This is a genomic window from Desulfofundulus luciae, from assembly GCF_030813795.1.
GTDB classification, from domain to species: domain Bacteria; phylum Bacillota; class Desulfotomaculia; order Desulfotomaculales; family Desulfovirgulaceae; genus Desulfofundulus; species Desulfofundulus luciae.
Genome location: NZ_JAUSUX010000014.1, coordinates 1 through 56,948, shown reverse-complemented (window position 1 = coordinate 56,948; position 56,948 = coordinate 1). Strand labels below are relative to the sequence as shown.

General features: G+C 53.0%; 55 protein-coding genes, 4 pseudogenes and 2 riboswitches (1 of these 61 running past the window's edge). Of the genes and pseudogenes, 19 read left to right on the top strand and 40 right to left on the bottom strand.

Features of this window, described 5'->3' with window-relative positions; all coding sequences use genetic code 11:
- Both topA and dprA read right to left on the bottom strand, forming a co-directional pair.
- Window positions 1-2,025 carry the 5' portion of a type I DNA topoisomerase gene (topA, locus tag J2Z49_RS09590; RefSeq protein ID WP_307402507.1) on the bottom strand. Its footprint begins 198 nt before the window's first position, so the window shows 2,025 of its 2,223 coding nt (coding positions 1-2,025); the start codon lies at window positions 2,023-2,025; the stop codon falls past the left edge of the window.
- 85 nt (window positions 2,026-2,110) lie between these two features.
- Window positions 2,111-3,244: a DNA-processing protein DprA gene (gene dprA, locus J2Z49_RS09585; protein ID WP_307402504.1), complete on the bottom strand. Its 1,134-nt coding sequence runs from the start codon at window positions 3,242-3,244 to the stop codon at window positions 2,111-2,113.
- 119 nt (window positions 3,245-3,363) lie between these two features.
- On the opposite strand from dprA, the gene J2Z49_RS09580 reads away from it, so the two are divergent.
- Window positions 3,364-3,750, top strand: a complete 387-nt coding sequence (locus tag J2Z49_RS09580; RefSeq protein WP_307402502.1) for a hypothetical protein — start codon at window positions 3,364-3,366, stop codon at window positions 3,748-3,750.
- On the opposite strand, the gene ligD (J2Z49_RS09575) is transcribed toward J2Z49_RS09580, so the two are convergent.
- Entirely contained in the window at window positions 3,727-4,662 is a 936-nt protein-coding gene (ligD, locus tag J2Z49_RS09575; protein ID WP_307402499.1) for a non-homologous end-joining DNA ligase, read from the bottom strand. The two genes, J2Z49_RS09580 and ligD (J2Z49_RS09575), sit on opposite strands and share 24 nt — an antisense overlap.
- A gap of 124 nt (window positions 4,663-4,786) precedes the next feature.
- Here ligD (J2Z49_RS09575) and J2Z49_RS09570 point away from each other — a divergent pair, with 124 nt between their 5' ends.
- The 3 genes from J2Z49_RS09570 to J2Z49_RS09560 all read left to right on the top strand — a co-directional run bounded on the left by J2Z49_RS09570 (window position 4,787) and on the right by J2Z49_RS09560 (window position 5,826).
- Complete coding sequence (locus tag J2Z49_RS09570) at window positions 4,787-4,996, top strand: spore germination protein (protein WP_307402497.1); 210 nt, start codon at window positions 4,787-4,789, stop codon at window positions 4,994-4,996.
- Window positions 4,997-5,020: 24 nt separating this feature from the next.
- Window positions 5,021-5,260: a spore germination protein gene (locus J2Z49_RS09565; protein WP_307402495.1), complete on the top strand. Its 240-nt coding sequence runs from the start codon at window positions 5,021-5,023 to the stop codon at window positions 5,258-5,260.
- A gap of 89 nt (window positions 5,261-5,349) precedes the next feature.
- Complete coding sequence (locus J2Z49_RS09560; RefSeq protein ID WP_307402492.1) at window positions 5,350-5,826, top strand: Hsp20/alpha crystallin family protein; 477 nt, start codon at window positions 5,350-5,352, stop codon at window positions 5,824-5,826.
- A gap of 628 nt (window positions 5,827-6,454) precedes the next feature.
- Here the strand turns inward: J2Z49_RS09560 and ligD (J2Z49_RS09555) are convergent.
- A complete protein-coding gene (gene ligD / locus J2Z49_RS09555; protein WP_307402489.1) occupies window positions 6,455-7,411 on the bottom strand; it encodes a non-homologous end-joining DNA ligase in 957 nt (318 codons plus the stop codon).
- A 66-nt stretch (window positions 7,412-7,477) separates the two neighbouring features.
- A complete protein-coding gene (gene ku / locus J2Z49_RS09550; RefSeq protein ID WP_307402487.1) occupies window positions 7,478-8,347 on the bottom strand; it encodes a non-homologous end joining protein Ku in 870 nt (289 codons plus the stop codon).
- A 297-nt stretch (window positions 8,348-8,644) separates the two neighbouring features.
- Between ku and splB the strand changes: the two genes are divergently transcribed.
- The gene (gene splB / locus J2Z49_RS09545; protein WP_307402485.1) at window positions 8,645-9,661 is read left to right on the top strand and encodes a spore photoproduct lyase; all 1,017 of its coding nucleotides are present in this window, start codon (window positions 8,645-8,647) and stop codon (window positions 9,659-9,661) included.
- A gap of 274 nt (window positions 9,662-9,935) precedes the next feature.
- On the opposite strand, the gene J2Z49_RS09540 is transcribed toward splB, so the two are convergent.
- The 7 genes from J2Z49_RS09540 to J2Z49_RS09510 form a co-directional block, all read right to left on the bottom strand.
- Window positions 9,936-11,381, bottom strand: coding sequence for a SpoVR family protein (locus tag J2Z49_RS09540; RefSeq protein WP_307402483.1), 1,446 nt, complete (start codon window positions 11,379-11,381; stop codon window positions 9,936-9,938).
- A gap of 140 nt (window positions 11,382-11,521) precedes the next feature.
- Entirely contained in the window at window positions 11,522-12,334 is an 813-nt protein-coding gene (locus J2Z49_RS09535; protein WP_307402480.1) for a GGDEF domain-containing protein, read from the bottom strand.
- 1 nt (window position 12,335) lies between these two features.
- Window positions 12,336-12,947: a PP2C family serine/threonine-protein phosphatase gene (locus tag J2Z49_RS09530; protein ID WP_307402478.1), complete on the bottom strand. Its 612-nt coding sequence runs from the start codon at window positions 12,945-12,947 to the stop codon at window positions 12,336-12,338.
- Window positions 12,944-13,399, bottom strand: coding sequence for an anti-sigma regulatory factor (locus J2Z49_RS09525; protein ID WP_307402476.1), 456 nt, complete (start codon window positions 13,397-13,399; stop codon window positions 12,944-12,946). Before J2Z49_RS09525 ends, J2Z49_RS09530 begins: the two co-directional genes overlap by 4 nt.
- Entirely contained in the window at window positions 13,392-13,778 is a 387-nt protein-coding gene (locus J2Z49_RS09520) for an STAS domain-containing protein (protein ID WP_307402473.1), read from the bottom strand. Before J2Z49_RS09520 ends, J2Z49_RS09525 begins: the two co-directional genes overlap by 8 nt.
- A complete protein-coding gene (locus J2Z49_RS09515) occupies window positions 13,765-14,508 on the bottom strand; it encodes an STAS domain-containing protein (protein WP_307402471.1) in 744 nt (247 codons plus the stop codon). The genes J2Z49_RS09520 and J2Z49_RS09515 overlap by 14 nt, the downstream gene beginning before the upstream one ends.
- A gap of 396 nt (window positions 14,509-14,904) precedes the next feature.
- Window positions 14,905-16,116 (bottom strand): HD domain-containing phosphohydrolase, encoded by a 1,212-nt coding sequence (locus tag J2Z49_RS09510; RefSeq protein ID WP_307402468.1) that lies wholly within the window; start codon window positions 16,114-16,116, stop codon window positions 14,905-14,907.
- A 572-nt stretch (window positions 16,117-16,688) separates the two neighbouring features.
- Between J2Z49_RS09510 and J2Z49_RS09505 the strand changes: the two genes are divergently transcribed.
- The 4 genes and pseudogenes from J2Z49_RS09505 to J2Z49_RS09490 all read left to right on the top strand — a co-directional run.
- On the top strand, window positions 16,689-16,820 hold the full coding sequence (locus J2Z49_RS09505; RefSeq protein WP_307402466.1) for a hypothetical protein: 132 nt from the start codon (window positions 16,689-16,691) through the stop codon (window positions 16,818-16,820).
- A gap of 319 nt (window positions 16,821-17,139) precedes the next feature.
- A complete protein-coding gene (locus J2Z49_RS09500) occupies window positions 17,140-17,373 on the top strand; it encodes a FeoA family protein (RefSeq protein ID WP_307402465.1) in 234 nt (77 codons plus the stop codon).
- 184 nt (window positions 17,374-17,557) lie between these two features.
- A complete protein-coding gene (locus J2Z49_RS09495) occupies window positions 17,558-18,328 on the top strand; it encodes a FeoB small GTPase domain-containing protein (RefSeq protein WP_307402462.1) in 771 nt (256 codons plus the stop codon).
- Window positions 18,309-18,983: pseudogene (locus J2Z49_RS09490) on the top strand (nucleoside recognition domain-containing protein); the annotation flags it as partial. The gene J2Z49_RS09495 and the pseudogene J2Z49_RS09490, both read left to right, overlap by 20 nt.
- A gap of 410 nt (window positions 18,984-19,393) precedes the next feature.
- Here J2Z49_RS09490 and J2Z49_RS09485 read toward each other — a convergent pair.
- The 6 genes and pseudogenes from J2Z49_RS09485 to J2Z49_RS09460 form a co-directional block, all read right to left on the bottom strand.
- Window positions 19,394-20,467, bottom strand: a pseudogene (locus J2Z49_RS09485) (recombinase family protein); the annotation flags it as partial.
- Window positions 20,461-20,625 (bottom strand): hypothetical protein, encoded by a 165-nt coding sequence (locus J2Z49_RS09480; RefSeq protein WP_307402460.1) that lies wholly within the window; start codon window positions 20,623-20,625, stop codon window positions 20,461-20,463. The pseudogene J2Z49_RS09485 and the gene J2Z49_RS09480, both read right to left, overlap by 7 nt.
- Before the next feature lie 85 nt (window positions 20,626-20,710).
- Window positions 20,711-21,574 (bottom strand): anaerobic ribonucleoside-triphosphate reductase activating protein, encoded by an 864-nt coding sequence (nrdG, locus tag J2Z49_RS09475; protein ID WP_307402457.1) that lies wholly within the window; start codon window positions 21,572-21,574, stop codon window positions 20,711-20,713.
- A 2-nt stretch (window positions 21,575-21,576) separates the two neighbouring features.
- Entirely contained in the window at window positions 21,577-22,281 is a 705-nt protein-coding gene (locus J2Z49_RS09470; RefSeq protein WP_307402454.1) for an ATP-grasp domain-containing protein, read from the bottom strand.
- Window positions 22,282-22,296: 15 nt separating this feature from the next.
- Window positions 22,297-23,802, bottom strand: a complete 1,506-nt coding sequence (gene iscB / locus J2Z49_RS09465; RefSeq protein ID WP_307402450.1) for an RNA-guided endonuclease IscB — start codon at window positions 23,800-23,802, stop codon at window positions 22,297-22,299.
- Between the two features lie 407 nt (window positions 23,803-24,209).
- Window positions 24,210-26,705: a DEAD/DEAH box helicase gene (locus J2Z49_RS09460; protein ID WP_307402448.1), complete on the bottom strand. Its 2,496-nt coding sequence runs from the start codon at window positions 26,703-26,705 to the stop codon at window positions 24,210-24,212.
- Here J2Z49_RS09460 and J2Z49_RS09455 point away from each other — a divergent pair.
- Both J2Z49_RS09455 and J2Z49_RS09450 read left to right on the top strand, forming a co-directional pair.
- Entirely contained in the window at window positions 26,689-27,726 is a 1,038-nt protein-coding gene (locus J2Z49_RS09455) for an RNA-guided endonuclease InsQ/TnpB family protein (protein ID WP_307402556.1), read from the top strand. The two genes, J2Z49_RS09460 and J2Z49_RS09455, sit on opposite strands and share 17 nt — an antisense overlap.
- A gap of 499 nt (window positions 27,727-28,225) precedes the next feature.
- Window positions 28,226-29,095, top strand: a pseudogene (locus J2Z49_RS09450) (IS110 family RNA-guided transposase); the annotation flags it as partial.
- A gap of 716 nt (window positions 29,096-29,811) precedes the next feature.
- On the opposite strand, the gene J2Z49_RS09445 reads toward J2Z49_RS09450, so the two are convergent.
- The 5 genes from J2Z49_RS09445 to J2Z49_RS09425 all read right to left on the bottom strand — a co-directional run bounded on the left by J2Z49_RS09445 (window position 29,812) and on the right by J2Z49_RS09425 (window position 33,906).
- Window positions 29,812-30,207, bottom strand: coding sequence for a DUF1284 domain-containing protein (locus J2Z49_RS09445; RefSeq protein ID WP_307402443.1), 396 nt, complete (start codon window positions 30,205-30,207; stop codon window positions 29,812-29,814).
- Window positions 30,208-30,342: 135 nt separating this feature from the next.
- On the bottom strand, window positions 30,343-32,124 hold the full coding sequence (locus J2Z49_RS09440; protein ID WP_307402440.1) for a DUF262 domain-containing protein: 1,782 nt from the start codon (window positions 32,122-32,124) through the stop codon (window positions 30,343-30,345).
- Between the two features lie 214 nt (window positions 32,125-32,338).
- A complete protein-coding gene (locus tag J2Z49_RS09435) occupies window positions 32,339-32,794 on the bottom strand; it encodes a nuclease-related domain-containing protein (RefSeq protein WP_307402553.1) in 456 nt (151 codons plus the stop codon).
- A gap of 3 nt (window positions 32,795-32,797) precedes the next feature.
- Window positions 32,798-33,646, bottom strand: a complete 849-nt coding sequence (locus tag J2Z49_RS09430; RefSeq protein ID WP_307402437.1) for a copper amine oxidase N-terminal domain-containing protein — start codon at window positions 33,644-33,646, stop codon at window positions 32,798-32,800.
- Window positions 33,647-33,729: 83 nt separating this feature from the next.
- On the bottom strand, window positions 33,730-33,906 hold the full coding sequence (locus J2Z49_RS09425; RefSeq protein ID WP_307402434.1) for an aspartyl-phosphate phosphatase Spo0E family protein: 177 nt from the start codon (window positions 33,904-33,906) through the stop codon (window positions 33,730-33,732).
- A gap of 286 nt (window positions 33,907-34,192) precedes the next feature.
- Between J2Z49_RS09425 and J2Z49_RS09420 the strand changes: the two genes are divergently transcribed.
- Window positions 34,193-34,393: a hypothetical protein gene (locus tag J2Z49_RS09420; RefSeq protein ID WP_307402431.1), complete on the top strand. Its 201-nt coding sequence runs from the start codon at window positions 34,193-34,195 to the stop codon at window positions 34,391-34,393.
- A 91-nt stretch (window positions 34,394-34,484) separates the two neighbouring features.
- On the opposite strand, the gene J2Z49_RS09415 is transcribed toward J2Z49_RS09420, so the two are convergent.
- From J2Z49_RS09415 to J2Z49_RS09395, 5 genes and pseudogenes are all read right to left on the bottom strand, one after another.
- Window positions 34,485-34,733: an ASCH domain-containing protein gene (locus tag J2Z49_RS09415; RefSeq protein WP_307402429.1), complete on the bottom strand. Its 249-nt coding sequence runs from the start codon at window positions 34,731-34,733 to the stop codon at window positions 34,485-34,487.
- A gap of 366 nt (window positions 34,734-35,099) precedes the next feature.
- Window positions 35,100-35,513: a chemotaxis protein CheW gene (locus tag J2Z49_RS09410; RefSeq protein ID WP_307402426.1), complete on the bottom strand. Its 414-nt coding sequence runs from the start codon at window positions 35,511-35,513 to the stop codon at window positions 35,100-35,102.
- A 40-nt stretch (window positions 35,514-35,553) separates the two neighbouring features.
- A complete protein-coding gene (locus J2Z49_RS09405) occupies window positions 35,554-36,765 on the bottom strand; it encodes a methyl-accepting chemotaxis protein (protein WP_407650076.1) in 1,212 nt (403 codons plus the stop codon).
- Between the two features lie 31 nt (window positions 36,766-36,796).
- Window positions 36,797-37,420, bottom strand: a complete 624-nt coding sequence (locus tag J2Z49_RS09400) for an HD-GYP domain-containing protein (protein ID WP_307402422.1) — start codon at window positions 37,418-37,420, stop codon at window positions 36,797-36,799.
- 315 nt (window positions 37,421-37,735) lie between these two features.
- A riboswitch (cyclic di-GMP riboswitch) is annotated at window positions 37,736-37,837 on the bottom strand.
- Between the two features lie 1,255 nt (window positions 37,838-39,092).
- Window positions 39,093-39,698 (bottom strand): annotated as a pseudogene (locus tag J2Z49_RS09395) (UPF0236 family transposase-like protein); the annotation flags it as partial.
- Between the two features lie 31 nt (window positions 39,699-39,729).
- Between J2Z49_RS09395 and J2Z49_RS09390 the strand changes: the two are divergent.
- Window positions 39,730-41,091, top strand: coding sequence for a transposase (locus J2Z49_RS09390; protein WP_307402420.1), 1,362 nt, complete (start codon window positions 39,730-39,732; stop codon window positions 41,089-41,091).
- Window positions 41,092-41,394: 303 nt separating this feature from the next.
- A complete protein-coding gene (locus J2Z49_RS09385) occupies window positions 41,395-41,952 on the top strand; it encodes a flavodoxin family protein (RefSeq protein ID WP_307402418.1) in 558 nt (185 codons plus the stop codon).
- A gap of 346 nt (window positions 41,953-42,298) precedes the next feature.
- Here J2Z49_RS09385 and J2Z49_RS09380 read toward each other — a convergent pair whose 3' ends face one another.
- Together J2Z49_RS09380 and J2Z49_RS09375 are read right to left on the bottom strand one after the other, a co-directional pair.
- Window positions 42,299-43,606, bottom strand: coding sequence for a stalk domain-containing protein (locus tag J2Z49_RS09380; protein WP_307402416.1), 1,308 nt, complete (start codon window positions 43,604-43,606; stop codon window positions 42,299-42,301).
- A 464-nt stretch (window positions 43,607-44,070) separates the two neighbouring features.
- Complete coding sequence (locus J2Z49_RS09375) at window positions 44,071-44,511, bottom strand: hypothetical protein (RefSeq protein WP_307402413.1); 441 nt, start codon at window positions 44,509-44,511, stop codon at window positions 44,071-44,073.
- Between the two features lie 272 nt (window positions 44,512-44,783).
- Between J2Z49_RS09375 and J2Z49_RS09370 the strand changes: the two genes are divergently transcribed.
- The 3 genes from J2Z49_RS09370 to J2Z49_RS14890 all read left to right on the top strand — a co-directional run bounded on the left by J2Z49_RS09370 (window position 44,784) and on the right by J2Z49_RS14890 (window position 46,102).
- Window positions 44,784-45,002 (top strand): hypothetical protein, encoded by a 219-nt coding sequence (locus J2Z49_RS09370; protein ID WP_307402411.1) that lies wholly within the window; start codon window positions 44,784-44,786, stop codon window positions 45,000-45,002.
- Window positions 45,003-45,058: 56 nt separating this feature from the next.
- Window positions 45,059-45,343: a hypothetical protein gene (locus J2Z49_RS09365; protein ID WP_307402408.1), complete on the top strand. Its 285-nt coding sequence runs from the start codon at window positions 45,059-45,061 to the stop codon at window positions 45,341-45,343.
- A 312-nt stretch (window positions 45,344-45,655) separates the two neighbouring features.
- The gene (locus J2Z49_RS14890; RefSeq protein WP_456151686.1) at window positions 45,656-46,102 is read left to right on the top strand and encodes a transposase; all 447 of its coding nucleotides are present in this window, start codon (window positions 45,656-45,658) and stop codon (window positions 46,100-46,102) included.
- 457 nt (window positions 46,103-46,559) lie between these two features.
- On the opposite strand, the gene J2Z49_RS09350 is transcribed toward J2Z49_RS14890, so the two are convergent.
- From J2Z49_RS09350 to J2Z49_RS09335, 4 genes are all read right to left on the bottom strand, one after another.
- The gene (locus tag J2Z49_RS09350; protein ID WP_307402405.1) at window positions 46,560-46,892 is read right to left on the bottom strand and encodes a hypothetical protein; all 333 of its coding nucleotides are present in this window, start codon (window positions 46,890-46,892) and stop codon (window positions 46,560-46,562) included.
- A 22-nt stretch (window positions 46,893-46,914) separates the two neighbouring features.
- A complete protein-coding gene (locus J2Z49_RS09345; protein WP_307402550.1) occupies window positions 46,915-47,817 on the bottom strand; it encodes an RpnC/YadD family protein in 903 nt (300 codons plus the stop codon).
- 111 nt (window positions 47,818-47,928) lie between these two features.
- The gene (locus J2Z49_RS09340) at window positions 47,929-48,294 is read right to left on the bottom strand and encodes a prepilin peptidase (RefSeq protein WP_307402403.1); all 366 of its coding nucleotides are present in this window, start codon (window positions 48,292-48,294) and stop codon (window positions 47,929-47,931) included.
- 280 nt (window positions 48,295-48,574) lie between these two features.
- Window positions 48,575-49,216 (bottom strand): hypothetical protein, encoded by a 642-nt coding sequence (locus J2Z49_RS09335; protein ID WP_307402400.1) that lies wholly within the window; start codon window positions 49,214-49,216, stop codon window positions 48,575-48,577.
- Window positions 49,217-49,556: 340 nt separating this feature from the next.
- Here J2Z49_RS09335 and J2Z49_RS09330 point away from each other — a divergent pair, with 340 nt between their 5' ends.
- A complete protein-coding gene (locus tag J2Z49_RS09330; protein ID WP_307402398.1) occupies window positions 49,557-49,706 on the top strand; it encodes a hypothetical protein in 150 nt (49 codons plus the stop codon).
- A gap of 61 nt (window positions 49,707-49,767) precedes the next feature.
- On the opposite strand, the gene J2Z49_RS09325 is transcribed toward J2Z49_RS09330, so the two are convergent.
- Entirely contained in the window at window positions 49,768-50,016 is a 249-nt protein-coding gene (locus J2Z49_RS09325; RefSeq protein WP_307402396.1) for a hypothetical protein, read from the bottom strand.
- Here J2Z49_RS09325 and J2Z49_RS09320 point away from each other — a divergent pair.
- Complete coding sequence (locus tag J2Z49_RS09320) at window positions 49,976-50,602, top strand: nucleoside recognition domain-containing protein (RefSeq protein ID WP_307402395.1); 627 nt, start codon at window positions 49,976-49,978, stop codon at window positions 50,600-50,602. The two genes, J2Z49_RS09325 and J2Z49_RS09320, sit on opposite strands and share 41 nt — an antisense overlap.
- A 188-nt stretch (window positions 50,603-50,790) precedes the next feature.
- Here the strand turns inward: J2Z49_RS09320 and J2Z49_RS09315 are convergent, their stop codons facing one another.
- The 5 genes from J2Z49_RS09315 to J2Z49_RS09295 all read right to left on the bottom strand — a co-directional run bounded on the left by J2Z49_RS09315 (window position 50,791) and on the right by J2Z49_RS09295 (window position 56,753).
- Window positions 50,791-52,206, bottom strand: coding sequence for a diguanylate cyclase (locus J2Z49_RS09315; protein WP_307402393.1), 1,416 nt, complete (start codon window positions 52,204-52,206; stop codon window positions 50,791-50,793).
- Between the two features lie 11 nt (window positions 52,207-52,217).
- Window positions 52,218-53,621, bottom strand: a complete 1,404-nt coding sequence (locus J2Z49_RS09310; RefSeq protein WP_307402390.1) for an ATPase domain-containing protein — start codon at window positions 53,619-53,621, stop codon at window positions 52,218-52,220.
- A gap of 3 nt (window positions 53,622-53,624) precedes the next feature.
- Complete coding sequence (locus J2Z49_RS09305) at window positions 53,625-53,993, bottom strand: hypothetical protein (protein WP_307402387.1); 369 nt, start codon at window positions 53,991-53,993, stop codon at window positions 53,625-53,627.
- 62 nt (window positions 53,994-54,055) lie between these two features.
- Window positions 54,056-54,688, bottom strand: coding sequence for an HD-GYP domain-containing protein (locus tag J2Z49_RS09300; RefSeq protein WP_307402385.1), 633 nt, complete (start codon window positions 54,686-54,688; stop codon window positions 54,056-54,058).
- 95 nt (window positions 54,689-54,783) lie between these two features.
- Window positions 54,784-54,874: riboswitch (cyclic di-GMP riboswitch) on the bottom strand.
- A gap of 325 nt (window positions 54,875-55,199) precedes the next feature.
- The gene (locus J2Z49_RS09295; RefSeq protein ID WP_307402383.1) at window positions 55,200-56,753 is read right to left on the bottom strand and encodes a methyl-accepting chemotaxis protein; all 1,554 of its coding nucleotides are present in this window, start codon (window positions 56,751-56,753) and stop codon (window positions 55,200-55,202) included.
- Window positions 56,754-56,948: the final 195 nt, after the last annotated feature.

Genomic DNA, 56,948 nt, shown 5'->3' with positions numbered 1-56,948 from the left:
TTCACCCCGTCCCCTTTTGATTACCAGAAGACCACCGCAGCGGGGGCATTTTTCGCCGGAGGGCTCATCCCAAACCACAAAATCGCAATCGGGGTAGCGGCTGCAACCGTAAAACTTGCGGCCCTTTTTACTGCGCCGCACCACCAGCTCGCCTTTACACTGGGGGCAGGGCACCCCGGTAGGCTCCAGCAGGGGCCGGGTGTTCCGGCACTCGGGAAAGCCGGGACAGGCCAGAAACTTCCCGTAGCGGCCCCTTTTGACCACCATATTGCGGCCGCACTGTTCGCAGATTTCCTCGCTGACTTCATCGGACACGGTCACCTGACCGATTTCTTCTTCCGCCCGGGCAAGAGTTTCCTGGAAGGGACCGTAAAAGTCCTGGATCACCCGCACCCAATCCATTTCCCCTTCCTCTATGCGGTCCAGGCTTTCCTCCATCTGAGCGGTAAACTCCACATCAATAATATCGGGAAAATGCTTTTTCAATAAATCTACCACTACCATCCCCAGCTCGGTGGGGACAAGCTGCTTTTTCTCCCGCACCACATATCCCCGCTTGATGATTGTTTCCAGAATGGGTGCATAGGTACTGGGACGGCCGATCCCTTTTTCCTCCAGCACCTTCACCAGGGTGGCATCGGTATAACGGGGAGGCGGCTGGGTGAAGTGCTGTTTCGGCGTAAGGGATTTGACCTCCAGGGTTTCCCCCTCGGAAATGGCGGGCAGAACCCCTTCCTCCTCTTTAGTTTCGTCATCCCGGGATTCCACATAAACCCGGGTAAACCCGGGGAACTTGACCACTGACCCGGTAGCCCTGAAAGTATAACGACCTCCGGTAATATCAATGCTGGTGGTTTCAATAACGGCCGGGTTCATCTGGCTGGCCACAAAGCGAGACCAGATTAATTTATAGAGCTTGTACTGATCCGGCGTAAGGTACTGCTTAATGGCCTCGGGTTCCCGTTCCACCGCGGTGGGCCGGATGGCTTCGTGGGCATCCTGCGCCCGTCCCCTAGCCGCTACCTGCCGTGGCTTTTCCGGGACATACTCAGGGCCAAATTTTTCCTGAATGTAAGCCCGGGCGTCCATTTGGGCCTGTACGGCCACGCGGGTGGAGTCGGTACGGATATAGGTAACCAGGCCCACGGGGCCCTCCTTACCCAGTTCCAGCCCTTCGTAAAGTTGCTGGGCCACCATCATGGTTTTGCGGGCGGTGAAATTGAGCTTGCGGTAGGCCTCCTGCTGCAGGCTGCTGGTGGTAAAGGGCGGGGCCGGCTGCCGGCTTTTCTCCTTGCGGGTAATTTTAATGACCCGGTAGGAGACTCCCTTTAGCTCCTTTAAGATTTCCTCGATCTGCGCCTGGCTGGTTATTTCTGCCTTTTTATCCCCAATCTTGTACAGTCTGGCCTCAAAGGGATCCTTTCCCCGGCAGGAAAATACGGCCGTTAAGGTCCAGTATTCTTCGGGAACAAAGGCGTTGATCTCCTCTTCCCGCTCGCAGATCAGCCGCACCGCCACGGACTGGACCCGGCCGGCTGAAAGACCTTTCTTGACCTTGCGCCACAACAGGGGGCTCAGTTTATAGCCGACCAGCCTGTCCAGTATCCGGCGGGCCTGCTGGGCATTCACCCGGTTGTAATCGATGGGCCGGGGTGCTTTTACGGCATTTTGCACGGCCTGCTTGGTTATTTCATTAAACTCAATGCGACAGGGCGTATTCTCGTCAATTTCCAAAACGTTGGCCAGATGCCAGGCAATGGCCTCTCCTTCCCGGTCGGGGTCGGAAGCCAGCAACACCCGGTCGGCCTTTTTTACCGCCGTCCTGAGTTCCTTAATGATTTCCCCCTTGCCCCTGATGGTAATGTACTTGGGCGCAAAACCGTGCTCTACGTCCACCCCGAACTGACTCTTGGGCAAATCCCGCACATGACCCATAGAGGCTTTGATGGTATATTTTTTACCCAATAACTTGCCGATGCTTTTTGCTTTGGCAGGCGATTCTACAATAACCAGCGTTTTGGACAAAGAAGGCCACCTTCTTTTTTTCCGGTTTAACCATTATATTAACCGCACGAATCTTCTTTAAAAAATGTATGAAGACCCCGGGACTTTAGAACCGGGTGGGTTTTTCACGCCGGGCGTAGAGCCGGCCGGGAAACTGCCTGACCAGGCCCTTGACCTCCAGAAACATCAGGGCGGACAACACCTGTTGCGTGGCCAGTCCCGTATTTTCAATAATTATATCCACCGGTACGGGGTCACCAGACAGCATCCCGTAAACCGTTTCCTCCTCGGTAGTAAGCCTGGGCATTACCGGGGACTGAAGATGTTTTCCCGGGAAAAGGCAGGTGATGCCCAGTTCCTCCAGGACATCCGCCACGCTTTCCACCAGCCGGGCACCCTGCTTGATTAACTGGTTGGGACCGCGGCTTTGCGGGCTGGTTACGGGACCGGGCACGGCCATCACATCCCGCCCCTGGTCCAGGGCCAGGTCCGCCGTAATGAGGGCGCCGCTTTTCTCCGCGGCTTCCACCACCACCGTGGCCCGGGATAAACCGCTGATGATCCGGTTGCGTACCGGAAAGTGCCACGCCTCGGGGGGAGAACCGGGGGGAAACTCGCTGATCACCGCCCCGGCTTCGATAATTTCGTCCATCAGCCGCTTGTTTTCCCGGGGGTAAACCACATCGACGCCGCAACCCAGCACGGCCACCGTCCGTCCCCCGGCCGCCAGGGCACCCCGGTGGGCGGCGCTGTCAATCCCCCGGGCCATGCCGCTCACCACGGTTACCCCCGCCCGGGCCAGTTCCCCGCCCAATTTCTCGGCCACAGTCACACCGTAGGGGGTGGGCCGCCGGGAACCCACGACGGCCACCGCCTGCCCACCGGGCGGGGGCAGGGTACCCCGGACAAAAAGACCGGGCGGGGGATCAAAAATGACCCGCAGCAACTGGGGATAGTCACCATCCTCAAAGGTGATATAGGTTATGTTTTGTTCCTGTAACCGGGCCAGTTCTTCCTGGAGATCCAGTTCAGAGCGGCGGCGCACCAGGTGCGCCGCCCCCCGGGGCTCAAAACCGCCCCTGGTGACCAGAGCTTCCCCGGAGGCCATCCAGGCCGCCCCGGGGGAACCAAACCTTTCCACTAAGTTCCAGATACGCTTGGCACTACCGGGCAGGAGATACTGCCAGCCCATCCAGTAGACTTTCTCATCCACCACGCTCACCTCGGGTTGAAAAGGCATTCGGGAAAGAAAGGTAAAACTCCTGCCCCAATGGGAAAATTTGTACCACCAATGAATATATACTAGTGGAATTCACCGGGGTAGCAAAAAGATACCACGCCTTACAGAGGGATGGCAAGATGGGCATCTTTTTCAGACATATTTTTACCCTGATGAAAAAGAGGTTTTGCCGCTGTACCGGCACAGATGCCCTTCTGCCCCTCCAACAGGACGTGGACCGGCTCAAAAAAGAAGTTGCCCTGCTCAGGGAACTGCTGGAATCTCAGCACTGGCGCATAGAAAAATTTCACGTTGACCGCATGCATGTGGAACAATTCACCATCAACCTGGAAAACATCAACGTAGATCAACTGGGGGGCGCATTAAATGTAGGTATAACCCATAGCTGCCTGGTGGGCAAAGGGGACCTGCCCGCACAAAAAGAGCCGGAGGACCCAAAGGACCCCCCGGCAGCACAAACCGGAAACCAGGGAGGCTATATCTTAACCTTCCGTCCCCAACGTTAATCCACTGGGCCTGGCCAGCATGTCCAGAATGGCGTCCAGGCTTTGCTCCTGCACCAGGAGGTCTCTGAAAAGATCCCCGGCTTCCTTCAGGCGCTCAAAAATAGTGTTTATGTTAAAGTCGACCGGGTTCACGTTCAGGGACTGGACCTCATCCCAGGTCAGAGGGGTTGAAACAGGGGCGCCGGGCAAAGGGCGCAGGCTGTAAGGAAAGGCCATGGTTTTACCGCGCCCGTTCTGTAAATAGTCCAGGTAAACTTTCCCCTTTCTCTTGGGCACTGCGCGTTCCAGGGTGGTCCGGGCGGGATAGACCCGGTTGACCAGTTGGGCGATATACTCCATGGCCCGGGCGACATCCCGGAAAGGATATACCGGCCGGATGGGGATGAACAGGTGCAATCCCCTGGCCCCGGATGTTTTGGCGAAAGCCTGGAGGCCAAACTCCGCCAGGGCTTCACGCACCAAAAGGGCAACCCGCAGGATGTCCCTGAAAGTGGCGCCTTGAGCCGGATCCAGGTCCATTACGGCAATATCGGGACACTCTATATTGTCCCGTATAGACAGCCAGGCGTGCACTTCAATGCAGGCCTGGTTGGCAAGCCAAAGTAAAGTGGCCAGATCGTTGCAGATTATGTAGTTGATTATCCTCTCCGAATGGTGGACGGGAAAGGTTTCAATCCAATCGGGAGCATAATCAGGACATTCCTTCTGATAAAAAGCTTCCCCGCTGATGCCGTCGGGATAGCGTTTCATGACCAGGGGGCGGTTATGAATATACGGCAGCAAAAAGGGAGCTATATCGCTGTAGTATTTTATCAAATGAGCTTTGGTTAAACCTTCTTCGGGCCAGAACAGCTTGTCCAGGTTGGTAAAGGAAAGGGATTTTCCCAAAACCTTGCTCATCTCCTGGTCCATGTTTTTACCCCCTCACCCTATTATGGCTTCAATCAACCCGACCTAAAACCGGGGCACCGGCAAAAGCACTAAAGTCCTCCCTGGAACATATCTTGACACAAAGGCCTTTACAGAGGCGGTGTCTATGGTGACCATCATTATCGGCACCATCAAGGTCAACAGCATCCAGTCCGGCGGTACGCTGATCGTGGGCGAGCGGGTGGTTTGCCTGCCCACCAGTGAAATGACGGTCCAGGCCGGCCCGGGTTCCCTGAACTCCGGTGATGGAAACATGTACGGCACTTATCCCCTTGAAAAGTTACCAAGGCAAAAGGCGGCCAAATCCCTTAAATAGGCAAATTTTCAGGAGAGGTTTATAATGCCCGTAATTATTGGCGCTTTTAAAATAAATCAGATTCAGGCCGGAGGAACCTTTAATCTGGGGGAGGTTAATATCTCCGCCAGTAAGAACACCATGGATCTTAGCGCAGATCAGGGTTCCTTTAACGTGGGCGATTTTAATATTGCTATACTCAAGCATATCGATCTCTCCACTACCCTGCAGGGCATTGGACGGGGTCTTCACGTGGATTCAGATTTAATCGATAAACAGATTTAAGCTCGAAGAAACGCAACCTGATAATATTGACAGGTTTCCCAAAAAGTGAAAGCGGTTAATTTAATCCCGGGAAAGGATGGGGATAGACAGTGAATGAAGAAAAAAATAACTTTCTTTTGCAGCTTCTAAGTATCCGGGAAAATATACTCAAAAAGATTCAACCCTCCCTGTTGAACCTGGCGGAGCTGGCGGCATTGGACTGGATGGGTAAAGACACGAAAAGAGAGCATAATTCCCCTGTTCCCGCCCACGTTCATGAGCTGGGTGACGAAATCATCGCCGTGGTCGAGATCCCGGGATTGCAGAGGCGGGAAGACCTGCATCTTTCGGTCAGGACCAGCAGTTTGGAAATCCGCGGCCGCCGTTTTAAAAGGCTCCCGGAACCCAAAAGCCAGGCTACGGTGCTGCCTGCCGGGACGGCAGAAGAATTTCAGCAAGTAGTAAATTTCCCCTGCCCCGTGAGGCCGGAGACGGCCACGGCCTCTTACCGCCACGGCTTACTGGAGGTGCGGGTGAAAAAAGCTCCCCATACCAGCAATGACAATGTTATTATCCAGTTTCTGTAAACTATGCGTGACAACTGCTAACAGGTTATCACAATCCCTTCTGGGCCCCAACATGGAATGAAGGCTGCATCCTTTGATGCAGCCCTTCATTAATAACTATTTAACTGGCGTTTGACCCGTAATAGAAGAACCCTTTGCCGAAGAAGAGCAAGATCAAGATCAGGAATAAGATTAAGGAGAAGTAGTCGTAAAAGGGATAATAGGAACCGCTCATCATAAACCCCCTTGCTCAGTGCAACTTCTTTTGAGCACGGGCTGTTTTCTACTTGGGATTACCCCAGTAGAAAATGCCATCCCCAAAGAAGAGCAAGATCAAGATCAGGAACAGGATTAAGGAGAACTGACCGTAAAAGGGATAATAGGAACCGCTCATCTTAACCCCCCCTTCTTTACAAGTTTGAAAGTAAAAGAAGCATCTACTCTTGAGTTTCCAACCGGATAGTCTTACTTCGGGTTGCCGTGGTAAAAAGCCCCGTCCCCAAAGAACAACAGGATCAAAATGAGGAACAGGATGAAAGAAAACTGCGGATAACCACCGGTTAAACCATAACCCATTTGGAGTCCTCCCTTCAGTATTTGGTACCATATTATGGAGCAATCCCGGCAATGGTGACAGTTAAAAAATTTTTTACCCCAGAAGATAATGGCATTCCCGGGGTGATTTATCCGGTCGCAAACCCCGGTAGCTGCAATGCCGCAGTAGGCCACCGGCTGTTAAGTCAAGATACTCTACGGCGCAAACCAGTACTGGTTCCACCGCGATGGTGCGCCGAACCTCTACCGGCGGCAGGGTCAGAACAGGCCGGGGTATAACGAGGCGTGACAACAGTTCCAGCAGGTGTTCCTCCTCCTCCCGGCTGAACCCCGTACCTACCTTGCCCTGGTAAACAAGCTCCTCGCCCCGGTATCCACCCAATAACAGGGCACCGAGACGCCGCCGGCCACGCCCCACCTGGTAACCGCAGATGACCAGATCGGCCTCCCTGGTGTTGCGGAATTTGCGCCAGTAAGGGGAACGCCGGCCGGGGAGGTAGGGGCTGTCCAGGTGCTTGGCCATGGCACCTTCCAGACCCCGGGCAACGCAGGCGGCAGTAAAGGCCCGCCCATGATGCAAAACAAATTCGGACACCAGCACCTGGTCACCGGGCTTAATCATTTCCGCCAGGAGTTCCTTGCGGCGGCGTAAAGGTTCGTTTAACAGGGAGCGGCCACCGGCGTAAAGCACATCGAAAGCCATAAGAATGGCAGGGTGCCGGCGGGCCGTGCCCTTAATCTTGAAAGGATCTTCCAGCCGCCCCCGGGCCTGCAGGGCGGCAAAAGAAGGCCGGCCATCCTGAAAAATGACGATTTCCCCGTCAATAATGGCCGGCTGGTTTTTTACACATTTATGCAGTTCCTTTAATTCAGGGAAAGTGGCTGTAATATCCCGCAAGTTGCGGGAGCGCAACAGCGTACCGCCGTTCAGGTAGGCCAGCACGCGGTAGCCGTCCCATTTAACTTCGTAGAGAAAACCTGGGCTGTCAAAGGGCCGTGATGATGTGGCCAGCATGGGCCGCAGCAGTGGTAGAGATGCCTGCCCCTCCACGGTGCATACCTCCCCCGTTAGTCCTTTCGGGTGGTCGTTCCTTTTGTTTAATAAAGAAGGAAAACTTTACGCCTCCCCAACTGCCTTTTTGCGTCCCCGGCGGCGGGGCTTTTTAGGAGCAATTTCTTGTTCTCCGGGAGCATCCCCGGTTGCTTGCCGGCCCCGTTCCTTTTTAGCCTTTTCGATGCTGGCCTTCAAGGCCTCCATCAGGTCCACCACCCTGGCCGTTTCCGGCCGGGTGGGTTCGGCCACCTGCCGGCCGGCTACCCGGGCCTGGATTAATTCCATGAGCGCATGCCGGTATGCATCGGTATATTTCTCCGGGTCAAAGGAAGCCGTAAGGCTGTTGACTAAATTTACCGCCATCTGCAGTTCCTTTTCCGGCACCTCCACCCGGTAGTGCATTTCTTCAATGGCCCCGGCATCCCGTACCTCATCGGGATAAAACATGGTGCTCATGGACAGCACACTCCTGGCCACCCGCAACACGGCCAGGCTCACCTTGCTGCGGATGGTCACCCGGGCCACGGCCACCCTGCCGCTCTCTTCCATGGCCCGCTTTAACAGCTCGTAGACCTTTTCCCCGCCGCCGGCGGGGGCCAGATAGTAAGCTTTGTCGTAATAGATAGGATCTATTTCCCCCAGTTCCACGAAATCCATGATTTCAATGTTGTGCCCGTCTCCCCCGGGCAGGGCGGCAAAGTCCTCTTCCCGCAAGATGACATAACGCCCTTTTTCATACTCGTATCCCCGTACCAGTTCCTCCAGGGGAACTTCTTCTTCGCAGTAGGGACAATAGCGCCGGTACTGAATGGGGTTTTTGCACTTTTCGTGTAAGTAGTTAAATTTTACATCTTTCCTTTCCGTAGCCGCATACATTTTGACGGGCACGTAAACCAGGCCAAAACTAACTGCCCCTTTCCAGATCGGACGCAAACGCCGCCACCCCCAGACAAAAAATATTGTTACCGGCTCACTCGATCCGGGTCTAAACCTAAACGGAGCACGAAAGATGCTGCCTGCGCGGGAAAGTTACGGTAAATAGTAGGAAAAAAGCCATCCTGAAGCTCTGATACCTTTAAGCTAGGATGGCCCTAATCCTGACAAATTATGAAGTTATCCGGCGAGTCCTGCCGGACATGTAAACAGCAACGCGGTATACCCTGGGAATTTTTGAAAGCCCAAACGGTTATAATAGAAGTTACACATATGTATCGACAGGGGTGGTTTGATATGGATTTTTACCCTGATAGAGTAATATTTGAACAGGACGCCCTGGAATATCCTTTAGGTAAATCCCTCTGGGAATCATTTAAACTAGCCGACATTGAGGTGATTGTAACCCGTTCCCATAACAGGATAACTGGCATCCCCGGGAAAAATCCGCAGGAAGCCTACAGAGAAGCAAAGAGAACGCTGGTATTTGGCGTGAGGAGAACTCTTACCTTTCAAACCTGTAAACCGTCGGCCCATTACCAGTTGCCATTGACCACTTCCTGCCCCGGAAAGTGTGAGTACTGTTATTTGCTCGGCAGCCTGCCCAATAAGCCCTACATCAGGGCTTATGTCAACATCGAGGAAATCTTGGAGAAAGCCAGGGACTGTATCATCCAGAGAAAACCTGAAGTGACCATATTTGAAGGATCCGCCACCTCCGACCCGGTCCCTGTGGAAAAATACACCGGGGCACTGGCCAAAACCATTCTCTTTTTTGCCATCCAGGATTTTGGCCGTTTTCGCTTTGCCACCAAATTCACTGAGATTGACTCACTTTTAATTTTAAAACATAACGGGCATACAACAGTTCGTTTTAGCGTAAATACTACCAGAATAATAAAATCCTTTGAACATGGGACGCCAAATCTGGAACAGCGATTAAAGGCAGCCAGAAAAGCTATAGAGGCTGGTTATCCCACGGGGTTCATCATTGCTCCCATCATAGCCTACCCCGGCTGGGAAACGGAGTACATAGATTTATTAAAAGCAATAAGGGAGGCCCTCCCTGACTCTCAGGTGTTGTCTTTTGAATTTATCACCCACCGGTTTACCGTACGGGCAAAAAACAGAATAAAAACGCTGTTCCCCAATACCGTTTTACCCATGAATGAAGATAACAGGAAGTTCAGGTTCGGCCAGTTCGGTTACGGGAAATATGTTTACGCCCCGCAGTTAATGCACCGTTTAAAGGAAACCCTCGTTTCAAAAACAGAGGAACTGTTTCCCGGGGCAAAGATCGATTACTTCGTCTAACCCGAAACGTAAGTGTTCAGTCAACCCGCTTAAGGAACGGCCCAGCACTCACCACAATATGACTCTGCTCCCGGTGTTTCAGGTTTAATTGACAAATCAGGTTTTGGGAAGAACTAGTATTCCAGTGAGTGCTGGGTCCCGCTCACTCCCTGGCTTCCGCGTAAGATGCGCACCGCGGCTCGCTTCGGGCCGCCCTAGCAAACAAAAGGGCGGCAGGCCGTCCCGCCAAATACGCCCGGGAATGGTCACCGCCCGCTATATTTTTCTGGAAGTGCTAAATAAATTTTTTACTCACCTTTTCCCCATTGTAAGAGAAAAGCACCTTTTTATTATCAATGACCGTCTCCAGGTGCACCGGCCTCCCCCAGAGGCGGTATACGTAAGGTAAAGTCTTTTCCAGATAAAACACATCCAGCTCCAGGCCCTCGTAACAGTGTTTCAAGTATAAATCGCCCCGTTTATTGAAATCCCCGTCTTCCACCACGATATAGGGGTAGCCGCCGTTGGTCAGGCTGGAAAGGATGCCGTCTTTGACCTTTTCCCAGTCTTTGTCCGATACCTTCCAATCGTAGCCCATCTTTTTGTAAAGATAAAGGTCCATTTCCTCTATTAGTTCTTTGGTCAGGTAGTTCCTCAGGAAGGAAATATCATTTTCCTGTTCACGCACCTCGAAGATCTTCTGCCTTCCCTCACCGCCAGAGCGGTTGTATTTTTTCCTCTCTTCCCCGGTGGGCTCGTTCCAGCGCCTTTCAATGTCTTCAAAAATTTTCAATCCCAGGTGATAGGGATTCAGGCGCACCCGGGAAGGTTGAATTACCCCGGCATGCATTTTGGCGAACTCTACCGCTTCTGCCTCAGTAAGATCTATTTCCCGCATAATGCGCAGGTGCCAGTAGGTGGCCCAGCCTTCGTTCATAATTTTTGTTTCCAACTGGGGCCAGAAATAAAGCATTTCCTGACGGATTACGGATATAATGTCCCGCTGCCAGTCGTCCAGATCCCGGGCATGTTCCATAATAAACAGCAACAGGTCTTTTTCCGGCTCCGGGGGGAACTTCCTGGGTTTTTCACACTGCCCGGCGCATTTGGGCTCATCGATCTCCCACAGGTCATCATAGGGGGTTTCCTCCCGGTGTCGTTTTCCGCACTTCCTGCCCTGGCCGCAGGCACAGGAACCTTCTTCCTTTTCCTGCTTTTTCTTTTCCCGACCGGCCTTTATGAAATGATAGGGGTCTACGTGTTCCTGGATGGAAATCACCGCGTCCAGAAAGGCTTCTACCCTGTCCTTGCCGTACTTAAGCTCGTAACCGCGGAATCTCTCGGCCGCACTGGCCATGGACTCCACCATATTGCGGTTGGTATGCTTGAAGTAGACGTTGTTTTTAAAAAAGTCGCAGTGGGCCAGAACGTGGGCTATCACCAGCTTGTTCTGGACCAGGGAATTGCCTTCCAGGAGAAAGGCGTAGCAGGGGTTGGAGTTTATTACCATTTCGTAGATGCGGCTGAGGTTGTAATCATACTGGGTTTTCATTTTATGGTACGCTTTGCCAAAGGTCCAGTGGGAGAAACGGGTGGGCATGCCGTAAGCCCCAAAGGTATAGATGATATCCGCCGGGCAGATTTCAAAATACATATCATAAAAGTCCAGACCAAATTCCCGGGCTTTGGCGGTGATTATTTCCACGGCTTCCGAAAGCTTGTGCAGCTCTTCTCCGGTCATGTTAATCAACCTCCAGTTTTCCCTGGTGCCAAAGAATGTTCTTGTATATAGATTATGTGGGAAGCCGGGGCGAGTTGTCTTTAAACTAAAACAGTCCCGGGATCATGAAAAATAGGTCTTGCCGGGCTAAATTTTCCTGATCACTCCTCCTGTTTTCCCGGAGACTCAGGTTCAACACAAGCCACCATGTTTTTCCCTTCCTTTTTTGCTTTATACATGGCCCTGTCAGCTTGAGCTATCAGGTCATTTACACTGGCAGTTCCCCTGCCGCTATATTCCGTAGCCCCAATACTGGCCGTGACAACAACGTCCATTTCTGGCAATAACCTCTGCCCTGCTATCTGGGATCTTATACGCTCCAGGGCAATCTGCGATCTATTCAGGCTGGTATCCGGCAGCATAATTATAAATTCCTCTCCACCGTACCGAACCACCTTATCTGCAGCCCGCAAAGCCTTCTTTATTATGCCGGCCGCAGCACATAAAACCCGGTCACCCGCATGGTGACCGAACCGGTCGTTTATCACTTTAAAATCATCAAGATCCAGCATGGCAACCACCAGCGGCTTTTCCTTCCTCTGAGCTTCTTTAAGGAGCTGGTTCAATAACGGGTATAAAGCGAGCCTGTTATACAGTCCCGTAAGCGGGTCGTGTTCTATCCTGTCTTTAAGCTGCAGAAGAAAACTATCAATGACCACCAGTATTTGAGCCAGGAATTCCGTAGCGCGATCTATGTATATCCACTGGACGGGATCGCTATCCCGGCGGATGCCCATTACCTCCCGAAGTGCCCTGGTGTGGATATCCAGAATGTTTGCCGCCTGAACATGTTTCTCGTCCAGGCTGTGTGTCAGGTCCTGATAGGCTTCCACGAGCACTCCTTCGGTTCCACCCTCACATACATATCGTTCAAGGTAATTTTTATAAGTATTATAAAAGGCCTCTGAAGCCAACTCAGGTGCACCTCCTCCCCACCAGTACGCTGGCATCGTCTTCCGGAACACCATATTTCTCCATTATCGTAACCGCCAGGTATAAACCATCCTGTCGCCACAGATGCCCGTCACCCCGGTCGGGCACAAAGCTACGCCTTATTCCATCAGAACATACTATTATAAGAGCATAATCATCAATCCTTACATTCCGGATAACCGGCACAAGCCTCCGCCCTCCTACCACCCCGGGCTGCCCCGGCAAAAACTCCAACCTTCGATCACCAATCACCCAGCCCCTTATGTTCCCTACCATGATATAACTTAGAGCCGCATTGTCCAGGGTACCGAGGAAGAGGGCACATCCCCGGATTCTGGCAGCAACCCTTTCGATATCACCGTACACACCCGGCAGGTCTTCCTTATGTTCTTCCAGAACTCTGTGCAGCCCTTCCGCACAGCGATGAGCTTCTTCACCGTGTCCCAGCACATCCATTACCGAAATAAAAAGTTTATTATTTCCTTTATATGCACAACAAAGGTCCCCGCCCACTGGATAGCCTGTCCGCGGCCTCCAGCACGACCAGACCTCCCAGCCATGGCCGGCCGCCGTGGCCTGTTTAAAGAAAGTCAAAATGTACGCCTCCTCTTCTCCGTAATAACCACCGTCCCCTTACCCACTTCGGAGTGAATGGCGAAGGAATCCATCAGACGTTTTACTCCCGAAAGGCCTATACCGAGACTGCGCTCCCAGGTGGTATAGCCCCGCGTCAAGACCAGCTCGATATCAGGGATACCGGGGCCGCGGTCGGCGGCAATTACTTCAATGCCCGGACTATCCCTGTCCTCCAGCCGCTTTCTTATCATTATCCTGCCCTGCCTGGCGTACCGGTAGATATTCCGGGCCAGCTCCGAAACCGCAGTGGCTATCCTGGTAACATCGGCCAGGGAAAAGCCGATCTCCTGGGCCAGTTGTTTGGCCATCTGCCGTGCTACGGCAATGTCTTCCTCTCGAGTAATGCGGACCACTATATCAAAGTCCTGCGCCGGGCCCTCAATTATGGTGGTTATCCTTTCCTCATACACCTCTATCCCTCTCCTGGAAAGAGCCGGCCAGTACCAGGGCATGTTCCAGATTCCGCGCCACCGTGACCTCCTGCAGCACCACACCCATCTGGGCCAGAGTCAAAGCTACAGGGGGTTGAATGCCGCACAATACAGTGCGGCACCCCATGAGGCGGGCCATGGCAGCCGTTTCTGAAAGGGTGTAAGATATGTAGCTATCAATCACTTCCACCATCCTTACATCCAGTATAACCGCCTTGGCCCTCGTCCGCTCGATTTCCTTCAAAAGCTGCTGCTGCAGCAGGCCTACCGTCCTGTCGTCCAGGTCGATCTGGATGGGCACCAGCAGGTAGCCATTCACCTGCATAATGGGCACAACCCTGTCCTCAAAGCTCATCATCTTCACCGCTTTCTTCCAGCCTGCCGCCCGCCAGACTTAGGGCAAGCTGCCTGCGCCTCTTCCTTTCTTCCATGGTTATGGCTATCCCGCGGCGGAGAGCATCCTCCAGGTCCCTGGCGATGGTAACCATCTGGAAGTCTACTCCCAGTTTGACAAGGGTATGGGCAACCTCCGGCTTGATACCGGTAAGAATGACCTCGGCACCTAAAAATTTTATGGCGTTAAACATCTCCATAAGAAATCCCCCGACCACCGTATCGATCATGGGGACACCCGTAACATCCACCAGCACCACTTTCGCCCTGACGGAACTAACCCTGTTCAGCAATCTCTCCGCGATATTCTGGGCACGCTGGCCATCCAGGTTTCCAATCATGGCTACCAGTAAAATATCCGTCCATATACGAATTATTGGGGTGGCCAGCTCCGAAAGCATCTGGCGGAGCTGCATTAAAACATGTTCATTTTCGCGCCGCATCTCCCCGGAAACCTTCAATGCGGCCCGGAGTATATCAACAGCCGGGAAAGAAGCATGTTCTCCTGCAATATGCAGTATTTTCGCCCCTACTTCTTCTTCACCCAGGTCTTCAATTAAAGAACGCAGAGTTTCAAACAAGCCGCCTGCTGCTTCTTTGCTCAGCGCTCCCTCCATGACCCGGCGCCACAGGTCTTTTTGCCTGCCGTCTGTCGTGAGGCCATTGACGATTTCCGTCACCTTAATAGCATCCATCAATACTTCCCTCCATAGCCTGTAGCCTGAAGACCATTTTTTGCTATTTCGACATAATTCCTTATTTTCCTGCCGGAAGCCCTCGCAGGAGCTGACCTTTCAAAACGCCTTCATTAATGAGAAAAACTGCAGGGAAAAACCCTGACTTCCCTGCAGCTACGTTTCTCTACTACAACCCGGCCTTTATGATTACTTCAGGGGAAACTCCAGACCTGTGGTTTTGCACTTCCGGCTTTCGCCGGGATCCGCCATTTTTTCTTTATCCAGACCTCACAATACCTAACTCAATTAAACCACTGTCTGAAGTTACCGTCAAGAATAACGCCGCCGTTCATTTACACCGTTCTACGCCCCGCCTGGAGAAATACCGCCGTCACCCCCCTGATACCCGTCAGTTTAATCCTGTACCAGGACACCGGGGTTGTTCCGGCAGACGGCCAGGCACGCCTCCACCACCTGCGGGTCGTAAAGGACGCCGCTGTTCCGGCTGATTTCTTCCAGGGCGGCCTCCATACCCAGGGCGGCCCGGTAGGGCCGGTGCGAAGCCATGGCTTCCACCACGTCGGCAACACCCAGGATCCGGGCCTCGGGAATGATGGCCTCTCCCCGCAGCCCGTTCGGATAACCGCTACCGTCCAGTCTCTCGTGGTGCTGCAGCATTGCCTGCGGTACCGGCCAGGGGAATTCTATGCCCTTCAGCACCTCGAACCCCAGCACCGGGTGCGCCCTGATCAGCTGCAACTCCGGTTTCGTCAGCCGGCGCGGCGCGGTGAGGATCTCTGCCGGGATAGCCATCTTGCCTATGTCATGCAGCAACGCGGCGAGCCGGAGACCCTCCACCCGGTCTTCCGGCCACCCCATCTCCTGGGCGATGGCGCAGGCCAGCCGGGCCACCCGCATCTGGTGGCCCGCTGTGTACGGGTCCCGTAATTCCAGCATCCTGCTGATGGCCTCCACCGTACCGTACAGCATCTGCCGCAGCCTGGCGACCGTTTCGTCCAGCTTTCTTTCCAGGCGCAGCCGCTTGATCCCAAGGGCAATGTCGCCTGCAATTTCGGTGAGAAAGGCCATTTCCTCGGGGCCAAAAGCGTCCGGAAGGTGGGAATAAACATTAAGGGTTCCCACAACCTCGCCCTCGTGCACCAGGGGAATGGCCGCGCTTGACGCATAACCACGGTTCATCGCTTCCTCGCGCCAGGGCGCATGCCGCGGGTCGCCACATATGTCCCTCACCACTACGGGCTCGCCCGTCCTGATGGCTGTGCCGGTCGGTCCGGGATCCGTCTGGCTGTCGTCCCAGGTAACCTTTACTGAACGCAGGTAGCCGTTCTCAAAACCGCTGTGGGCAATGGGCATCACACCAAATGTCTCTTTCTCGGCAAGACCGATCCAGGCAAACCTGATAAATTCGAGCCCGGTGAGAAGCTCGCAAATGCGCTTGAACAGCTCGCTCTCCTCGCGGACTTCGAGAAGGAGAAGATTTACTTTTCTGGTGATCAGAATGTGGGCTTTAAGCCAGTTAGTATCCGGGGCTGTCCCGGAATTTTTCTCCGGACTTTGAGCTGGGACAACCCTTTCCTCGCTGTTCACTTCAACCTTCACTCCCATTGGTATGTCTAATGCTCTCAACTGGATGAATGCACAGGCAACAGTGTATCAGCCTGGTTTTGATATGGCACAGTTAAGCACAGATTACACGGAAATACCTCAAGCATCAGGAAAATTATACCGGGAAATTGCCTGACGAATGAAAATCAGGGGGAAAAAGGTAGGAAACGCGGGTAGACGCGGGGGAGGATGTGCGCCAAAACATTCCATATGAGGTATATTATGGTATAATCGGGTATCCTTACCCCCCCCCCCCCCGAACGCATGCTCTAAGGCTAAGTTTCTTTTCATCTGCACCATGGAAACCACCCAAATCCCTATCATAAAGATTTTTGCACAAATAAGATTCCTCGCAGGAAACAAAAGACCATTTATTTAGTCCCCGGCCTTCACCGGTCCTGCTCTCCGGTGGTACACTTTGCCAGGCTGTTATTCGACAAAAAAATGCTTTTCCTTCTTGTTTCGTCTGTTTTCCAGTGAAAAAATAGGTCTTGCCGGGACCAGATTTTTTTGTTAAGATTGGGTTAAGGAATTTTGTATACAAGTATACAAAATGCGGGGGGACCGAAAAAATGATGCCCTACCTGGTGACCTGGCTCGAAGGAGAAGAGGTGTGCTGGCGCTTTGTGGACGAAGATGAGCTGGCGGAGATCTGGGAAACGGAAAAACACTTCATAGTTACCAAACTCAACCTGGCTGCATAAAAAGACGAATGCAACCACCTGCCCGGCAATGGCATGCAAACATTTACCTGAATCCGGCTAAAATTATACGGGGAGCGCACCTTGCGTTCCCCTTGTTTTTTTGTTATCCAGGCACGACAGCGAATAGTGCCGGGTTAACAGGAAGCGTATCCATCGTTTTCTTTTATTTTTAAGTAACCAATATAACCGTAGACCCGTAATATATAACCGCCGGAAAAAGAAACGCTGGACACGGGGAACCTGCTCCAGGATGAGCCCGGACGTCGGTAAAGCGGTCGTTTTGTCGCCCTAAAATTTCCATAAGGAGGGGAACGCCGGAGTGAAAGTCCTGCCGCTGTCCGAACTGCCCATTGGCCAATGGGGACGGGTGGTGTCTTTAAAAGTACGGGGCATGACCAGATGCCGGTTACTGGACCTGGGCCTGGTTCCTGACACACCGGTCCAGGCGGTAAGGCGCAGCCCGCTGGGCGACCCAACCGCCTACCGCATCCGGGGAGCATTAATTGCCCTGCGCCGGGAAGAAGCCGGCCAGGTGCTGGTGACACCCTTATGATACTGCCGGCGCGCTGAAGGCAGCACTACTCACCTTTGCAAAACTGCCCGGGCGGCGGCCTACTTTTCCCGCAGTTCCTGTGCTCCGGCCCTACCGCCGCCTCCTCTGCCTTGTGCGAAGCCTTTGAAAAACCGCGGTACGCCATCCGCATCTTCTGCCACAGCACAAGTAGTGAGGTGTTTTTATGCCCCTTGCAACCGAACTGCGCGAAAGGTTTAACATCCCCCCGGATCCCGACGCTGCCGTAATTGCCCTGGCTGGCAACCCCAATACCGGCAAAAGCACCATTTTTAACGCCCTGACCGGGTTGAAACAGCACACGGGCAACTGGCCGGGCAAGACGGTGCTCCAGGCCCAGGGCACATTTCATTCCGGCGGCAAAAGGTACATCCTGGTGGACCTGCCGGGAACCTATTCCCTGCTGGCAAACTCGGCCGAAGAAATGGTCGCCCGGAACTTTTTATGTTTTGCCCGGCCTGACGCCACGGTGGTGGTCACCGACGCCACCTGCCTGGAAAGAAATTTAAATCTGGTTTTACAGGTGATGGAAATTACCAGCAAGGTAATTGTTTGCGTTAACTTTATTGATGAGGCGCGCCGGAAAAACATTTTTATTGATGTCGATTGCCTGACCCGGGAACTGGGTGTACCCGTGGTAATCACGGCTGCCAGGAGCGGCCTGGGCCTTAAGGAATTAAAGGCCGGGATCGACGCCGTGGTGCGGGGACAAATAGTTCCCACCCCTCGCCGGATGGTTTACGATCCAGACATCGAAGATGCCGTAGCCCAGGTGGAACAGCAAATACCCGGGGAAATCAAGGAATTGATCAACGCCCGCTGGCTTGCGTTAAGAATAATAGATCACGACCGGAACACTTTCGATAATATAAGACAATACTTTGAGGTACCGGAATGGGGTGTTTTGCGTGAGCAGTATAAATACTGCCCCACCTGAAGCCGGGCCCGGCGGGGTGAATGAAGCCCATAAGCTTGAGATACGGGACCGCATCGTCAAAACAATCTACCGGGAGGCGGAAGCCATCGCCGCCCGGGTGGTCAGGCAAACCGGTCCCAACAGGGATTGGGAACATAAAGTGGACGACATCCTCACTTCCCGCCTGCTGGGCTTCCCGGTCATGTTCCTGCTCCTGGGGCTGGCTTTCTGGATAACCCTGGTGGGAGCCAATTACCCTTCTCAGTTACTGGCGAAGGTCTTGTTCTGGGGGGAGAATCGGCTATCGGAAGTCTTTGTGTGGCTGGACGCTCCATCCTGGCTGCACGGGCTGGTGGTTACGGGCGTCTACCGCACCGCGGCCTGGGTGGTATCGGTGATGCTGCCTCCCATGGCCATCTTTTTCCCCATCTTCGCCCTGCTGGAAGAACTGGGCTACCTGCCCCGGGTGGCCTTTAATATCGACCCTTTATTTAAGATGGCCGGAACCCAGGGTAAGCAAGCGCTGACCATGAGCATGGGATTCGGCTGCAATGCAGCCGGCGTAATGGCCTGCCGTATTATTGAATCTCCCCGGGAAAGATTGATCGCCATCCTGACCAACGTGTTCGTTCCACTACCGCAACTTATTTCTGTACCGTGGATCCTGGCCTCGATTATAAGTTCACTGTTCATGACTGTTATACGGCGCACCAGAAGCCGGATTATTTTTTCCCTCTCCTCCCAGTTGAGGTCGTCCAGCCGTTCGGCTACTTCGCAGGCCAGTTTGCGCAGCGATTCCACGCCCTGTTCGGACAGGGCTGCCGCGCGCATGGCTTCCTGAAGTTCCGCAAGCCTGCCGCTGAGAATGTCTTTTTCCTTCTGGATGTCCAGGACGGCCCTTTCAAACATTTCCACGTCAACCAGACCCCGCCGGTACGCTTCAAATGCCCGTTCCCGTTCGCGGTCGAGCTGGTTGAAGCGTTTTTCAATACGGGCGATCTCTTTTTCCGTCAGTTCTGTTCCGGCATCCCGTCCCGTATCGCGGATCAGGGCTTCCGGGTCTTCAAGCCATTCGCGCACCTTCGCCCACACCGCTTCCTCAATCACGTCGGCCCGGTGCCTGTTGCCGGGACACGCCGGCGGGTTGCGCCTCTGTACACGTACGGAGGGCCAGGCGTTGGTGCACATATAATACCTGTAGACATTCTTCCGCGCGGACGACAGGCCGTAACCACCGGTAAGACTGCACCCGCAGTAGCCGCACCTGAGCAGCCGGCTGAGGTAATAGCGGTACACCCTCCCGCCATCCGGCCCTTTCCTGCGGGCATCCAGGCATTTCTGCAGGAGTTCCCACTTCCCGCGTTCAATCAGGGGAGGGACGGGTACAGGGATCCACTCTTCTTTCTGCCGCAGGCGGAGCGTCGTCTTTTCTCCCCGCTGGCGAGCCGCCTTGTGACCTTCCGTGTTGTACTGGTTTACGTAGAGAGTCCCCAGGTATACCGGGCTGCGCAGGATGCGCCGCACTGTTTGCCTGTGCCACCAGTTCCCTTTCTGAGAGGGGATTTTTTCCGCATTGAGCTGTCTTGCAATTTGAGCCGTGGACATCCCCCGGATTGCCATATCCACCATGCGGTGGTATATGGACGCCTGGAATTCGTCTATTTCGTATCGATCTCCAACGTACCGGTACCCGTAAGTGCGGGGATTGAATGGTAAGAGCCCCTGGCGGGCCTTCTTCAACCTGCCGAGACGGCTCCGGACTTTAATTTTCTCTTTTTCCAGCTCGGCTACGGCACTGCGCATGATGTAAAAGAACCGTCCCTCGGGAGTGTTCTGCCATTCCATCGTCACAAACTCAAGGCGGCACCCGGCTTTTTCTATCATATCCACCAGCAGGAGCTGGTGTTCCACTTTCCGGGAAAGCCTGTCGGGGTCGTAAACGATGAACACCGCGGCACCGCCGCTTACGGCCGCCAGCGCTGCCTGCAGCCCCGGACGTTCGAGTATTTCCCCCGTCACACCTTCATCACGGTACACTTCCACCCGCGTCGCACCCAGTTCCTGCGCTTTTTTCCGGCAGGCTTCCTCCTGAGCGTCCAGGGAATAGCCGTGCCTTACCTGATCTTCGGTACTTACCCGAACATAAACTACTGCTAGCACGTATACTCGCCTCTCTCACGGCGGATTTTTTCAAGTATTTTTGCGAAAGCATACTGGCGGGCTTCAGCAAGGACCTTCCGGCTCTCTTCTTCAGTACCGGTAAAGACTACCTTAACCGAATAATTTTCGGTTCCCTTTTTCTTTTTCGTCTTTTTCATCCCTGCACCTCCCCTAAATTTCTACAGGACTGCCGGGATGTCCTATGCTGAAAAAAACAAAAAAGCACGGGACTGAACCCGTGCCTTAAACCGCAACCCGCCTCGGCGGTATTTCCGCCGCGCAGCTCTTCTGTTCCCATAAAACTACCTTACCAGTTTCAAAGGACTTTCTCACGTCAATGAGCCGCTGGTTCCGGCTGCCCCGGAAGGGCAGGGACAGGTCCGCTTCCGCCTGTACGAACCGCCCGTCTATTACCACGTCGGCAAGGACAAGCAGCCGTTTCACCGCCGGGTCCGGGTGAGCCAGGAGTTCCTCCCAGGTGTAACCCGTGTAAACCCATAAGTCGAGCCCTCTGGATCTTACCTGCCGGGCTACCTCCACCAGGGTTGATGCCTGGCAAAAGGGTTCTCCGCCGGAAAAGGTGACGCCCGTAATCAACGGGCTTGACGGCAGGGACGCCAGCACGTCCGCCACGTCAACCAGGGTGCCGCCATCGAAATCCCACGAACCGGGGTTCTGGCAACCAGCGCACCGGTGCGGGCAACCCTGGACGAAAAGCACGTCACGCAGGCCGGGGCCGTCAACGACTGATTCGTATACCAGGCCGTTCAACCGGAGCTTAATACCGGTCTCCCTGGCGGCTAGGCGACCCAGGGCGGCAAGGTTGTGGTGGATTACCCGGTCCCGCAATTCTGCCAGCTTGGCCGAGTTCCAGCTGTCTGTCTCGGCAAGGTAGCCAGTTATGCGCCGGATACGGCGGATCGGGGAAACTTCCCAGGATTTGATTACATAATCTTCTCCGTCGATGTCAATTTCCACTTTTGACAGACGTTTCCCCGCCTGGCTGAAACGGGCGATTTCCTCCTGCACCAGCGTCCGGGCCTCTTCTTCGGAAACACCGGGGCTGTAAACAACTTTTACGCCATCAACATAGGTAACCTTAGACATAATTAATTGCTCGCCTCCTTCTGGTTAGCAAACAGAATTACTGCTTTTTTGATTGCTTCCGCCGCTTCCCGGGCCGGCAGAAGTTCTTCCACGCCGGTACCCTTTATGCCCGGCGCAATGTTAAAGTCGATAGCGTACAGCTTGCCGGCAGCCGGGATGAAGTCCACGGCGTACAGCGGGTACCTTATTTTGTGGTTGTAACTGTCCCTCTCCCGGGACAAGACCCGGACTTCGACGTCGCCGCAGTTGGACCGCCAGTCGTTGCGACTAAAATATTCCAGCCAAAATATCTTGTCCCCAATTTGGAGATACCGCCAGGTCAGTCCAAGACCGGACGGCAGAGCCGGGATGTATTGGACGGCAAAACAATCAGGATACTTCTCCAGGGCATCGCGCAGGGAAAGCATAACCTTGCCTTCCCCACGGTGGGCCTTTTCATTAAGATGAACGACCATGGCAAAGATGGTGTCGGAGCGGGGAATTTCCTCGAACCCGCGCAGCGTATATTTGTAAACGTCACGCATACGCCCAAAAAAGGGGACTTGCAGCCCCAAAGACTGCAGGTAAGCCAGTATTTGGGGCCGGCTCATCCCGCCGGTGGAACGGCGCTCAAAGATAAAGTCCGCTCCGCAACTATCGAACCAATGGTCGTAATAATCGTGGAAATCCGAAATTAACCGGACTTTTGGAGATTTTTCTGACAACATTGTTTTTCACCAAATTTATGCGGCGCCGGAAGCCCCGGCGTTTACGCCTGGGAAGGAGGCGCCGCCACTACCTCCCTTCTCTACCCGAATTTTTTCGTACTGCCACCCGTCGGCACGCTGCAAAAGCTTCATGTACCTGTGCGATACGCCCTGGCAGACACGGTGTCCGGAACCGTCCTTGATGTCGAAGTACCCGCTGGCGCGTACGGCCACCCGGCCTACCCAACGACCGGCGTACTTACCCTCGGGTACCTCGGCCGCCACCAGGTCGCCGGTCGTAAAACCGAAATACATTTTCTGTCTGGCCCGGTGACTCACTGGGAAACCGTACTTGTCGGTATTGCACATTTTCCGGGTCCCCCGCCCGAGGGCCGCCCAAACCTGGACGTACTCCTGGTTGATTGCGAGGTTCTCGGGTGTGCTCTCGCCCACGCAGCAGGCGTCGTAATAATGGGTCTTGGGCAGGTCCATCTTAAGACGATTGTATTTGGTGCGCGCCCCGGTGCCGCATTCTACCGACAGGCCAGTTTTCTTGAGCCGGTTGTACAGCGCCCACCGGGTAGCGTTTACCAGTGCTGCATCCCGCAGCGGCTCCTTGAGCTTCCTCAATATTTTGGGTAGATTTTCCGTCCGAACCTGATCAAGTTTCCGCTTGGATTGCTTTAATTTTTCCAGCCATTCTTCCGGCTGAAGGTTACCTTTTGCCTTATTACATTCCTCACAGGCCAGCGTTAAATTACTGATGCGGTCGGTACCCTTCGGCCCGCGTTTCGGGTTCCGGGGTACGACGTGTTCCACTTCCAAAGGTATTCCTTCTTTGCCGCAGTAGGCGCACTTTCGTCCCCACTTCTCCAGCAGGTACTCCCGGACTTCGTAGCCAAAAAGTTCTCCTTGCTGGTATTCCACGCCAGATATGTCCGGGTTCTGCATCAGCTGCGTGTCGAATTTAACGTGCTCAGTGGAGATGGCCGTTATGGGCAACCATCTGGTCAACTTATCGACCACGCTTAATGTTTGGGTTACCCGGGCCTCCAACGACGGTACCAGCCGTCCCTCCCGGTGACCGTTGTCGACAAAGTTCTTTGCCTTCTCGCACGGCCGGCAGTACCGGCTGCCGTGCTGCGCATTTTTACCGCAGACTGCGCATTTCTCCGGGTGCCGGTTGTTGAACCGCGGCTCGCGGTACCGTGTTTTCCGGTTCCGCCGGCTGCGACGCTGGTTCCTCCGGGCGTCCAGTCCGTCCTTGATACTTGGTTTGTGGTGGATCTCCCCCAGCAAGATAACCTCAGATCTGTTAGGAGTATCTTCCCGGAGAACAGCGAATCCGGTGGTCCTGCTCCCCGGATCAAGTTTCAGCCGCAGCGGCTGGAACCTGCTTTCTTCCGCTGTCCGGTCTTTGAGCCGGATGGTAAACGGGGACATCCTGTGGACTACCTCCCTGCCGCGCTCCAGCAACAACCTGGCTCGCTTCTCCGTGCAGGGCATTAACGGTTTCTTGTGTTTATCCAGTACAAATACCATAAAACCTTCCCCTTTCGGAGACCCCTTACGGGGCTTGTGACGCGCCCGGGCCGGACCAGCCCGGGCGTCTCTCCTGGCCAATGTTAAGGAGGTTTTTTGCGCGCGGCACACTGCTCGCTGACACCCCCGCTCGCTGTTTAATGCCGCGCCACAGGGCATGGGACTGGAGAAGCATCCCAGGGTGTGTTGGCCCCCTTAACGTAGCGTGGTTCAACCGCCTGGTCCGCAGGCTCCCACACTGAGGCGGGTCATAGCGCTGCCCCGGAGAGCAGCTTTCCGCCTAAAGTGGAGACCTGACGGGAGTTGCCTCCGGCCAAGCCCCCGCCTTTAGGCGTGGGGTCTATGACCTTTCCTAGTTAGTTGAATGCCCTTCACGTGTTTATTAAAATTCTAGAAAAAGGGGCGGGTTACATACCCGCCCCGAACAATAAGTCCTCCAGACTGAGCTGCCTGTACCCTTTCGGAGCTTTCGGTGCGCGCTTCTTCCGGCGCTTCGGAAGGAACGCCGCCAGCTCCAGGATGGTCGGCCGCTTGACTTCTTCTGTTTCTTCGATTTCGTCCACCGGCAGGCCGCAGAGTTCGAGAGTCTTCCTGGCCAGCTTCTTCTGCGTTTTAGCGAGAATCTCCAGGAACTTCGATTCTTCCACCAGTTCCAGCTTTTCGTCCAGGTCCTTTTCGGCCAGTTCCTTCCATTTCTCGGCGGCTTCTTCACCAGCAAGACAGTCGGCGATGTCCGCCGCCAGGGATGAGGTCAGGTCGCGCCCGAACTTCGCCAGCTCCGAGCGGTCAATCCTCCCCTCGGCAAGCATGGCGTGGGCACGTTTGACCATGCAGTACTCAAACTGCGCGGCCTGCTGAGTACCTTCGTAGACTAAATAATATACCCGGCACTCCCGGGTCTGACCTATCCTCCAGGCCCTCCTGGACGCCTGGCGGACGGTGTTTATGTCGTAGTTCATCTGGTAGAAAATAATCGTGGGCCAGGGAAGTAAATCCAGACCCACTTCCACCAGGCGCATGTTGCAGATTATAACTTTGACCCCTTCTTCCTCCTTCTGGGCCAGCCACTCCACCCGCTTTTCGGGCGAAACGTGGCTCTCCAGGACGTGGGCCTCTATCCCGTGAGCTTCCAGGACTTCTTTCAAGCGGTGGCGCACCCCGTAGGAGTCGGTGTAGTTGCAGTAAATCACCACACCCCGGTCTTCCGCCAGGTTCTCCCGGACCAGGCAGACCAGTTCCCTCTCTTTGGCGTGGTAATAGTCGTCCGGGAAAGCCGGGGCGTACACCATGCCCAGAACTTTTTTGCCCCTGTCTTTCACGGCAACCTCCGCGCCCAGGTCGGGGCGGTCGGCATAATTTATCGCTGCAGGGATAAATTTTGCGAACGCCCCGGGCGAACCGCTCATGTAGGCGCTCATGCAGAGGTTGTAGAGTTCCTGGTGGAATTCCTTGTACTTTTCCATATGCTCGGGGTCCATCTCCACGAACACGGGGATTTCTTTCAGCTCCACCAGGGGGAGTTCCAGGTCGCCCAGTTCGAGGAAAGCCGCCCGGTGGAGGAGGTGGTTCACCACCAGCTCCGGGGCTATGCCGGGTTTCTCCCTGGCCTGGTCGCCGGACTTTTTGCGTCTGGTGACTATCCCTTCGTCCTCGTCGGACGAACGGATGACTTTCTCCAGGACGCCGTACTTTTTTGCCCAGGCCACGGCACTGGTCTTGTGATTGAACCCCTCCCTGATGAGGGATCTCGGGTCGGTCCTCCAGAGCAGTTCTTTTATGCTGGAGGACATCCCGTTGATCAGGGTCCCCGTCAGGCACAGGGTCTTCTTCGCTGACTTTAACATCTGGGCGAAGGCGTCGCCCCTGCCGGAGTCGCGGGCCTTCGTCTGGTGCACCTCGTCCATGATGAACAGGTCGAAGTGCTTCTTCAGCTTCTTCAGGATGAAGCTCACGAACCAGCGGGGCCTGTTGGGGGTTTCATTCCTGGACTTCAGGGCGGGCCTCCAGAGTGGAGTTCCGCAGGAGGGACATTTCCTGTGCTTGGAGGGAAGCTTCCATTTGGGGATGAACCCTTCCGGAAGCCCGTTGGGCTGGAGATTTCTGCGCTCTTTCGGAGGCTTTCCACAGGCGAGATCTTTCCAGGTTAAAAAGGGCCGTTCGCCTTCTCTTGCTTTAATATAGACGTTTTCAATCGGGTTTCCGCAGTCGGGGCAGTGCCAGGCATATTCTTCCGTCCCCCTGACCCTCTTCCATATCCCCGAAAACCAGGGCTCGGGTCCCAGTTTCGCCCTGTCCAGGCCGACCAGGACGAATTCCAGCCCTTCAGGTCTGTGACCTTCCCTGACCATACGGATATACCTCGCCGCGTCCTCCGTGCTCCTGATTACGAGCACTTTCGCGTCGGGAAGCGTTTCGGCAATCTCCTTCTTCTCCCACTTGGGTATCGTCACTCCAGGAGCACACAGGAGGACGGTCATGGGTCCTTTCTTTTTCTCATAGAGTACGTTGCACACGCCCAGGGCTATTATGGACTTCCCCGTGCCCATGTCACCGCAGGCCACGGCCATGTCCTGCTCTTCCAGGGTGTTGACCAGCCCCTGGATGACGTGGGCCTGCGCCGGGAACGGTATCCTCTCCATCCGGCCTATGGCCGGGTGGAGCCTGTCTGTCTCCGGGTCGTGCCTTGGGCGGACGATTTTAATCCGTTCCGAAAGGACCCGGGCGTTGGCCTTCAAATACTCCCGCATCGACCACGAAGGGTCAAATGCGCCTCCGGCATCGGATTCGGGAATCTTTAAAAGACCCTCCTTCAGCCCGCGGGTTATTGCTTCCTTCAATGTCTCGTCCGTAAGCTTATCATGGTTAGTGTAACCATTTACGGCAGTTATCTTCGCTGCCTTCAAAATCGACCTGCTCCACTCCCAGTCTGTTCAGGCCGTAGCCAGCATGTACTACGAAGCGTGGGAAAGGACCAGGGAGTTGAGAGAAAAAGGCCACACCGACTGGAGATACCCCTACCGCAAGAAATACTTCTTCACGGTCACCTGGAAGAAAGCGGCCATAAAGCACAGGGGGACCTACTTGAAGCTCTCCAACAGGCGCGGGGTGAAGTCGCTGGAGCTGGAACTCCCGGAACACTTAAAAGACGCTGTTATTCACCAGGTCCAGCTTGTCTGGCACCGCAACGGGTACTGGCTGCACGTGACGGTAGAGAGACCGGCCCTGCCCGAAGTCCAGGGCGACGTTTATGCTGCAGCCGACCCGGGCGAGGTCCACGCGCTGGCCCTGACTGACGGCGAAGAGGCGCTGGTGATCAGCGGCAGGCTGCTCCGCTCCCTGGCCAGGCTGCGTAACAAGGAACTCCGGAAGTTTCAGCGGGCCATTTCTAAAACCGAGAAGGGCTCCCGGCGGAGGAAGAAACTCCTGGCCGCCAAGTATAAATTCCTGAACTGGATAGAGCGGCAAATGGAACACATACTGCACGCGATTTCTGCAATCGTGGTGCGCTGGTGCGAAAAGAGGAAAGTGAAGAAGCTCTTCTACGGCAACCCTTCCGGCGTGCGGGAGAAGGACTGTGGCAGGAAACACAACCAGCGGATGAGCCAGTGGCCGTTCGGGTGGTTGAGAGAACTGATCGAGTACAAACTGAAACTTCGCGGCATTGAGTTGGAGAAAAAAGAAGAGCACGGCACTTCCGGTACCTGCCCGAAGTGCGCGAGTTACACGAAGCAGTCTGGCCGGGTCTACAAATGCGGCAACAAGGACTGTGGTTTCACCGGAATCCACCGGGACGTTGTGGGGGCTTCCGGGATTTTGGACGTGAGCCTGAACGGGGAGTTCACGAGAGGTCGGAAGCTGCCCGAAAAGGTAGTCTATGTCCGGCCGGTGGCAAGAAAAGTTAAGCAGCGGAAAAAAGCTGCCTGAAGACGTATCCACGATGAGTGGTAGACGCCCCTGAACCGGGCCGGGCTGCGGCAACGCAGTCCTGTGGCCCGCTGAGTGGATGTAAGACCGTGTTCGGCACGGCATTCCATCAATGAAGCGGGAAACTCCTGGTTGAAAGCGGGAGCTTCCGGGTCACTTGACCTGGGAATCTTCCGACTTCAGTCGGGAGAGGTTCAATGGCATGTTTGATATCCTGAAGCTCTTTGTTGGATAAAAGCCAACCGGTTTTCGTTTTTCTCGGGAGTCCCCCATGCCGCTAATATGCGGCACCACGAAGGATGAAAATGGTTAGGAAGCGAACTTCTGGTGCACCACCCGGTTGAAGAAGGTCGTTTCACCATGGTGCCGGTGAGCCCGACTAGGAGTCTGACCTCGGCGATGGCAGGGGCACCACGAAATGTGGCCTCCGCAAGGAGAGCACGCGAAGGAGAGTCGTCTAGAGCTATCGCCGCGCCGGGAGTAAAGGGGGACTGGACTAATGCAAGTGATTTACGAGCGTTGTTGTGGACTTGATGTGCACAAGAAGAGCGTGACTGCGTGTATCATCACTCCGGAGGGGAAAGAAACACGCACCTTTGGCACAATGACACGAGAGTTGTTGGAGATGATAAGCTGGCTGGAAGCGAAAGGCGTAACACACGTGGCTATGGAGAGCACTGGCGTATATTGGAAGCCTATTTACAACCTTTTGGAGGAAACGGGGATTCAGCCACTGGTGGTTAATGCACGGGACATCAAAAACGTACCGGGACGGAAGACGGATGTTAAGGACGCGGAGTGGAACGCCGATCTTTTGCGGCATGGGTTGCTTCGAGGTAGTTTTATCCCGTCGCGTGCGCAGCGGGAATTAAGGGAACTGGTACGCTACCGTCGCAGCTTGGTTGAGGAACAGTCACGGGAGGCGAATCGCATCCAGAAGCTGCTCGAAGGGGCCAATATCAAGTTGGGTGACGTGGCCACGGATGTGCTTGGCAAAACAGGCCGGGAGATTTTGGAATGTCTAGTGAAAGGAGAGACCGATCCGGAGAAACTGGCGGGCCTGGCACGTGGCCGTTTAAAGAAGAAACGGGACCAACTGGTGGAGGCACTTGTGGGCATAATAGGGCCTCACCAGCGCATGATGCTGGAAATCCAGCTACGGCACATAGACTTTCTCGACCGGGAGATTGCCCGGCTGGACAAGGAGATTGAGGAGCGGATGCGCCCTTTTGCGGAGGCCCTGGAGAGGGTAGATGAAATCCACGGGCTAGGGCGGCGTTCGTCTGAAGAGATTCCGGCGGAAACTGGCACTGATATGAGCCGGTTTCCCAGCGACGCACATCTAGCCTCATGGGCCGGTTCCAGACCGCCCGTACCGGGTAATCGTTCCGGCCGTGCCCGCGTTCTCGCTCCAGCTTTTGCATGAGTTCCTCGTCGGGTAGATATTCGAGAACCAGGACCAGGCGTTCCAAATCTCCCAGTTCGTCAATTTCCCGCCACCCAAAAAGTCGTTGTTGTGGTATAATAGCCATAAGGGAAACCTCCTCTGGTTCTTTTTTTGGGGATATAAAAAAGATTTCGCCAGAAAAGGAGGGTTCCCTTCTTATTTCTTCCCCTTTTTCGCTATTCCTTTGTTTTTCTTCTTTGGGGTCAATTTTGCTAAAACGCTCCCTGCCCATGCCCGCAACCCGCATAAATCCTGATCCGTGCCGGGGTAAAATATTTTAGCCACTGCCCTAAAACGGCCTATTCATCTCTACTTCCGAGCATCGCAATTGGCTCGGTTGGGACAAGCTTGGCTTAGGCCCGCCTTCCCCGGAAAAGCCCAGCAGTGTAACTGCCTGGCACCTTCCGAAACACTCCCGTGTTCCGTTATAGTTACCTGAATTTTTTCTACTTTTTGGCGTAGTTTCCTCCCCTGAATGAAAATGCTATTCTTGAGCTTCAAAATGTTGTGGTAAGACCTCTATTTTCTCCAGGGCGGCATAAAAGCGGTCACCCACCAACCGAAGGGGCCGAAAAAGCCGAACCTCCAGCGTCTCATACCTGCCTCCCCTCTCCTGGCACCAGTTTCTCGGAGTCGATTCAATCCAACCCAAGTGCCCTCTTGCTTTCGGCGCAGACTTTTCCCCAATCGCACCCCTCGCAGAAAGCCGCCAGCCACTCTTTGGACATCGCCATCACTTTGGCTTTTATTTCCTGCCAGAGCACCTTTGACCCAACTTCGACACCGAGGTACGCGGCAGCTTCCGCATCCATTTCCCTGATTTCTGCGTCCACCCCGGGCTTGGCGACGCACTTTTCTCCCTGGAGCGTCGGGCAAGCCCGGCAGATGTCGTCCGCGCCTTCAACTACCGCTATTTCTTCGCCCTCCGTAGCCCTGCGCACTACGTCTTCCAGGTTTTCGACAAATTCCCGACTGTATCCCTCGCTCCGGTAGAAGTGAAGGCAAATCAAGTGGTGACCCCTCAATCTGATCATACAAACCACCCTACGATATACCTGAGAAAAATTTAGCCAGGGAAAAGGCGCTTTCCCCGGAGGAAAGACCCTCCGAAACAAGAAAGGCAGGAGCCTTCCGAACCCTGTCCTTTACTAAAGAATTTGAGGCAGCGTCTAAAAAGAAAGGATGCGTCTCAGTTTGTCAGCCATTAGCTTTTTCCGTTCTTCAAAAAACTGAGGAAAATTCTTGAATTCAAGATTAATATTTGTTGGAATATAATGCTTTCTTAAATACGCGTCTCTCGCTACAGGGTCTGCGCAAACTCTTTCTAGCCAATCTATTAACGAACTTGAAGACTTTTGTAAATTGTATAATCCTTCAAGTAGCTGTAAGTTGGGGAGCTTGTCGCGATTACTCTGGTAATACTGGATATATTCGGGGGCCAAACCCATTGAATTGAGATTCTTTGGCGCAAAGACACTCTTGGGATGAATGTGATCAACGTGAAATTTATTTCTATAATCAAGAGTAGGGTATAAAAGAGCGAGTACAGAAAAGGTGTAAGCCTGCCCGTAAGTGTAGTTAAGTAAATTCTCAATTTCATCGTCTGTGAATACCAAAGACTTAGGAGTTCCTTTAAACTTGGCAACAATAGCGTCAAAAGGAAAATCTGCTGCCCGCTGCACTTCAATGTGGTTTCTGATTACTTCTCGCATGGATGTTAAGATACTGTCAATTTGTCCGCTGAAAGTTCTCTTTAACAAGCAAATAGATAGCCATTTCTGGATATTCCTTAAGTCACTCGCGGAAGCCAACGAGTGAATATACCCATCACAAGCTTTTTGGTCAGTGATCCCCCTCTTATAAGCGTAATATGCAATAGGAATGACCGCATTATTAGCAGGTAGCGTATCCCTATTGAAACCGATGCTTGACACAATATGGACCGCTGCTCGAATTGCCCCAGCAATTTTATCCCACTTGTTTTCTATAATAGTCATGTTATCTTTGTTAAAGTTCCTGGCATTAAATGCTATATTCGTGAAATCACACAACACTAGAGAAGCTTTCATTACAAAGTCTTTATCAAAGTTAAATTTATCGCCAATATCGTTGATTTCTTTGACCAAATTGTTAATTTCGTCTCTAGCATTTCTATATTTCCAGGAAGCTGAAGCAATGGAAAGAAGGAGGTCGGAGTAACTTAGCTGTGTGCCGCCACTATTAACCCTAATGAATATGTTAAGCACTTTATCTAAATCCTGACTTGTCTCAAGGTAATAATTAATTACTGGCTTCATGTACACTACCTCATAAAGCCTCGTTAGCATTGAAGACGGGGTTCGCAAGTTTGATGGACTCTCCAATGGACTATGGAGGTTGTTTGAACACAGATACTGATTTACTTTGTCTAGTGTGTTCCACTGCAAGATTTCTCCAACCTTGAACCAGTGCTTGTCTGCCCCTTGCTCCTTAGCTTCTTCATTTGTTAGAAACCTAAAATCGTATAAAAGGTCATCTCTTCCTGATTGACCGAGTAAATTAAGGTAAAGCCTTCTTTTTGGAAACGCTGCGGGATTATCCCATCGTTTCCAGGGTATTTTGTAAGCGTATGATCCTTGAAGACCGATATAAAGTGCTGTTAAACGTTGTTGCCCGTCAAGTACACCAATTATTTCTTCTTGGCCGCTCACAGCAGCGGGTGGGTTATCAACAGTATCACGTTCATGATATTCCCGAATAAATTCGTAGAATTGATAATTATTGACTTGCTCTTTTTCTACTCTCCAAAACAAGAAGGAACCAATAGGATAATCGCGCATCAAAGAATCAAAAAGTCGTTCAATCTGTTCATGGCTCCACACTACTCCTCTCTGAATAGAGGGCAACAAATATTTGCCATTACGGATTGCATATAAAGCTTGCGCTATTGTTATCGGATACTGATAAGACATTTTCCCACCACCTCGTATCATAGTATTAAAACCACCGGACAACCCCAGATTCCAGTTTAGGAACAATATGGATTATCCGGATGGTTGGGAACCGGTTCCCATATTACGGGTACCGAGGCCAACAAAATCAATGCATTTTTGAATCTTTTCCTGGATACTTTTTCTTTTCCGGAGAACTAAAATCCTGCCTGCAACAGGAAAGATGCGGGTACGGCTATTTCTCTGCCGGGGCCATCTCAGACTTCATACTGAGCAGGCGGTAGAAAATCCGGTCCACTTCCTCCTTTTCAAGCCTGCCTTTATTCTCCGTAATGTAGTTGATGAGCCATTTCTTGTTTACAATCCGGACACTCTTAACCGGTTGGTAGACCTTTACAAAAGCACGAGTAAATACCACGACCGGGTTGACAAACGGCGCCCTCCCATCCGGGCCTGCCAGCTTCTCCTTGAGCCAGAAACTCTGCCCCAGCACCTGCTTTAAAAAGTCCTTATCTAGAGGTTTCGAATCTCGCAGCAAGTTCCCGTCTGGAGAGAGGGTTATCTCGCCGGAATGGCCCTTGGTCTCGATGACGAAAACTCCCTTTGGGCCTACCACGATGTGGTCTATGTTGCCCATGGGGCAGGGAAAATCGTTGAAGACGGCGTACCCCTTCGATAACCCCCCGAGAATTACTCAGCGTTTCGCTTCGTGATAAAGGTTAATGATCTCCTGACTGGTACCAGCACTGTTCGAGGCAACAACCGTAAGGTGCATGGTCAGGTCCTCCGGCGGCACCTCCCAGGTGAAAGTCCAGCCGTCCCGACCGTCATTGTCCACGCGGCTCAGTACTACCGGCGCCTCGGTACCTGTGGGCGAAAGCCGGAACTCAACGTGTTCGGCGCCTGTCACGTCAGCCGCAAAAACCACAGTACCGGCTACCTCGTACCACCCGTTTACTTCCCTTGACGGAGGAGATAACTTAATTCCGTGGATAACCGGGGGCTTTAATAATTGGGGCGGTTCCGGCAGATCCCCCTTAGGCCCGATCAGGACGGCCCGGCTCCCGAGTTCCCAGCCCACTTCATACCCCAACGCCTCTGCAACAAACCTGGCGGGCAGGTAGACACGGCCACCTTTCAACAGGGAAGAAACGCCCATCTGTACAACGGTCCTGTCGTAACGGAACGTCATTACTCCCGGCGGCGGTTCTTTTATTACCGTGAGCACTGAAACGCCAATCTGCATTTCTACAACGGTTGCCCAACCGTCGTCATATGCGGTTATGGTTACGGTTTGCGTCTTGACGTCCCAAGTTATGTCCTTCTCCGCTATGCCCAGGGCGTAGGCCAAGTATCTTACCGGCACGAAGGTGCGGTCACTTTCAACAAAAGGCGCGGCGTCCATTTCCCTGTCCTGTCCGTCCACCGTATAGCTCCCCTGACCGACAACGAACACGGCCTTATGACCTGGCGCGGCCAGAACGGGGAAAGCGAAAGCCAGGATTACCAGCAGGAAGGTCAACAAAGCGGCTGTTTTGCGCATCTTACAACACCCCCGCACCACACGTATTTTTCCTGATTCTTTTCTACTTTCCGGCACGGGTTCCTGCCCTGAAATGGAAAAAGTTATCTTCCTGTTGCCGACCCCACCGTTTTGGGGCCGAGCTTCGCCCGGTAGTACTCCAAGATCAGCTCGTCCACCTTCCGGCTGGCCGCCAGGAGCTTTTCTTTGTCGCCCGGATTTGTAGCCAGCAGTTCCCTCCTGGCCTTCTCCAGCCGCAGGATCGTCTTACCAAGCTCCAACAAAAATATCCCCCTTTCGCCATTTGGCACCAGATTCAATTGAACCACTTTCAGGAAAATGCGTCAAGAAAAAAACCCTGTCGAACGGTGTCGGAACGACAGGGTTTTTCTCAAAAAAACATGAAGCATGAAATTTTCCAGCTTTACGGCCAATTAATTTATACATGGGAGGGATTATCATGCAAAAACAACAGTCCTTTGTACCAGAAAAAGTAGAAAAGTTTCTCACCGAAATCGGGTGGGAAAAACCTACGACAGCCCGCCCAAACAAGAAGTTAGCCCTTATATGGGAGAATACTGGACCGGCCGCCAGACCTGGGAAAAATATGAATTCGATCAGGGTTATTGGGAACTGTTCATCACCTATGAAGAAGACGGTAAACACCGCTGCGAGCTCTGGCGTGGCAGCTATGCCACGAAGCCGGAAGCCGTATTCTCACTGAGCTCCATCAGGGTTGTCTTACGACGGCGGGGGCTGGCGACATAACCTGCCTTTAAAGCAAAATGCTAACTGTACTTTACTAAATTAGGGGTGAAAATGCGAAGTAGCCCTGACAGAATTGCAAAAACGGTCAGGATTACGTAACCGGTTCGAACTCCACCACCCACACCCCAGCGTCTGGGTCCCAGAAGCCGTATATCCGTTCGAACGCTCCCCGGTACGCCTCCACTGACGGGTAGCCTTCCTTCCAAGCGTCCTCCTCCGTAATGTCGCCCAGCCTCTCCCGCCGGACGGCGGTTACCCTCACGTGCATGAACGGCTCCGCTCGGCGGAAAGCCCTGCACTGGTAAACGGGGCCAAGCTCCACCGTTTCCTGCTCAAGCACCGGATCTGGGTCTTGCAGCAGGAGAGGATAGATCCCACGTGTTCGGGTTTGAACATGGGTTCCAGAAATAAATTGAAAGGGATTAAAACCTTCGCACGGCGGTGTAGTTTAGAGAAGTGGGGGAGCGCGAGGGGGCAGTAATCCCACACCTAATTCATTGAGGGATACACGGACCCCCTCACCCTGTAGAAGCTTTTGCCTCGTTGCCGGACCGCCAGCAGGTTGTAAAGCTTGCCGTGCGTGCCGTGTACCGCCGTATCTCATGGGGAAGGTGGTACACGGAAACCTTCGCGGTACATAATATGGCCGCAGCTCCTGGAGTTTAATCGCCCCTGAATGCTCCCCCAATTCATTAGGGGGAGGAGGTCACGAAAAAACTTTTTCCAGGTTCAATAGCAACCAGAGCCGATTGCCTTTGTTAATGACGGCCTTTATGTATCTAGCCTCGTCACCTGCAAGCGGGGTCTCCAGCTCCTCCTCGCTGTAAACCCCGACTTCATTGACTCTGCCCACTATTAATCCGGCTTTTCTGTCTCCATGTTCAGCAACAATAATGCGCATGTCTTGTTCCTGATCACTTAGAGGCAAGTCAAGCAGGCGGCTTAAGTTGATTACGGGTAGGATGCTTCCGCGCAGGTTAATTATTCCCTCCATGTGTGCCGGCGCACCGGGCAATTTGGAAACTTTAGCTAGGCGTATAATTTCCCTTGTCTCTTTAATCGGTAAGCCATATTCCTGACCACCCAGCTCAAATATGACCAACTGTTGTTCAGATGACATTCTGAAGCTGCTCCTTCCCTTTTTTAGAGTCCTTCTCTTTTTAACCTTTGGCTATTTCGGCAATCTCTTTTTTCAACGCCACGAAGCAACGTAGCAGTTCCAGGGATGCCTGTGCCAATTCTTCGGCTGCTTCTGCCCGGGCTTCTCTCACCAGAGCAGCGCCGACAGTATGAACCAGGCGGTGAGGCTCGTCTATAACCCGCCAGGCAGGCAAGTGGCCGAACTGGCTGCCGCCCTCACCTATATACCAGCGCCCAAAGGCGCATTCGGTATGGTCGGATAATTTTTCACCTGTTCCAACTTTGGCCACTACAGTGTTAATGAACCGGGCATGGTCGAAAAGCCTGGCTGCCAGGATATGAACCGGCGTATCCTCAGTTATCTCGACCAGGAGTTCTTCCAGAACCGGCAGGGTGGCTTCACGGATGTGACTGGCATTGGCTGTACAAGAGTCACCGAAGGCTGTTATTTGGGCAAGCCGCTGGGACGACTGGGCAAGATCCGTTGTCGTAGTGGCAACCTGATTCATGACCCGGGTTATTTCGTCGAGGGCGCTGGTTGCAAGTTCCACCTGCTTCATGCTTTCGTCTATGCTTTGTACCACAGAGGTAACCTGCCTGGAATAAACCTCAAAGGAATCCGTTACCTCTTTGCTGCTGCGGTCGGCTGACTCTGATAATTGACCCACTTCTGCAGTTAATTCTTTCACAGTCCCTACCGCATCCTTCGTTTTTCCCGCGAGCTTCCTTACTTCTTCAGCTACTACGGCAAAACCACGCCCGTGTTCGCCAGCCCGGGCAGCTTCTATAGCAGCGTTCAGTGCCAGGAGGTTGGTCTGTTCTGCAATCTCCGCAACTTCTTCGCCAATCTGGTTGACCTGATTAAAACGCTGGCTTACTTCATTCAGCTGGTCTCTCATGTACTGTATACCGGTAGCCACAACTTTTAAAAGCCTGTCCATCTCCGCCATCGCCGAGCGATTGGCCTCTGCCAGCTGTTTCATTTGGTGATGAGCGGCAGCCGATTCTTCCACGGAAGCATTGACTTCCTCGATAGTGGCAGAGAGTTCTTGGGAACCCGATGCCTGAACCTCCGCCTCGCGGGCCGCTTCATCTGCCTTCAAGCGGCTCCACAGGGCCAGGAGATCTGTGTGTGCCATAATGAAACGACCTACGCTAAGCCCAAAAAGCAAATCACCCGAATTGAAGGTATTGGATGTACCCGGCTCACTTTTCTTTCTGAAGAACAGCAACTTAACCCCACCCTTTCCTTTTCGTGAACGTTTAAATTTTGGAATAAAAATTAGTCGTAAATTCTCGTTCGTAGAGGCTCAAATCAGTTTCTCCCCGTCCTATCAAGCGACTAAAAACTTCCACCAAAAGTGGATCAAACTGCCCTCCGGCACAGCAGTGCATTTCCTTCAGAGCCTCTTCCCGGGATAATGGAAAAGGTCGGTAGATCCTCTCCGTGGTCATGGCGTCGAAGCTGTCGGCAACGGCTAAAATGCGCGCCCCCAGTGGTATATCTTGAGCTGCAAGTCCAGCGGGATAGCCCGTTCCATCGTATCTTTCGTGGTGGTGTAGGACCATTAGACTAATTTCTTTCATACCGGGAATGGTTGAGAGAATTTCATAACTGAAAACCGGGTGCCTTTTTATCTCCTCCCATTCCTCGGCAGTCAACTTGCTCCGCTTAAACAGTATAAAGTCGGGGATGCCTATTTTGCCTATGTCGTGCAGAAGGCCAGCTAAGTAGACGCGCTTCTGGTATTTTTCGTCCAGTCCCAACTCCCTGGCCAGCAAGAGCGCATAAAAGGCCACTCGTTGAGAATGCAGGTAGGCCGACTTAAATCGAGATTCCTGCACCCGAACCAGTACCCGAGCAGCGTAAATAAGTGTGGACCTCATGGAAACACCTCTACCAAATGGTATTAAAAAATCATAAGGAAAGTTTCTTATTAGGAATGATGGTGGCGGGTACAAGGGTGGGGAGCATAAAAAGGGGAACCCAAAAGGAGGGAACCAGAGAAGGGGAACCCCAAAAGAGATGTTTATAGGGCTAATAAATAAGGCCAGATGTAGACAGATTATCCCCCCCCCCCCCCGAACTTGCGTTCTATAAGGGATTCTTTCATACTTGCTCAAACCTCCGCCTTTTACGTTATTCCAAATTAAGAAAGCCGCAGGGAGACAAGTATACGCTTTCCTGCGGCTACCTTTCTCCCTTGCAACCCAGCCGTCATAGTTCCCCGTGGCAACCCTTTGGGGAACCTTAGACCTGTGGCTTTGCGCCCCCGGCTTTCGCCGGGTTTGCCCTCCAGGATTCGGATCGAACAAAATAGCTTTTTAACTTTTCGGCCCCACTATTCTATTTCGACGTAATTTTAGCTTACTTGACGTAAGATCGTGAAATCAGGTTCTTTCTCGAATGCCTCCAGAAGCGGAACGCACCGCTCCGAGTGCTCCCTGTATTCCCGCAGGCTTTCCTCGACTTCCCGCCTACGGGTCAGGATATCTTCGCCCAAATACCCGTAGAAGGTCATCTCCTACTACAATCTTTTCTTTGTGGCGAATCACCAACCAGATTTTATTTCCCGCCCACAGTCCCAGAACGAAAAATCCCGCCGCGCGTGACAAATGGGCGGGTACCAGGCTTCCAAGTATCAGAACCAAAGCGACAGTGGGTAGCATCGCGGAAATACGCACCAATTCTCCCTCCCAGGGTGAAGTCGATGTCGAACGCGATTTTTGGTTTTATCCTGGGCGTCTTCGCTTCTCTCATTGCAAATCTGACCTAGGAATACGCCAAAAAAAGCAGGCTGAAGTGGAAACGTTTTCTCACCCAATTTTGCCGTACCTCCCCACCCCCTGCAGGCTTCCTCACCGCAGGAAAGACTATCGTTCCCTAGGTAGTCTGCGCCTACGGCCCATACAGCAGGGAAAACATCAAGATCTACTACAACCCGCATCCGGTGAAAAAACCGCCCGAAATCAGGGCGCTGTACGAGCAAAAAATCAAAGAAATCAAGCGCCGCGAAGCGAAAGGCGAACCCGTGCCGTTCAACGAACTCGGGTACCAGTTGGAAAAGTTTTTCGTTGGGCACAGGACCGGCCCGCACGAAGAACCTTCCCTGCACCTTTCGTTCCGGCCCACCGACTATTTCATGATGCTGGTCACAGACAACATGCTGGACGAGCCAATTGTGGTCGACAACGTGAAAACTACTCTCAGGAAGCTACGCCGAAAGAGTCGACCTGATGTACAGTCCCGTACCCGAATTCGCCACCCATTTCGGAGTGGGAATCATGGTGGTGACGGCAGACGGCAAGATCATTTTCTGCGAGCGGGGGCCTACTGCTGTCGACGCCTTCGTTTTCTTCCCTTCCGTGGCTGAAGGTTCCAGCAGGCCGGTGGACGCCGGGCCGAACGGCGGGCCGGATCCCTACAGGACGGCAGTGAGAGGGCTTGCGGAAGAGCTGGACCTGGAAATTTCGCCCGACCATGTGAAGTCCCTGTCTTTCGGAGCCAACGCCGTCCTCTGCGAATATGCCTTATGCGGGGTGGTATATGTGGAACAGACCGAAGAAGAGATATTATCACCCCGTCGGCTTCAATACACAGCTCCGGCGCCACTTCTTTCCCTCCGGGAGCTTCGCCATCTTCAAAAACTGCTGCTCTTTTTTCCTGGCCTTCGCGTTGGAGAACTTCGCCTACTTCCTGGGTGGCCTGCCAGATGGTCATGGGACTTACCCCGGGAACAAGGTAGCTCAAAATCTCCGCGGCCCGATCAAAGGGAAGCTCAGTGCTTAGTTTGACAGCCAGTTCTTTTAGGCGGGGGGTAATCCTGGCCCGCTCCGGCCAGCCCAGTAGCTCATCTAAAAAGAAGCTGGTTTCCCCGGTTTTTTTGTTTTTGTACAGGCGCCTTTTGTAGGGAAATTCCCCAAAGGTGCTGATGGCTGTTTTATCCCGAAACCCAACCACCCTCCAGGTGCTCCGGTCACGTTCATTCATCAGGCGGGTATCGAGCTGTTCCAGTGCCCAGGTGAATATTTGGTTGCAGACCTTCTGACAAAGCTCATGGATACCTTTTTCAAGTTCATAGAAGTCCTTGCACCTACCAAGTAATTCAATCAGACCCTTAACGAAAAGAAGGACTGCACCCACTATTTGGCGAATGTTTAGCATGAGACCTCACACTCCTTTAGCTTGATTTTTGGTGTTTTTTGGGCGCGTGAGGTCTCATTTCTTTTTCAGGGGGCTGATCCCCTTCTGGTGCCTACTGAAATTTTACACGGCCATTGACGAACTGGGAGATTTGGAACGCCTGGTCCTGGTTCTCGAATATCTACCCGACGAGGAACTCATGCAAAAGCTGGAGCGAGAACGCGGGCACGGCCGGAACGATTACCCGGTACGGGCGGTCTGGAACTCAATCCTGGCCGGGGTCGTATTTCAGCACACCTCTGTTGAGAGCCTGCGGCGGGAACTTAAGCGGAATGCCCAGTTGCGGGAACTATGTGGATTTGATCCGGTTCTGGGGGAGGATGCCGTTCCACCTTCTTATGTGTACAGCCGCATCCTGGTGAAGCTGATGCTTCACGCCGGTGAAGTGGAAAAAATATTTACGCGGCTGGTGGATGAAATAAGTACGCTGTTGCCGGATTTCGGGCGGGTGCTGGCCCTGGACAGTAAAGCTATTCACAGTCTGGCCCGGGGCAAAAAGCGGGATGAAGAAGAAAAGGTCCCGAAGCCTGATGGGCGCCGCGACACCGATGCCGACTTTGGCAAGAAAACGTACCGTGGGCGCAGAAAAGACGGTACCCTGTGGGAAAAAGTAGTTTCCTGGTTTGGCTACAAGCTTCATCTCATAGTTGATGCTGTATATGAGCTACCCGTAGGCTTTACGGTGACAAGAGCATCAGCCAGTGACGTGAAAGAGGGGCATAAACTGATTGAACGGGTGGCCGAACAAAATCCGGAGATTATAGAACGCTGTGAGACATTAGTGGCGGATAAAGGCTATGATGACAGCAAACTAATCATGAAGCTGTGGGACGAATACCAGATCAAGCCCGTAATTGACATCCGTAATCTATGGCGGGATGGCGAAGAGACGCGGCTGGTAACCGGTAAAGAGAACATTGTTTACGACTACTGTGGAACTGTTTATTGCCACTGTCCCGAAACAAATAAACGTCGCGAGATGGCTTTCGGGGGATTTGAAAAGGACCGGGGAACCTTGAAATATCGCTGTCCTGCCCGGCACTACGGGGTGAAGTGCCGGGGAATGGAGCAGTGTTCCGCAACGGGTGGAGTGCGTATTCCTCTGGCAGAGGACCGGCGGGTCTTCACGCCCTTAGCGCGGTCCAGTTACAAATGGAAGACAACCTATAAGAAGCGTACGGCCGTGGAAAGGGTAAATGCCCGTCTGGATGAGGTCTATGGATTTGAAAAGCATTTTATCCGGGGCCTGAAAAAGATAAAGCTACGTTGTGCACTGGCCCTGATGGTGATGCTGGCGATGGCCGTAGGCCGGCTACGACAAAAACAAGGAATAAATTTGAGAAGCCTGGTATAGGCGGCCTGAGAAGGACCAATCGGAAAAATTACACTACGGGAAGGGCGCCCCCCAAGGGGGTGTCAGGGTAAGTATGCCCTTTGACAGGGGTGGTAAAGGATATATAAGCCATTTACCCCAATATTAGGTTAATATCTCTGTCCTATGGCTTGAAAAACCTCCATGTCTGGTATGGGCGTTAGCCTCCCAGAGGGCAAAAATGTTTACAACGCAAATAGCTCAATTCTTACATCTCCTTGACAAATTTTATCAACCTGGATACACTATATACTTACAAAGCTAGGGAAGGAGAAAGGGACGCCGATGAAGAAGATTGTTGGCTTTATAGGAAGCCCGAGGGAAAACGCGAATACCTCGTGCATCATCGAGGAAATTGCAAGAGGCGCAAGAGAGCTGGGAGCCGAGGTCAAGATTTACCGGTTGAACAGCATGTCCGTAAGGCCGTGCCAAAGCTGCTTTCACTGCCGGCAGTCAGAAACATGTGCCATCGAAGATGACATGCAGGGGGTCTACGCAGACTTAAAGGACGCCCAGGCTCTCATTATAGGCTCCCCCATCTATATGGGACAGGTTACTGCCCAAACCAAACTGCTGCTGGACAGGCTGTTCCCCATCATAGGCCCGGATTTTAAGCCGAGGTTTGGAGTAAAAAAGGTTGCCCTGGTGTATTCCCAAGGTAACCCCCAAGCCGATGCCTTTAAGAGTTACTTCGACTATCTCGCCGGAGGCCTCAAAATGCTGGGCCTAGAAGCCGTCGCTACCATCGTCTGCGCTGGCGCAAACGATCCTCAAACAGCCCTAAACGACCAGCAACTCATGACCAGGGCTTTTAACGTGGGGAGAGCGCTTGCCGCCGAGTGATTTGGGCGCCAAGGAATTTTCCCGCCGGGGCAACAGCAGGGTTAACTCAATATCTCCATTTGATTACAGAATGGATGATAAAATATCTATTTAAGTATTTATTGTCCACCGGCGCCGAAGGCCATGTGATTTTCCCGCAGTCGTGGAAGAACTCTGCACGGCCAGCCTGTTCGGCCCTTGGTGCTTCAGCATCTCGGACAACCACCCGGGCAGGCCTGGGCGGTGGAAAATGAGTGAATGCATTCACAACACCACCTTTTTCTAATCTAAACAAAATAAAATGTGGATTTTGTTGCGTACAAAAAAATAAGCCTCGGCGAGGTAGCCGAGACGCAAGATAGTCCTGCTATGAAACCGGATAAACATATCCACTTTTTTCTAACTGCTCATCACTCACTTGACCAATTAGCCAACCAGGTTCCGTAGTCTCAGCGAAATAATATTTTGTGTCATTATAAGAGTAATACCAGAGTGTCCGACCAGCTGGAATCTCATCATTATTAAATGCTATTCCGACCGCCATGTGACCGGTAGTTTGCCCGGCTGGTGGAGGGTAGAACAACAGGGCCACCTTATACCCCATATTCTTTAAAATGGCGGCCAATAATATCGACTTATCTTTACAGTTTCCGGCATCAACCAGTGTTTGAGCGGGAAGTTGGGGCACAGACGACACCCTGTAAGAAATGGCGCCGCCGACAAAACTCTGGACGAATTCGGCAGTATGGAAGTAATCATATCCATCTACCCTGGCTTGTTGGGACAAGCATTCAGCCAGAACGCCGGCGTAGGTATAATTAAGGCTTTCGTTAACCCAGGGAACAAAATTTCCCCCGGCATTTTCCGAACAGGAAGCGACCAACCGCTTTAAGCCATTAGACATGGACGACAGCATAATTGCCTGGGTAATCCCATTGCTGTTGTAAAACGTGTCCACCACTCCACTTATTTTCCGGTCCCAATCAAGCAGGTCTGAAGGTATTTCCACGTGCCAGCGGTATATGATGCCGTTGTACCGCCACTGGTAATCCCTGCCCACGGTATTGACAGAAGGAGGATATTTCAGCGAAGGAACTACTTTAAACAGCGACCTTTGCGGAATTACCGCCATATCATACGGAACCGCATTAACCGGACTATTCCCACTATCTGGATTCGCGGCACCAGTTGAACCGCCTTGATTACCAGGATTTTCGGGGTCCAGTTCTTTTATGGTTAAGGTATGATTTGCTCCGTCCCACGCGGGGATAGTGCCAAAAGCCCGACAAACCCATGCCGCCGGAAGCATGGCTCGTCCATGAAGGGTGGTTACCATCACGTCCATCGTGACGGCTTTACCGTTAACCAACATTACATTGCTGCCGACGGTTAATTGGACAACGGTATCTCCTCTAAGCAGTGTGATTAGGCCATTTTGATATAAAATATGGTCCGAAGAAATGCCGATGGCCATGGCGACGTATCTTACCGGCAGGAAGGTCCTGCCGTTTTGTGTATATGGAGCTACATCCATAGAGCGCTTCTGACCGTCAACGGTGTAAATATGGGAACCAATGGTAAAAACCGTCAGACTTCCAGATGCGAATGCGGGTACGGCGGTAAATAAATAAAACAGAAACACGAGAAGGAAAGTTGCTCTTTTCGGTACGCTCATGCTTGTATGCCTCATTTCCTGTCATTTCGGTGTATTTCCCATAAAATGGTTCGCCAATAAGTGCCAAATTCCTTTTGGAGGGAATGAATTCTATAACTCGCTTGTGCTCTCCGGGCCGGAATACTACCCACGGTACTGCGCTCATTTCTACGTTTGTTTGGAGCCTAAACCGCTCTGACCTTCACCCTGCGCTCGCCTCATCTACTGCATCGCCCTTTGGCAACCTGGGTTTTCGCTGTGCTTTGCCGGCTCACCCAGGCGACACAGCCTCATGGGGTTCGTATGCCTCGGGCCGTGGTTTTGCCTCCGGCTTCCTTCGGATTTCACCTCACGATGGACACCCTTGCCTTTGGCTGGCAGGCTCGTACTAACTCCCTCGCCTGCAGTGGACTTTCACCACAAAGTTAACGCCTATGGCGGGTACCCCAAAAAAAACCAACCCATTAAGGGTTGGGTTTTCGGGGCTATTGTTTATTACCCTGATTGAGCATTGACTTTATTCTCTGATCTTGCATCATAGCCAAAAGGGTTTCTTTCATGGCCGGGTCAGCCATGATATCGATCATAGCCTGCCTCATAGCAGGGTCAGACATTATCTTCACCATATCTGCCCTTGTTTCCGGAGAACTCATAATTTTTATCATGGTTTTTTGCATTTGAGGTGAGTGCATCATGCTCATCATCGCTGACTGCATGTGCGGTGTACTCATGATATTGATCATACTTTCCCGGTTTTCTTGGGTGGCCATAATTTTTGACATTTCCTCCGGCTTGGTGCTCATCATCTTAGCCACCTCTGAAAACCCCATCATTTCGCCCTGCGAAGAAGTTTTTCCACAACCTGAGCCTGCCACCAGAAGACCAACCAAAAGGGTAACGAGCAATGCCAGCTTTATCCTTTGCACTAACTTCCACCCCTTTCTAATATTTTAACCCCTATTTTTCTCCACCGACAACATTTTTCCTCCTTTACCTAACTACTTACTTGCCTACTCAAACTAAATTTGCCAACTAAAAAGTTGCCATTGTAGGTGGAAATCTAAAACGGAGCAATTATGATCACCGAGTAATCCCCATTTATAGTCATGGGCCTGCTGCCAAACTCCATAAGCGTGAAGGATTTTTAGGGTCATGTAGAATTATCTTTCATAAAATGCAAAACATGGAGTGATGCACCTTGATGGGCTACCAGGTACACCAACCTAAGATCTCCTACCAATTCAGCCTCGACGAGCGCGTGCCCAAGAACCACATTCTCCGCGAGATCAACAGGGTCACCGACTCCAGTTTCATCCGTGACTATGTACGCCCTTTTTACAGCCACACCGGCGTGCCGTCTGTGGACCCAGTAGTGATTCTTCAGGAGTTGCCCTCCTCGGTTGCCTATACGGGATAACAAGTGAGAGGAAGTTGGTCGAAAAGTGCCGTCTCAACCTGATTGGTTTTTGGGATATGATCTGGACGAAATGCCTCCTGACCACAGCATCCTTTCCAAGGCGCGGGCCGCTTCGGGAGAAAGGTTTACGAGCAGTTCTTCCGGCAGGTTGTCTGGCTGTGCCAGGAGAGGTCCACTGCCGGCTCAAGGAGACGCCGGAGGAGTATCTCGACCTGGTGTGGCAAGAAAATCCGTTGGAGGATCCTGATAACCCGAGCGAGAACGATTCCTCCGACTTCAGGCAGGTACAACAGGGAGACATCCCAGAGAAAAGGGAAAGAAAAAATCCTGGAATGGTGTAAATGCCAAAACCCAAAACCACCAATACCAGGAGGGATCAGCGATGTACAATCCCCTTTCCCAGAAGCTTGCCATGATCACACCTGAAACCTTAATTGTGGGTGTAGACGTATCCAAGCATACCCACTACGCCCAAATGATCAATTTCCGGGGGGAGGGACTGCACAAGCCGTTCCCATTCCAGAATACCATAAAGGAATGCGAGCTAGTTGAGGCCCGCCTGGCAGAACTGTTGAGGGAAATCCCTTATGCCGGGTACCTGCTCAACATTCCGGGAATGAACATACTACAAGTGGCCACTATAGTTTTCCGAAGTGGGCGACCTGAACAACTACCGCAATGCCAGGCAGTTAATAAAGCTGGCCGGTCTGAACCTGGTGGAAAACAGTTCAGGTATCCACAATGGAAGGACCCGCATCAGCAAGCGGGGCAGAGCAAAGCTGAGCTGCGCGCTCTTCCGGGTAGCCCTGGTTATAGTGGCCAGAACGCAGAAATTTTCGATATTCTACCACTACTACACCACCAGGCCCAACAGCCCACTGAAAGGAAAGCAGTCTTTGGTGGCCATTTGCTGCAGGCTTTTGCGCATCATCTTTGCCCTGGATTTCTTCCCGGTATCGGTCCAGTTGTTTTTCATACTCCCTGGCTTTAAACTGTGTCGGATTAGCCTCTTTAAGGTACTTCCTGACGGTATTCCTGGATACACCCAGTGTCCGAGCTATTTTCCTGATGCTGACCCCCTGGGCATGCTAGTGCTTTGATGCGTTGCCATTTGTACATGCTTACCACCTTTTATATATATTCGACGCATGAACGAAAACTTTTGTTCCAGGAACCACCACCTTATGGAATATTATAGCACGGGCAGAGCAAAAGCAGCCCCAAAAATAGAAAAAGCCCGGCAGGGCCGGGCAGTCTACTTCCTTGACATTATTGAGACTATATGTTAGATTAAAAGCAGGAATACCATAACACACGGCGTGGAGACCTCGACCTGCCGAGGTTTTTCGGTTGCCCTCTAAACTGTGCCAGCAGTTTAGAGGGTTTTTACCTTAATCCCTGCGGTAGGTGATGAGCACCACGAGGGTGAGCAATTGGATGGTTGCCTGCACGATCTGTATTACGTCTTGTGCGGTAATCATCCCCGCCTCACCCCCCTTCGGAGAAGAATCTCCCCCGGCAGGTGAGGCCCGCAGTTATGGTATTCCTTGTCTTATTTTAGCAAGTGCTGTCGGCTTGGACAAGGGACTCTGCAACGCACCTACAAAAAAACAGCCGTCCGCCTGTTTGGTACTCGCAAACCGTTAATTCTTGTGGCAACCTTTTGAGGACAAAAGCAAATTCAGCAATAGTTTTCGCTTTCACCGCACTGCGAAGAAGTTTTTTCAATACGGTCACATCCTTGACTTCCCTTACCTGTTCGGCCACGTCTTCGGAGTAACCGCCCAGGTTTTCCTCCAGCGCGTCAAGTATGGCATTTTGTAAGCCTTGTTGTTCTCCTTGTGCAACCCACTTTTGCCTGATCCCTTCAAACAGCGGGGACGCTTTCATCCTGCTCACCTCAGCACACTTTTCAGTTTGCTGAAGGGAGAACGTCACTTAGAACAGCTTGAAACTCCTCCAGGTTTTTCACCCTTACTGCGCGGCGGAAAAGCATTTTCAGCGTATTCATGTCCTCAATCGCCCGCAGTTTTACCGCCAGTTCACCCGGGTATCGCCCGGTGTTTTCTTCTAAAACTTCGAGAATTGCTTCGATACGGTCTTCTCTTGACCCTTTCTGAATCCCTTCTTGTATCCCTTTCTGAATCCCTTCATTAACCCACTTTTGCCTGATTCCTTCAAACAGCGGGGACGCTTCCATCTTGCTCACCTCGATGTTCTTAAGAATTACCTCGTCTGGAATTTTCCCCAGATGAGCGAACAGTGCCAGGCCGACGTACAGGTCAGGCACCCATTCCGCCGGGGCTTCCCTTATGCGTCTCGCGCAACGGGCCATCAGCTCTTCGTCCGACAATTGCCGCCGCATCAGCGGCACCAGGGGTACAATCCCTACCGGCCCGTACCTTAAAACTTCCTCGGCCGGCAAGTCGGCCAGGTTGATCACCCGGTAGCTGAAGGCCACCACCGTCAGGTCAAGGCAGTCAAAACCGTATCCGTCTTCCTGCGGCCGGCCCGTCAGATTGAGCACCACCGGGTACACGGGCTTCCTGTATTCCCGGTGTTGCATCGCCGTGTACTCCAGCAACCGCAGGGGCATTTCCCTGTCCGGACGGGTCTGGATTTCAATAAGCATTATATATTCATACCCGTCCTCACAGACATTCAGCAGCACGTCCGACTCCCGCTTCACCACTACGGCCTCTTTTTCCAATCGCTCAACCCTATCCGCAGGTATTCCCCGCACCAACTGGACAAAGTGGGGTGAGTACCGTTCAACCAGAGCTTTGATAATAAGGTCGTATTCCTGCAATATCATCACCGGCCCTTTAGTTGATTATAAATTGTTTTCCGCAATTTTAACAGCCCCGCAAGCAGTTTTCCTGGTACCACAAAAAAAAGACCACCTCCGGTTCAAAAACCTATTTTCTCATACCCCCAGCACTTTCAACCCCACCGCCAGCGAACCCATCAACACCGCCAGGGGCACAGCCCCGCCGGGCATTCTCCCCACCAGGACCATCAGGAAGGCCGCCGGCCGGCCCGTACCGCGCCAGGCTTTAAGGCCGCCCCATATGGCGAAGATGGCAGACGCCAAGGCCACCCCGTACAGCACCGGCAGGGGACCAAGGAAGAGCGCCAGCCCTGGGGCAAGTTTCATGTCCCCGCCCCCTATCCAGCCGAATATCCAGCATAAAAACATGGCCACGAACACTACCAGGGCACCAACGATATAATCATACCTTCCCAGCCACAAATCCAGGAACAACCCGCCGAGAGCGGTCGGGTACGTCAACTAGTTGGGGATGGTCATTTCCCACCTGGCGTCCGTATAAGCCGCCGCAAGAGCTACGATGGCAGCGATGATGACAGGAAATTCAATCGACATTCACTAACAACCCCTGCTTCTGAATAGTTCCCAAAAGCTGTATGCGGTCGCAATGGTTAAAATAATGACCGAGCGAAAAACGGCATAAGCGAGCAGGCCCAGCCCGAAGTATAAGGCCCGGTCGGCGAGTTCCGCGGCAAATCGTTCCGTAGTATGCCCCCCCTTTAAACGGCTAAGGGAAAGCGGTTCAAACTGTGATGAAACGCCACCAGAGTCCGGCATGCCAGCAATACTCCCTGAACGCGAACCAGAGCGTCGATAAAAGCACGTACCCCAATACCCACATAATTGCCGAAGCAAAGCTGGCAGCGAATTCCCTGACAAGGATTGCCGCAAAGCACGAGGCCAGCGTATAGCTCGCCAGCATCGGTAACCAGACAAAGCAGAACTCCAGCCAGTTGAAGTAAGTCAGCGGGGACAGAACCTGCCTGCCGGTCGCACGGACGATAGTAGCCGAAAAAGCGGGCAGGAAAAATTCCGCACCACCGAGAAGCAGAAGGAAGAACAGAACGGTGCCAAGCAACTCCTCCACATGACCACCGGTGGCCCAAAAATGTTCCCAGGCGGCCGAGAGTTCGAGCCACGAGGTGGAGTACACGTACCCGTGGGGCGACGGGCCGTAAGGACATTCCTGCCATCTGGTCCCCACTTCGTAAAGGAAAAAAGACAGTGGGAAAAGGTAGATGAACAGTTTATGGAGCAGCCCCAAATGCCACGTAAAGCGAATGGTCCAAAAGGATAAGGACAAAAACCTGGCGGGAAGAAAAAGGATATCGAGAAGCACATTCCCCCGCCACCCAAAAAGTCGTTGTTGTGGTATAATAGCCATAAGGGAAACCTCCTCTGGTTCTTTTTTTGGGGATATAAAAAAGAATTCGCCAGAAAAGGAGGGTTCCCTTCTTATTTCTCCTCCTTTTTCACTATTCCTCTGTTTTTCTTCTTTGGGGTCAATTTTGCTAAAACGCTCCCTGCCCATGCCCGCAACCCGCATAAATCCTGATCCGTGCCGGGGTAAAATATTTTTGCCACTGCCCTAAAACGGCCTATTCATCTCTACTTCCGAACATCGCAATTGGCTCATGCTGGACCGGGAGTGCGACATATTCGTATCTGAATTGCTGATGCCAAAAGAGTGGATGTACAGTGCAATTGACTCGCCGGTATTGAATATGAGAGAAGTGGGGGAACTGAAAGACCTTTTCCAGGTGTCGTGGGAAGCCATGTTGAACAGGCTGGACGAGCTGAAAATTGCCGTTGACGGACGAACTAAACGGCACGTGAGTAGCGCAGAAAATGAACGAGCTGATCAAAAGGTTTAATGACCGATTATTGACCGCTGCGGTTTCCCTTTTCTAAAGGTGGGGCCGCGGCGGTTCCTCTTCAGCGAACAGGTACCCGCGCGAAAAATACCGCCCCCAGTCCCTCTCGTTGCAGTTCTGGAACGCTGACCAATAACTTCGTCCCCTGCAACGGCCGTTTTCCCACCCTGATAGCCCTGGCCTCCATATTCGTTGGCCCGGCGGCAGCCCCGGGTTTCAACTCTCTGGCTGCTTCCTTTACCGTAGCAGGGCTTATTCTGGCGGGGATATTGATTACCTTGCTTACCTCGTGGCTCCTTTCAAGAACCATCCTTAAAGGGGTGCCTACCACCTTTACGCTGGAACTGCCGCCATTGCGCCCGCCCCAGGTGGGCCGGGTGCTGGTCCGCTCCGTACTGGACCGCACGCTCTTCGTCCTGGCCCGGGCGGTCACTATAGCCGCCCCGGCGGGAGCCCTGATATGGGTCCTGGCCAACATCAGCTTTGAAGGACAGAGCCTGCTTGCCCGGGGAGCGGGTTTGCTGGAACCCCTAGGGCGGGCCCTGGGTTTGGACGGCTTCATCCTGCTGGCCTTCATCCTGGGCCTCCCGGCCAATGAAATTGTCCTGCCCATTCTCCTTATGGGCTACTTATCCGCTGGAACTATGGTGGAAATAGACAGCTTAACCATTCTGCAAAACATTCTGGTTCACGGACACGGCTGGACGTGGCTGACCGCATTGTGCACCATGCTCTTTTCCCTGCTGCACTTTCCCTGCGGCACCACTCTGTTCACCATTCAGAGGGAAACAAAAAGCATCAGGTGGGCGGTTTGGGCGGCGGTTATTCCCCTGGCCGTTGCCGGCCTGGTTTGCTTTGCGGTGGCGCAGACAGTGCGGGCGCTGGGGCTGGTATAACTCCCGCCCCACCAGCCGGGGGTGCTAACCTGCTCCTCCAGCCGTACCAGCCTGTCCGTAAAGCTTTTCCCGGCAAAGGGAAGGGCCTGCGGGGACAGGTAGACATTCTCCCTTCTTTGCCGGCGCTTTAATTTTTGGTGAAAGAGGCCGGAAGCCAGAAAGTGAGCCGGCCCGATCTCCAAAAAGTGTTACGATGGGTCCAGGCAGAGGTGGTTTTTCCCTCGTTCCTTTGCCTGATAGCAGGCTTGATCCGCCCTTGCAAGCAGCGAGTCGACAGAATCGTTTTTTTTCGCCTGGGCCACACCCAGGCTTGCCGTAATCCGGCGGTGCGGGAAAGGGTAAGTCTCGATAGATTTACGTATTCTTTCTGCCACTTTCGCAGCATCTCCCCCTTTTGTTCCCGGGAGAATGATTATAAACTCTTCGCCCCCGTAACGGCACGCAATATCCGTAGTCCTGATGGAGTTTTTTATTAACTCTGCCGTCTTCTGCAGCACCACATCGCCGGCCAGGTGCCCGAAAGTGTCGTTATAGGCCTTGAAGTCATCTATGTCCAGGAAAATAACCGACAGGTGGTAACCGTACCTCGCTGCCCTCTGGAGTTCGGCAGCCAGTACATCCCGCAGAACGCGCCTGTTAAGAAAACCGGTCAGGTAGTCGGTTTCGGCTTCTCTTTCCAGGCGGCGTATGAGAGTCGCATTGGCCAGGGCTACCGTGGCGAAGTTTATATATATCTGCAGGTTTTTACTGCCGTTGTCACCCAGGGAAACAGGGGCCGCTATACCCAGCAACCCGACAATTCCCAGAGCAGTCCAGAGGGGATAAACCATGATTTCAGTTCCGGGAGCAGCCTCTGTACCGGTAAAGCCCGGTAAAACCCTCAGCTCCTCAATACTCAAAGAAGACGGCTCAACTTTTGAAAAAATCCGCTCAATCAACGGGTGGACCAGGGGCCATTCCTTCCCGATCAACTGGCTGCCGTTAACGCCTTTCCCCTGGGCCACCCTGATTTTATCACCTTCCCTGAGGCCGACAAAGCACAAGTCGGCTTGATAAATTATGATCAACGAATTAGTTATAAGTTCCAGAACCCTGTCCAGCTCAACGATCGAGGTCATAAGGCGGCTGATCTCGTAGATGCTGTTCAACTCCAGTCTACGCAACCCTAACAGGTTCTTTTCTAAAATGGCGCTGAAAACCTCATTGATCGTCCGGTAAATGTTATGCGCTTTCGTAATGAAGGCAATTTCTTCCTCGCGTTCCCCCAGGGTCGTGTGCCTGGAAGGGGCAACCATGAGATAACCTATCCTCTGGGCATAGCTGCCCAGGCGGTACGCGCAGAGCTTAAGTCCATAAGGACAGGTAAGCATGTCTTTCTCTTCTAACGAACCGCAGGCAAGCTTGTAAAAATCGATGCACTTTTCGTTACGGAGCTCCCTCCCTTTATTCACCTCCTGGCATAATTCAGCCGGCAAACTGAACCGGGAAAAAGGAGCGCCGTTCGCGTCAAAGATGTAGATGTTCGCGTTCGTGGCCCTGGCCAGCGTATCCTGAAAATCCTGCCAGTACCTTACCGGGACGCTGAGTAAAAGGTTCGTGTGCACTAAGTAACACCTCATTTTAGCATGTCTGCTTTGGCCAACCTGCCGAGGACGTTTATCCCCTCTGGAGAGATCTCGTACTCCCTCAGGGAGTTGTCGTGGTTGCTTCCACGGGTTTTCAGGATTCCAAGAACTTTTCTGATGCTGGAATTATCCTCCACGTACCGCAGTATGATTATATTATCGGTGATCAGGGATAATTGCGCTCTGGATACCACCAGGGGCGAAAAGAGGTCTTCGTTGAGCACCGTAAAAATAGTGGTTACGTGCCGCCTCCTGAGTTGCTGTCCTATCGCCCAGAGATAATCCCTGTACTTTTGTATATCGGTAACGCTGCTTTCAAAAGAGGAGATGCTGTCGATGACAAACCTCTCCACCTTTTTTTCCCCAATCATGTCCAGTATCTCGAAAGCGTGTTTATCCACGTCCAGTTCTACGGGGGAAATAAACTTGATCTCCAGCTGGCCCTCTGCCAGATATTTATCTATCTCCCAGCCCAGACAGCGGGCAGTATTCTGAAGTTGATCTACAGGCTCTTCAAAAGAAAGGAATACCCCCTTTTCGCCTTTCTCAGCCCCTTCCAGCAAGAACTTAAGGGCAAACATCGTCTTGCCCGTACCTGTGGCACCGGAAATGAGTGTGATAGTCCCTTCCAGCAACCCACCGCACAACATTTCGTCCAGTCCACAGATCCCGAATTCCTTTCGCCCCAGCTTGACATCGTACCGGAGTTCTTCACCCTCCGGCCTCATCCTTGGGTACACTTCTATCCCCACAGGACCAATTTGAAACAAATGTTCCCCGTGCTGGAAACTGGTCCCCCTCATTTTCAGGACGCGCATGTACCTTTTTTGAAACCGCTTTTCCTCCTGCCCGTAAAGGTGGAAAATCCCATCGGCGATGGCAAACTCGCTCAGGCGCGTCAGCTCCTGTTCCTCGTACTCGCCGACGAGAAATGCAGTGATCTCCCATATCGATAGAACGGCAGCCAGCTCAAAAACAAAGGCCCTGAAGGTCTTCTCGTCCGGGAAGAGGTCCCTTATAACCTTGACACTATCGATTACAACTATGTTCGGCAAATGTTCTTTGATCATTCGAGTCAGGTAATCCAGGCCCTCGCTCGCGCCTTGCCTGCGCAGGACGGCCCCCAGATCCCCGTAAATAACCCTGTCCCCCAGCAGGTCGTCCGAGAAGAACTCAAAATCTTGAAGATGCCTCACCATCTTCAGCTGTGATTCCGATATAGTGGTCAGGTACAGGCTCTTGAGGCCGTTCCTGGCATTGTTAAATATGATATTCTGGACGAATATCGTCTTTCCACTGCCCGGAGAACCAGAAATGATATTCAGCGAATAAGCGGGTATGCCGCCGCCGAGAATATAATCGAGATTTTTTATGCCCGTTATCAACCTCTCCATTTTTCATTCCTCCCTGGAAGCAGAAAGATCCCCGGCAAATTCCTCGTCCAGCTTCTTTTTTATCTCTTCCGCTCTTTCATAACCGAGAAGCCTGGCCAGGATTTCTACATACCTGGTGATAAACTTCATAAACATATCTTCGACCGGCAGGTCCGGGTTCTCCTCCAACCTGGCCGCCATCTTCGCACACGATATCCCATTTTGATCGTACTGCAGGAGTTCTATTTCCTTGTATTCCAGCGAAACCTCCCATACGACCCTTTCCACCAGAAGATTCACGGAAAACGTCCCAAGGTACTTCGACGACGCCGTCCACATCTCCTTAAGCAGAGTTTCATAGCGTCCGATCCGTTTTTCGATGATTTCGCTCACAACAGCCCCTCCTTTTCGGCTAAGAGCTATCGCTCCAGTATGAGCAAGGCCCGGTTCCCCGGTTAGTTATTTCGCAGGTGCTTCACACCACCAGGAATATCGACAGTGATCCGGTAGAGTTCAGGATCTATTCCCTCAGGCACGACCCGGCAGCAAAACACTTCCACCAGCTGAGGGTCGAATTGGGTACCAGCACAGCGGTAGAGCTCCTCTGAGGCCATTTTTATAGACATCCTGGGCCGGTAAACCCGATCCGAAGTCATGGCATCAAAACTATCAGCCACGGCCAGAATTCGCGCCCCCAGGGGAATGGCCTCACCCCCCAATCCTTCCGGATACCCGCAACCGTCATATCTTTCGTGATGGTAAAGGACCATAAGGCTGATGGCTTTCATCCCCGGTATGGCCGAAAGGATTTCATAACTATAAACAGGGTGCTTTTTTATTTCCTCCCACTCCGCGGCAGTCAGTTTGCCCGGCTTGTGCAGGATAGCGCTGGAAATGCCCAGCTTCCCTATGTCGTGGAGTAACCCGGCCAGGTATATATGATTCTGTTCCTTTTCAGTCATACCCAATTTCTTCGCGAGCGCAGCAGCATAGGCCGCCACGCGCCAGGAATGACTGGAAGATACCTTAAACCGGACCTCCTGTAATTTCATCAACGCCCGGGCAGCATGGATAAATGTGGATTTCATGGAAGCACCTCAACATATTTATTCTAAAAATTTCTTTAAAAAATGAAAAGCCGCAGGGAGAAAAATTTTACGCTTCCCTGCGGCTTCCTTTCTCCCCTTGCAACCCAGCCGTCATGGTTCCCCGCGGGGAACTTTAGACCTGTGGCTTTGCGTCCCCGGCTTTCGCCGGGTTTGCCCTCCGGAAAGTTGCGACTTTTCAAGAGGTATTTCAACATTTTTTCAAGATGTATTTCAACATTACCGTTAACTTTCCTTCCTGATTAAGGCGATTTTCGGCAATATCAACGGCATCATCATCCTGAGAAAACCGTTACGGCCCGGTAATAAAGGGTCGATCCTGGGAAAACTCAAGCCTGAGCTGCTTCCTGGCCGTGCTCCAGCCAACCCCATTTCACCAGATCCGCGCTGACCCGCATGACCGGCGGTGTGAGAGGACGGGGGTTAGCCGCCCCCTTTACTCGATATCCTAAAAGCTCTTGCCTTAATCAATCCCCGCCGGCGGTCGGGGCACCTACACACGGAAGCGTGCGGCCAACCTGTCCAGTTCGCCAGCCAGCGCGGTAAGCTCTTCGGTAGAGGCAGAGACTTCCTCCATCGCCGACGTCTGCTCTTCTGTTGTCCCGGCAACATTCTGCACGCCAGCCGACATTTCTTCCGCAGCGGCGGCCACCTCCTGGACCTGCCGCGCAACATCCTCGATGGCGAGACTGATGGCCTTGATACTGGCCCCCACCTCGTTGATCACGCTGCTTCCCTCCGTGACCTCCGCCGCCCCGGCGGCCATAACTTCGACCGCCTTCCTGGACTCGTTCTGGACCGTGGTGATCAGTTCGTAGATCTCCTTGGCGGCGCTGGCCGACTGCTCGGCCAGCTTGCGGACTTCCTCGGCGACGACGGCGAAGCCGCGGCCCTGTTCCCCGGCGCGGGCGGCTTCAATGGCGGCATTCAGGGCCAGCAGGTTCGTCTGGTCGGCGATCTGGGTGATCAGGTCTACTATCTGGGTAATCTGGCCCGCGGTCTGGTTGAGAGCATTAATGGCGGAAGAAACGTTGGCACTTGCTTGCTCAATGGCTTTCATCTGCCCGATAACCCGCTCGACACCCCTGGCACCTTCAGCGGCCCGGGCCGCAGCCTGTTCGGCCGCCGCTGAAACCTTCTGCACATTTTCGGTTACCTGTTCGACGGTCGAGGCCATTTCGCTCATGGTGGCGGCCGTCTCGTTCGCCCCGGCGGCGGTCTGCTCGGCCTGGGTGGCGAGCTGGGAGGCCGAGTCGGCCACCTGCTTGGACGTTTGGACTACCTGGCCGATGATCTCGCGCAAGTTTGTGCGCATGCGGTTGAAAGCCTCGGCTAAACGGGCAATCTCGTCCCGGGTGCGCACCACCAGTTCCTCGCCCGTGAGGTCACCTTCAGCGATACGGCCCGCTTCGCGAACGGTGGCCAGGATCGGACGGGTGATCATGCGAGTTATAAACACTGCTATGAGGAGCCCGACAACCAGGGCAAAAGCGCCCACAAGGATGACCAGAGAGCGGCCGCGGGCAGCACTGGCCTGCATGTTATCCACGACGTTCCCGGTCTTTTGTTCATTTTCCATAATCAGTTCGGCCAGAATCTTTTCAGCGTCGTTGGCATACGAAGCGAAGCTTTGTGCTGCGGCAACTGCTTCCTGGAACTTGCCTTCCTTGGCCAGAGGAATTGCATTGCTGGTAAGCTGACGGTCGTATTCAGTGACCCTGGCGAGCACTTCCTCCAATTTGGGCCGGGCCTGGGCAGAACAGTTGTTGAGTCGTTTCTCCAGCAGGGTCTGCGTGTTCTCGATATCCTTTTTGTATTCGTTCAAGTATTTCTCGTCGCCATAGAGGAGGTAAGCCCGCAGGTCTCTTGATGCTTCCTTGTAGGCGTCGACAATCTGATAGTCAAGACTGAGGCGTACCACCCGCTGATCGACATTGGCGGCATTCGAGATCGTATTCCCCATTATGAGCGACGACTGGATTGCCACGGCAGCCATGAAAAGAAGCAGCAATACGAAACCGCCGCCGATTTTCATCCCAATGGACATTCTCATTTCAAGATCCCCCTCGTATTAAGTTCAAGCAATGAAACTCAGATTGATGATAAGCCACATCGTGCCCGGCTTCTTGACGATGCCCCGCAGAATGTTGTATTTGCTACTATAAAACTGATCCATTTTTAGCCCCTGTGATATTGTCAAACTGATCCACCCTGGAAGCCGTGGTAGACAAAATGATACTGT

Bases quoted from the DNA above. Each gene is read 5' to 3' on its own strand.
- dprA (WP_307402504.1), bottom strand. From the start codon at position 3,244: ATGCCTTTTCAACCCGAGGTGAGCGTGGTGGATGAGAAAGTCTACTGG.
- J2Z49_RS09580 (WP_307402502.1), top strand. From the start codon at position 3,364: ATGGGCATCTTTTTCAGACATATTTTTACCCTGATGAAAAAGAGGTTT.
- ligD (WP_307402499.1), bottom strand. From the start codon at position 4,662: ATGGACCAGGAGATGAGCAAGGTTTTGGGAAAATCCCTTTCCTTTACC.
- J2Z49_RS09570 (WP_307402497.1), top strand. From the start codon at position 4,787: ATGGTGACCATCATTATCGGCACCATCAAGGTCAACAGCATCCAGTCC.
- J2Z49_RS09565 (WP_307402495.1), top strand. From the start codon at position 5,021: ATGCCCGTAATTATTGGCGCTTTTAAAATAAATCAGATTCAGGCCGGA.
- splB (WP_307402485.1), top strand. From the start codon at position 8,645: ATGGATTTTTACCCTGATAGAGTAATATTTGAACAGGACGCCCTGGAA.
- J2Z49_RS09540 (WP_307402483.1), bottom strand. From the start codon at position 11,381: ATGACCGGAGAAGAGCTGCACAAGCTTTCGGAAGCCGTGGAAATAATC.
- J2Z49_RS09520 (WP_307402473.1), bottom strand. From the start codon at position 13,778: ATGATGAGCTTTGAGGACAGGGTTGTGCCCATTATGCAGGTGAATGGC.
- J2Z49_RS09515 (WP_307402471.1), bottom strand. From the start codon at position 14,508: ATGGATGCTATTAAGGTGACGGAAATCGTCAATGGCCTCACGACAGAC.
- J2Z49_RS09510 (WP_307402468.1), bottom strand. From the start codon at position 16,116: ATGGGAGTGAAGGTTGAAGTGAACAGCGAGGAAAGGGTTGTCCCAGCT.
- J2Z49_RS09505 (WP_307402466.1), top strand. From the start codon at position 16,689: ATGATGCCCTACCTGGTGACCTGGCTCGAAGGAGAAGAGGTGTGCTGG.
- J2Z49_RS09495 (WP_307402462.1), top strand. From the start codon at position 17,558: ATGCCCCTTGCAACCGAACTGCGCGAAAGGTTTAACATCCCCCCGGAT.
- J2Z49_RS09480 (WP_307402460.1), bottom strand. From the start codon at position 20,625: ATGAAAAAGACGAAAAAGAAAAAGGGAACCGAAAATTATTCGGTTAAG.
- nrdG (WP_307402457.1), bottom strand. From the start codon at position 21,574: ATGTCTAAGGTTACCTATGTTGATGGCGTAAAAGTTGTTTACAGCCCC.
- J2Z49_RS09470 (WP_307402454.1), bottom strand. From the start codon at position 22,281: ATGTTGTCAGAAAAATCTCCAAAAGTCCGGTTAATTTCGGATTTCCAC.
- iscB (WP_307402450.1), bottom strand. From the start codon at position 23,802: ATGGTATTTGTACTGGATAAACACAAGAAACCGTTAATGCCCTGCACG.
- J2Z49_RS09445 (WP_307402443.1), bottom strand. From the start codon at position 30,207: ATGATCAGATTGAGGGGTCACCACTTGATTTGCCTTCACTTCTACCGG.
- J2Z49_RS09440 (WP_307402440.1), bottom strand. From the start codon at position 32,124: ATGTCTTATCAGTATCCGATAACAATAGCGCAAGCTTTATATGCAATC.
- J2Z49_RS09430 (WP_307402437.1), bottom strand. From the start codon at position 33,646: ATGCGCAAAACAGCCGCTTTGTTGACCTTCCTGCTGGTAATCCTGGCT.
- J2Z49_RS09420 (WP_307402431.1), top strand. From the start codon at position 34,193: ATGGGAGAATACTGGACCGGCCGCCAGACCTGGGAAAAATATGAATTC.
- J2Z49_RS09410 (WP_307402426.1), bottom strand. From the start codon at position 35,513: ATGTCATCTGAACAACAGTTGGTCATATTTGAGCTGGGTGGTCAGGAA.
- J2Z49_RS09400 (WP_307402422.1), bottom strand. From the start codon at position 37,420: ATGAGGTCCACACTTATTTACGCTGCTCGGGTACTGGTTCGGGTGCAG.
- J2Z49_RS09385 (WP_307402418.1), top strand. From the start codon at position 41,395: ATGAAGAAGATTGTTGGCTTTATAGGAAGCCCGAGGGAAAACGCGAAT.
- J2Z49_RS09380 (WP_307402416.1), bottom strand. From the start codon at position 43,606: ATGAGCGTACCGAAAAGAGCAACTTTCCTTCTCGTGTTTCTGTTTTAT.
- J2Z49_RS09365 (WP_307402408.1), top strand. From the start codon at position 45,059: ATGATCTGGACGAAATGCCTCCTGACCACAGCATCCTTTCCAAGGCGC.
- J2Z49_RS09350 (WP_307402405.1), bottom strand. From the start codon at position 46,892: ATGAAAGCGTCCCCGCTGTTTGAAGGGATCAGGCAAAAGTGGGTTGCA.
- J2Z49_RS09345 (WP_307402550.1), bottom strand. From the start codon at position 47,817: ATGATATTGCAGGAATACGACCTTATTATCAAAGCTCTGGTTGAACGG.
- J2Z49_RS09335 (WP_307402400.1), bottom strand. From the start codon at position 49,216: ATGGCTATTATACCACAACAACGACTTTTTGGGTGGCGGGGGAATGTG.
- J2Z49_RS09330 (WP_307402398.1), top strand. From the start codon at position 49,557: ATGAGAGAAGTGGGGGAACTGAAAGACCTTTTCCAGGTGTCGTGGGAA.
- J2Z49_RS09325 (WP_307402396.1), bottom strand. From the start codon at position 50,016: ATGGTTCTTGAAAGGAGCCACGAGGTAAGCAAGGTAATCAATATCCCC.
- J2Z49_RS09310 (WP_307402390.1), bottom strand. From the start codon at position 53,621: ATGGAGAGGTTGATAACGGGCATAAAAAATCTCGATTATATTCTCGGC.
- J2Z49_RS09300 (WP_307402385.1), bottom strand. From the start codon at position 54,688: ATGAAATCCACATTTATCCATGCTGCCCGGGCGTTGATGAAATTACAG.
- J2Z49_RS09295 (WP_307402383.1), bottom strand. From the start codon at position 56,753: ATGTCCATTGGGATGAAAATCGGCGGCGGTTTCGTATTGCTGCTTCTT.